The sequence below is a fragment of the Pseudomonas sp. JL23 genome (genome assembly GCF_056933585.1).
This window is the reverse complement of record NZ_CM167795.1, coordinates 2,446,796-2,504,466: the sequence shown is the minus strand read 5'-3', so window position 1 is coordinate 2,504,466 and position 57,671 is coordinate 2,446,796. Positions and strand designations below refer to the sequence as shown.

Annotated in this window: 48 protein-coding genes and 1 pseudogene (2 of these 49 running past the window's edge); 20 read left to right on the top strand and 29 right to left on the bottom strand. The window is 59.9% G+C overall.

Going from position 1 to position 57,671, the window contains the following annotated elements; translation table 11 throughout:
- The 8 genes from AC1Z24_RS11765 to tssB form a co-directional block, all read right to left on the bottom strand.
- Positions 1-246, bottom strand: partial view of a type VI secretion system Vgr family protein gene (locus tag AC1Z24_RS11765; protein WP_483745770.1) — the start only. Its footprint begins 2,163 nt before the window's first position; the window shows 246 of its 2,409 coding nt (coding positions 1-246); its start codon is at positions 244-246; its stop codon lies off the left edge, out of view.
- 432 nt (positions 247-678) lie between these two features.
- Positions 679-3,315 (bottom strand): type VI secretion system ATPase TssH, encoded by a 2,637-nt coding sequence (gene tssH, locus AC1Z24_RS11760; RefSeq protein ID WP_483745769.1) that lies wholly within the window; start codon positions 3,313-3,315, stop codon positions 679-681.
- Between the two features lie 127 nt (positions 3,316-3,442).
- The gene (locus AC1Z24_RS11755) at positions 3,443-3,952 is read right to left on the bottom strand and encodes an Hcp family type VI secretion system effector (protein WP_483745768.1); all 510 of its coding nucleotides are present in this window, start codon (positions 3,950-3,952) and stop codon (positions 3,443-3,445) included.
- A 16-nt stretch (positions 3,953-3,968) separates the two neighbouring features.
- Positions 3,969-5,693: an OmpA family protein gene (locus AC1Z24_RS11750; RefSeq protein ID WP_483745767.1), complete on the bottom strand. Its 1,725-nt coding sequence runs from the start codon at positions 5,691-5,693 to the stop codon at positions 3,969-3,971.
- Positions 5,694-5,703: 10 nt separating this feature from the next.
- On the bottom strand, positions 5,704-6,387 hold the full coding sequence (gene tssL / locus AC1Z24_RS11745; protein WP_483745766.1) for a type VI secretion system protein TssL, short form: 684 nt from the start codon (positions 6,385-6,387) through the stop codon (positions 5,704-5,706).
- Entirely contained in the window at positions 6,384-7,739 is a 1,356-nt protein-coding gene (gene tssK / locus AC1Z24_RS11740) for a type VI secretion system baseplate subunit TssK (RefSeq protein ID WP_483745765.1), read from the bottom strand. Before tssK ends, tssL begins: the two co-directional genes overlap by 4 nt.
- 22 nt (positions 7,740-7,761) lie before the next feature.
- The gene (gene tssC, locus AC1Z24_RS11735) at positions 7,762-9,297 is read right to left on the bottom strand and encodes a type VI secretion system contractile sheath large subunit (RefSeq protein ID WP_483745764.1); all 1,536 of its coding nucleotides are present in this window, start codon (positions 9,295-9,297) and stop codon (positions 7,762-7,764) included.
- Positions 9,298-9,330: 33 nt separating this feature from the next.
- On the bottom strand, positions 9,331-9,834 hold the full coding sequence (gene tssB, locus AC1Z24_RS11730; protein ID WP_483745763.1) for a type VI secretion system contractile sheath small subunit: 504 nt from the start codon (positions 9,832-9,834) through the stop codon (positions 9,331-9,333).
- Between the two features lie 401 nt (positions 9,835-10,235).
- Between tssB and AC1Z24_RS11725 the strand changes: the two genes are divergently transcribed.
- Positions 10,236-10,772: a DUF2780 domain-containing protein gene (locus AC1Z24_RS11725; protein ID WP_483745762.1), complete on the top strand. Its 537-nt coding sequence runs from the start codon at positions 10,236-10,238 to the stop codon at positions 10,770-10,772.
- Positions 10,773-10,779: 7 nt separating this feature from the next.
- Here the strand turns inward: AC1Z24_RS11725 and AC1Z24_RS11720 are convergent, their stop codons facing one another.
- From AC1Z24_RS11720 to moaB, 3 genes are all read right to left on the bottom strand, one after another.
- Positions 10,780-11,706 (bottom strand): glycosyltransferase family 2 protein, encoded by a 927-nt coding sequence (locus AC1Z24_RS11720; protein ID WP_483745761.1) that lies wholly within the window; start codon positions 11,704-11,706, stop codon positions 10,780-10,782.
- A gap of 62 nt (positions 11,707-11,768) precedes the next feature.
- Complete coding sequence (locus AC1Z24_RS11715; protein WP_483745760.1) at positions 11,769-12,965, bottom strand: molybdopterin molybdotransferase MoeA; 1,197 nt, start codon at positions 12,963-12,965, stop codon at positions 11,769-11,771.
- A 6-nt stretch (positions 12,966-12,971) separates the two neighbouring features.
- Complete coding sequence (gene moaB, locus AC1Z24_RS11710; RefSeq protein WP_259099974.1) at positions 12,972-13,511, bottom strand: molybdenum cofactor biosynthesis protein B; 540 nt, start codon at positions 13,509-13,511, stop codon at positions 12,972-12,974.
- Positions 13,512-13,589: 78 nt separating this feature from the next.
- Between moaB and mobA the strand changes: the two genes are divergently transcribed.
- Together mobA and AC1Z24_RS11700 are read left to right on the top strand one after the other, a co-directional pair.
- Positions 13,590-14,183, top strand: a complete 594-nt coding sequence (gene mobA, locus AC1Z24_RS11705; RefSeq protein ID WP_483745759.1) for a molybdenum cofactor guanylyltransferase MobA — start codon at positions 13,590-13,592, stop codon at positions 14,181-14,183.
- Positions 14,184-14,270: 87 nt separating this feature from the next.
- The gene (locus AC1Z24_RS11700) at positions 14,271-14,495 is read left to right on the top strand and encodes a YgdI/YgdR family lipoprotein (RefSeq protein ID WP_259099978.1); all 225 of its coding nucleotides are present in this window, start codon (positions 14,271-14,273) and stop codon (positions 14,493-14,495) included.
- A gap of 185 nt (positions 14,496-14,680) precedes the next feature.
- Here the strand turns inward: AC1Z24_RS11700 and AC1Z24_RS11695 are convergent, their stop codons facing one another.
- The 5 genes from AC1Z24_RS11695 to AC1Z24_RS11675 all read right to left on the bottom strand — a co-directional run bounded on the left by AC1Z24_RS11695 (position 14,681) and on the right by AC1Z24_RS11675 (position 18,709).
- Entirely contained in the window at positions 14,681-15,571 is an 891-nt protein-coding gene (locus AC1Z24_RS11695; protein ID WP_483745758.1) for an RluA family pseudouridine synthase, read from the bottom strand.
- A 55-nt stretch (positions 15,572-15,626) separates the two neighbouring features.
- Positions 15,627-15,929, bottom strand: coding sequence for a transcriptional regulator (locus AC1Z24_RS11690; RefSeq protein WP_483745757.1), 303 nt, complete (start codon positions 15,927-15,929; stop codon positions 15,627-15,629).
- 84 nt (positions 15,930-16,013) lie between these two features.
- Positions 16,014-16,253, bottom strand: coding sequence for a glutaredoxin family protein (locus AC1Z24_RS11685; RefSeq protein WP_483745756.1), 240 nt, complete (start codon positions 16,251-16,253; stop codon positions 16,014-16,016).
- A 70-nt stretch (positions 16,254-16,323) separates the two neighbouring features.
- A complete protein-coding gene (locus tag AC1Z24_RS11680) occupies positions 16,324-17,406 on the bottom strand; it encodes an acyltransferase family protein (protein WP_483745755.1) in 1,083 nt (360 codons plus the stop codon).
- 94 nt (positions 17,407-17,500) lie between these two features.
- Positions 17,501-18,709, bottom strand: coding sequence for an ammonium transporter (locus AC1Z24_RS11675; RefSeq protein WP_483745754.1), 1,209 nt, complete (start codon positions 18,707-18,709; stop codon positions 17,501-17,503).
- Positions 18,710-19,058: 349 nt separating this feature from the next.
- On the opposite strand from AC1Z24_RS11675, the gene AC1Z24_RS11670 reads away from it, so the two are divergent.
- The 10 genes from AC1Z24_RS11670 to dacB all read left to right on the top strand — a co-directional run bounded on the left by AC1Z24_RS11670 (position 19,059) and on the right by dacB (position 30,345).
- Positions 19,059-19,373 carry an ElaB/YgaM/YqjD family protein gene (locus AC1Z24_RS11670; protein WP_483745753.1) on the top strand — a complete coding sequence of 105 codons (315 nt, stop codon included), beginning with the start codon at positions 19,059-19,061 and terminating at the stop codon, positions 19,371-19,373.
- Between the two features lie 5 nt (positions 19,374-19,378).
- Positions 19,379-19,771 carry a phage holin family protein gene (locus tag AC1Z24_RS11665; protein WP_483745752.1) on the top strand — a complete coding sequence of 131 codons (393 nt, stop codon included), beginning with the start codon at positions 19,379-19,381 and terminating at the stop codon, positions 19,769-19,771.
- A complete protein-coding gene (locus AC1Z24_RS11660) occupies positions 19,768-20,109 on the top strand; it encodes a hypothetical protein (RefSeq protein WP_483745751.1) in 342 nt (113 codons plus the stop codon). The genes AC1Z24_RS11665 and AC1Z24_RS11660 overlap by 4 nt, the downstream gene beginning before the upstream one ends.
- A gap of 137 nt (positions 20,110-20,246) precedes the next feature.
- A complete protein-coding gene (locus AC1Z24_RS11655) occupies positions 20,247-21,410 on the top strand; it encodes an EAL domain-containing protein (protein WP_483745750.1) in 1,164 nt (387 codons plus the stop codon).
- Positions 21,411-21,479: 69 nt separating this feature from the next.
- A complete protein-coding gene (locus AC1Z24_RS11650; protein WP_483745749.1) occupies positions 21,480-22,811 on the top strand; it encodes a deoxyguanosinetriphosphate triphosphohydrolase in 1,332 nt (443 codons plus the stop codon).
- A gap of 208 nt (positions 22,812-23,019) precedes the next feature.
- Positions 23,020-23,430 carry a response regulator gene (locus AC1Z24_RS11645; protein ID WP_483745748.1) on the top strand — a complete coding sequence of 137 codons (411 nt, stop codon included), beginning with the start codon at positions 23,020-23,022 and terminating at the stop codon, positions 23,428-23,430.
- Between the two features lie 381 nt (positions 23,431-23,811).
- Entirely contained in the window at positions 23,812-24,438 is a 627-nt protein-coding gene (locus tag AC1Z24_RS11640; RefSeq protein WP_259100813.1) for a response regulator transcription factor, read from the top strand.
- Positions 24,439-24,446: 8 nt separating this feature from the next.
- Positions 24,447-28,076: a transporter substrate-binding domain-containing protein gene (locus tag AC1Z24_RS11635; RefSeq protein WP_483745747.1), complete on the top strand. Its 3,630-nt coding sequence runs from the start codon at positions 24,447-24,449 to the stop codon at positions 28,074-28,076.
- Between the two features lie 72 nt (positions 28,077-28,148).
- Positions 28,149-28,493, top strand: a complete 345-nt coding sequence (locus AC1Z24_RS11630; protein ID WP_259100168.1) for a YggL 50S ribosome-binding family protein — start codon at positions 28,149-28,151, stop codon at positions 28,491-28,493.
- A 382-nt stretch (positions 28,494-28,875) separates the two neighbouring features.
- On the top strand, positions 28,876-30,345 hold the full coding sequence (dacB, locus tag AC1Z24_RS11625; protein ID WP_483745746.1) for a D-alanyl-D-alanine carboxypeptidase/D-alanyl-D-alanine endopeptidase: 1,470 nt from the start codon (positions 28,876-28,878) through the stop codon (positions 30,343-30,345).
- Between the two features lie 9 nt (positions 30,346-30,354).
- Here dacB and AC1Z24_RS11620 read toward each other — a convergent pair whose 3' ends face one another.
- Positions 30,355-32,751, bottom strand: coding sequence for a sensor domain-containing diguanylate cyclase (locus AC1Z24_RS11620; RefSeq protein ID WP_483745745.1), 2,397 nt, complete (start codon positions 32,749-32,751; stop codon positions 30,355-30,357).
- A gap of 254 nt (positions 32,752-33,005) precedes the next feature.
- On the bottom strand, positions 33,006-35,258 hold the full coding sequence (gene rlmKL / locus AC1Z24_RS11615; RefSeq protein ID WP_483745744.1) for a bifunctional 23S rRNA (guanine(2069)-N(7))-methyltransferase RlmK/23S rRNA (guanine(2445)-N(2))-methyltransferase RlmL: 2,253 nt from the start codon (positions 35,256-35,258) through the stop codon (positions 33,006-33,008).
- A 574-nt stretch (positions 35,259-35,832) separates the two neighbouring features.
- Between rlmKL and rmf the strand changes: the two genes are divergently transcribed.
- Positions 35,833-36,048, top strand: a complete 216-nt coding sequence (rmf, locus tag AC1Z24_RS11610) for a ribosome modulation factor (RefSeq protein WP_002553055.1) — start codon at positions 35,833-35,835, stop codon at positions 36,046-36,048.
- Positions 36,049-36,297: 249 nt separating this feature from the next.
- Here the strand turns inward: rmf and AC1Z24_RS11605 are convergent, their stop codons facing one another.
- Entirely contained in the window at positions 36,298-37,323 is a 1,026-nt protein-coding gene (locus tag AC1Z24_RS11605; RefSeq protein WP_483745743.1) for a quinone-dependent dihydroorotate dehydrogenase, read from the bottom strand.
- A 422-nt stretch (positions 37,324-37,745) separates the two neighbouring features.
- Here AC1Z24_RS11605 and AC1Z24_RS11600 point away from each other — a divergent pair, with 422 nt between their 5' ends.
- The 5 genes and pseudogenes from AC1Z24_RS11600 (at position 37,746) to cobA (ending at position 45,706) form a co-directional block, all read left to right on the top strand.
- Positions 37,746-38,957, top strand: coding sequence for a nitrate/nitrite transporter (locus AC1Z24_RS11600; RefSeq protein WP_483745742.1), 1,212 nt, complete (start codon positions 37,746-37,748; stop codon positions 38,955-38,957).
- Positions 38,957-40,615 (top strand): bifunctional protein-serine/threonine kinase/phosphatase, encoded by a 1,659-nt coding sequence (locus AC1Z24_RS11595; protein WP_483745741.1) that lies wholly within the window; start codon positions 38,957-38,959, stop codon positions 40,613-40,615. Before AC1Z24_RS11600 ends, AC1Z24_RS11595 begins: the two co-directional genes overlap by 1 nt.
- 341 nt (positions 40,616-40,956) lie before the next feature.
- Positions 40,957-42,159, top strand: a pseudogene (locus AC1Z24_RS11590) (NAD(P)/FAD-dependent oxidoreductase); the annotation flags it as partial.
- A gap of 29 nt (positions 42,160-42,188) precedes the next feature.
- Complete coding sequence (locus AC1Z24_RS11585; protein ID WP_483745740.1) at positions 42,189-44,951, top strand: nitrate reductase; 2,763 nt, start codon at positions 42,189-42,191, stop codon at positions 44,949-44,951.
- Positions 44,948-45,706 (top strand): uroporphyrinogen-III C-methyltransferase, encoded by a 759-nt coding sequence (gene cobA / locus AC1Z24_RS11580; protein WP_483745739.1) that lies wholly within the window; start codon positions 44,948-44,950, stop codon positions 45,704-45,706. Before AC1Z24_RS11585 ends, cobA begins: the two co-directional genes overlap by 4 nt.
- 186 nt (positions 45,707-45,892) lie before the next feature.
- On the opposite strand, the gene AC1Z24_RS11575 is transcribed toward cobA, so the two are convergent.
- The 8 genes from AC1Z24_RS11575 to ppsA all read right to left on the bottom strand — a co-directional run bounded on the left by AC1Z24_RS11575 (position 45,893) and on the right by ppsA (position 54,012).
- On the bottom strand, positions 45,893-46,930 hold the full coding sequence (locus AC1Z24_RS11575) for an OmpA family protein (protein ID WP_413307920.1): 1,038 nt from the start codon (positions 46,928-46,930) through the stop codon (positions 45,893-45,895).
- Between the two features lie 106 nt (positions 46,931-47,036).
- Positions 47,037-47,627: an RNA polymerase sigma factor SigX gene (gene sigX, locus AC1Z24_RS11570; protein ID WP_259100202.1), complete on the bottom strand. Its 591-nt coding sequence runs from the start codon at positions 47,625-47,627 to the stop codon at positions 47,037-47,039.
- A gap of 87 nt (positions 47,628-47,714) precedes the next feature.
- A complete protein-coding gene (locus tag AC1Z24_RS11565) occupies positions 47,715-48,539 on the bottom strand; it encodes a mechanosensitive ion channel family protein (protein WP_259100205.1) in 825 nt (274 codons plus the stop codon).
- 2 nt (positions 48,540-48,541) lie between these two features.
- The gene (locus tag AC1Z24_RS11560) at positions 48,542-48,787 is read right to left on the bottom strand and encodes a CrfX protein (RefSeq protein ID WP_259100208.1); all 246 of its coding nucleotides are present in this window, start codon (positions 48,785-48,787) and stop codon (positions 48,542-48,544) included.
- 89 nt (positions 48,788-48,876) lie between these two features.
- Entirely contained in the window at positions 48,877-49,872 is a 996-nt protein-coding gene (locus tag AC1Z24_RS11555; RefSeq protein WP_483745738.1) for a zinc transporter ZntB, read from the bottom strand.
- 11 nt (positions 49,873-49,883) lie between these two features.
- On the bottom strand, positions 49,884-50,372 hold the full coding sequence (rraA, locus tag AC1Z24_RS11550) for a ribonuclease E activity regulator RraA (RefSeq protein WP_259100214.1): 489 nt from the start codon (positions 50,370-50,372) through the stop codon (positions 49,884-49,886).
- 170 nt (positions 50,373-50,542) lie between these two features.
- A complete protein-coding gene (locus AC1Z24_RS11545) occupies positions 50,543-51,529 on the bottom strand; it encodes an alpha/beta fold hydrolase (protein WP_483745737.1) in 987 nt (328 codons plus the stop codon).
- Positions 51,530-51,636: 107 nt separating this feature from the next.
- Positions 51,637-54,012, bottom strand: a complete 2,376-nt coding sequence (ppsA, locus tag AC1Z24_RS11540; protein ID WP_483745736.1) for a phosphoenolpyruvate synthase — start codon at positions 54,010-54,012, stop codon at positions 51,637-51,639.
- A gap of 183 nt (positions 54,013-54,195) precedes the next feature.
- Here ppsA and ppsR point away from each other — a divergent pair, with 183 nt between their 5' ends.
- Complete coding sequence (gene ppsR / locus AC1Z24_RS11535; protein WP_259100222.1) at positions 54,196-55,014, top strand: posphoenolpyruvate synthetase regulatory kinase/phosphorylase PpsR; 819 nt, start codon at positions 54,196-54,198, stop codon at positions 55,012-55,014.
- Positions 55,015-55,110: 96 nt separating this feature from the next.
- Here ppsR and prpF read toward each other — a convergent pair whose 3' ends face one another.
- The gene (gene prpF, locus AC1Z24_RS11530) at positions 55,111-56,286 is read right to left on the bottom strand and encodes a 2-methylaconitate cis-trans isomerase PrpF (RefSeq protein ID WP_483745735.1); all 1,176 of its coding nucleotides are present in this window, start codon (positions 56,284-56,286) and stop codon (positions 55,111-55,113) included.
- A 124-nt stretch (positions 56,287-56,410) separates the two neighbouring features.
- Positions 56,411-57,671, bottom strand: partial view of a Fe/S-dependent 2-methylisocitrate dehydratase AcnD gene (acnD, locus tag AC1Z24_RS11525; protein ID WP_483745734.1) — the 3' portion only. Its footprint extends 1,328 nt past the window's final position; the window shows 1,261 of its 2,589 coding nt (coding positions 1,329-2,589); its start codon lies beyond the right edge, outside the window; it ends in the stop codon at positions 56,411-56,413.

Below are 57,671 nucleotides of genomic sequence, written 5' to 3'. Positions count from 1 at the left end.
GTTAGAAACAATGCTGCGCGGGGAATGCGGCGGCGCCTCGGCATGCAGGGCGAAAGCGGCACTCTTGCCCAAGACCTGTTCGACAGCGATATCGTGATCGCTGCTGGTGAACTCGATGGTGTAGGTGAAGGGCTCGCTCAGGCGCTCTACGCCGTTGAAGGCGACCACATAGATCGGCGCCTTGAAGTCGTAGATTTTTAGTTTATGGCGGCTGTGATCGAAGAGTACGGGGAGTTTGGTGGCCATATTCAAACCTCCCGAACAAAGTGAGTGATGCGATGGTCATGGAAAGCCCCAGGCTCACTAATAAACCTTGTTGGGCATAGGTAATGAACACAGTTATTTTCCATTACGACGTTATCCTTTTTGCTGTAAATATCAGCGAATAATTAATGACAGGCGGCCTTGGGCAGCAGAAGCCGAGCTCTGAACAAGTAAAGAAAATGCCTACAAGGCCTGTATCCATATAGGGTGAGTTATCTCCAGCGATGAATCTAGCCCACCCTGATTACTTCAGATATTTCGCACAAACTTTGGGAAAGTTCCTACAATTCAAGCCTCGACACCAATTACACAGACCTCAAAGACGTTTTTTTCACTGCGATTTATCCGCAGCCTGAGACATATAGCCCCCAAATAATTATTCAGTTTTTTGTTGATATTTATCCTTAAACCGCATTAACAAACATCACGTTCCAATGTACTTTCATCGTCAAATTGCATAACAATGCCCTCCTCCCCGCTATAGCCCAACATCACGTTGCGGCTGCTCAAGTGTGCGGCACGTCGTTGCAGCAGTTGCTGACTAAGTACCGGCAGGATCTGCTGGTTGAGCAGGCTGTCGATATTGCGCGCCCCGGTGTCGGGCAGCAGGCAGGCGGCGACCAGCGCCTCATGGAGGCGATCATCAATCTGGCAGGTCAGGCCGTAGTGGTGTTGCAGGCGCTGAGCGACCTTGGCCAGTTTCATGGCGACAACGCGTTTGAGCGCATCAGCTTGCAAGGGGCGATAAATCAGCGTCTGGAAACGTGCCAGTAACGCTGGCTGAAAATGTTCACGCAGGATCGGCCGCAGCAACTCCTGCAGATGACTGTTCGGGGCCTCGGGCTGATCCTGCAAGCACGCTTGCAGCTCATCACTACCCAAATTGGAGGTCATGATGATCACTGTGTTGCGGAAGTCGATTTCGCGACCTTCGCCATCGCGCATGAAGCCGCGATCAAAGACCTGATAGAACAGGTTGAGAACATCGCGATGGGCTTTTTCCACCTCGTCGAGCAACACGACGCTGTAAGGTCGCTGGCGTACTGCTTCAGTCAGCACGCCGCCCTGGCCATAGCCAACGTAACCGGGCGGAGAGCCTTTGAGTTGGCTGACCGAGTGGGCTTCCTGATATTCGGAGAAGTTGAGTGTGATCAGGGACTTTTCGCCAGCGAACAGGCTATCGGCCAGCGCCAGAGCGGTTTCGGTTTTGCCGACGCCACTGGTGCCCACCAACAGGAAGACACCCAACGGCGCCTGCTCGTCAGTCAGCCCGGTTTTAGCCGCGCGCAGCCGTTGCGCCAGGCCATGGAGGGCGCCGTCCTGGCCTATGACGCGCTTGGCCAATTGCTCTTCCAGTGCCAGCAGGTTGGCGTGTTCGTCCTTGAGCAAACTCCCAAGCGGTACGCCTGTCCAGTCAGCGATCACCTCTGCAACGCTACGCACATCTACGTCAAGGGACAGCAGTGGCTGGGTTCCTTGGGCCTCGGCGAGTTGCCGTTGCAGTTGTGCACAGAGGTCCGTACGCAGAGGTTGGGTCTGGCGCGCATCAAGCAGTTGTCGGGTTAGATTGAGTTCAAGCCGATACTGCTGCTCCAACAGTGTTTGCTGAAGCTGCAGATTGGCGTGCTGCGTCGCAATCAATGCCAGCCGCTCGCCACCAGAATCGCCGCTCAGCCGTGCGTCTTCCTCCAGGGCATGGCGTTCCAGCTCCAGTGCCGCCTGGCGCGCCTTGAGGCGAAATAACGCCTGGGGTTCGCAGTCGAGGCTGCTGCGTACCCTGGCGCTGGCGGTGTCAATGAGGTCGACAGCCTTGTCCGGCAGTTGCCGTCCCGTCAGATAGCGCCGTGAAAGGCTGACAGCGGTCTGTATCGCCGCATCCTGAATATGCACACCGTGATGGCTGGCATAGCGAATCTTGAGGCCGCGCAACATGATGCTGGCACTGGCGTCGTCGGGCTCCTCGACCTTGACCATCTGGAAGCGCCGCTCCAGGGCAGCATCGCGCTCGAAGTATTGTTTGTATTCACTCCAGGTGGTGGCCGCAATGGTGCGTAACTCACCACGGGCCAGCGCGGGCTTGAGCAGGTTCGCCGCGTCAGCGCCACCGACCTGGTTGCCAGCACCAATAAGGGTATGAGCTTCATCGATAAACAACAGCACCGGGGCTTCAGCCTGCTGCACGGCATCGATAATATTTTTCAAGCGTTGCTCGAATTCGCCTTTGACCCCCGCCCCTGCTTGCAACAACCCCAGATCCAGGGTCCGCACGCTGACAGGTTTAAGGCTGTCCGGAACACTACCTTCAACGATACGCAATGCCAGGCCTTCGACGAGCGCAGTCTTGCCCACGCCCGGTTCACCGACCAGTATCGGGTTGTTCTTACGCCGACGGCTGAGGATGTCAATGACCTGGCGGATTTCATCGTCACGTGCAAATACGGGGTCAATCTGCCCATTCCTGGCCTTGGCGGTGACGTCCTGAGTGAACCTGTCCAGCACGTTCTCTAAGCTGGCTGGCAAAGCGACGAGTGAGTCTGCCGAAGCTTGTGCGGGATACAGAACAGGGTCCTGCATTTGCGCACGCTCTACCGAATGCTGATCAAGATAGGGAAGCAATTGCTGCAGCTGGGCCTGACTGAGACTCAGCAATGGCAAGGCAGCCTCGCATTCAAGCAGACTTGGGGTGTCCAGCAGCGCGCCGAGCAGATCCGAGGAGCGCAAGTAATCGTTGTTATCGTCCAGGGAAGCACGCAACCACGCGCTCTTGATCAGTTGTTGCAGTTTTTCATCCAACTGCGGTTTGCCGTGCACGCAGCTGGAAAGACTGTCGAGATGATGGAGCAGCCCGAACCAGATGGTGTCGATATCCCATTCATGCCGACGCGCAATGAGGGGTAAATCGCCATCGTTCGCGCCTAATAACTTGAGCAACCAATGTTCGATACTGATCTGCGCATGACCACGGCTTTGACACAGCGAAGCGGCAGCGCTCAATGCCTGAGCGCAGTAAGGATTCAGGCGACGAAGAACGCGTAAAGAGCTTTGCGTCATGTGAGGACCTCCTTATTCTGGATTCCTGAGTAATCAACGCCAAAGTGTTGCGCTGGAAAACTTCTGTCTGGCTGAGCGCCCGCTAACGGACGCTCAACCCGGTACACGGGTGCAAGCAGCAAGGCAATCAGCCCGCTGCAGCAACCCCGGCGGTCTGACGCTCTTCCCAGGAATCTGTGTAGGAAATGTTGCCGTCTATGAAGGTCCAGGTAATCCGCTCGTAACGCAACGCGACCTCTTCCAGATGACTATGTTTGGCTTTGGACGGATCCTTGACGTCGTGCATCTGCGGTTGGACTTTCACCACTTTGACGTTCTCCAGCAAGGTATTGAAGTACTCCTCCTCTTGCCCATTCTCATCAATGCGGTACCACTTGAACTCAGCACTCTTGAGGGTCTGGCCTTTATTCACGGCCCTGAAGAGATAGGCGCTGCTGGAATCGATTTCCTTGCTGAACAGAAACGGTGTGTGAACCCGCGTGCCTGTCAATTTCCCGGTGTTATTGTCTGTCGGGATTTCCACGCTATGGCTTAGAGACACTACTTCAATACTGCCTTCACGGCCTTGTACGCTCACAGCACCTTTGATCTGGGTACCACCGTCATCTTTCAGCCACAGGTAAACGGGAATTGCCATATTTGAGTTCCTTTTCTCAGTCATTGAATGTCGCGGAATGCGACAGGGGTTGTCTGTCCGGCCCCGAAGCGGAAGGCGCGCAGGCGCCCTCCTCCGGAACCAGACGGATATCGACGCGTCGGTTGGCGGCGCGACCGTTTTCGGTGTCGTTGCTGGCGACAGGCTGGGTAGCGCCGAGGCCCTGGATGACAAAGCAGCTGTCGGCGATATCGCCCATGCGCTGCATCCAGTCCCGGACCGAAGCGGCGCGGTCGCGGGATAACTTGAGGTTGTGTTCGGGGTTGCCGGTGGCATCGGTATGCCCGGCAATGACGATCAGCCAGCCGGGCTGGGCCTTGATATCGACCAGCGCGTTGATCAGGACCTTCGCCGAATCAGGCTTGAGTTGAGCGCTGCCACTTTTGAATAACGAAAGGCTGTCCAGACGTACCGGTGCGGGGGCTTTCATCGGTGCCTGCGTTGGCGGACGGTGACGGGCCAGCAGGTCCCGCAGCGGCACACGCATGGGCTCGCCGCGATACAGGCCAAAGCCCAGCGCCAGGGGTTCGCCATTGCGGTTATAACTGTCCAGGCGCAAGGCGTGCTGACGCAGGATCGTCACAGCCTCTTCACGCGCGAAGGCTGCATGCTGATCAGGATGCAGCGACTCGGGAATGGATTGGTAACGATGCAGCTCGTCACTGATCTGACGTATCAAGCTGGTGTTCTGCCAGGCCGAACTGAGCACAGCAATCAAGGCCGCCAATGCGAATAGCCATATGGCAATGACGCTCGCACGATTGATTGGCGAAGGCGCAGTGGACACGGGTAGCAACGGCAGGATCGGATCGGGAAACGTTAATGATCGATCCATTCCTGACAAGGCTGGCTCGGGATTAACCAGTGCCGTTTTTTGGCGCAGCCATTGCTGCCATAAATTTCCCGTTACTGCTCCAGGCAATGCTTGCACCAGCGCAATGGCACAGGCCGTCGGCAGGCCAACCGGCTTTCCCGTTCCGCGCGCAGCAAGATGCGGCAGTACTGATTCTTGCAGCCAAGCCGTAACGCTGTTCAGTTGCACGCAGGACTGCAGGCGTCTGGCGCCTTCTGCCCAGTCGCTGCCCTGGCGTTGCCAGTCGACAAGACCGGTGCAGGCTCCATCTTCGTAGACGGCCAGGCTGCTCTGACCGCCTTCCCAGTTGAACCACGCCCCCTCAGCTCCCGATGCCTGCAGGTAGCTGGTCAGCATGAGCGGCAGGGCTATGCCTCGCCGGCGGACCAGCGCAATCTGATGGCAGATGACGCGCACCTGGCTGGCCAGCACGGCATCGTCCGTGTGCTCGCCGGGGTTGACGACGAACATGACGCTGTACTGTCCGCGCCAGCCGGGACGTTGCGCCTCAATACCTGCGATCGTGACCGACAAGTGCTCCAGCCTGGCAACACGTAGATAGCAGCCTTGTCCGGTGGTGCGCAGGGCCAATTGATCCGCCGGGGTATCACCAAACAGGCCGGTCAGGCCATCGCCGCAGACCAGCACCACCGGATGCCGATAATCGGCGGCAGGCAACGACGAACTGTCCATTCGCTTGCTTTGCCGGGCGGCCTGCTTTCCAGCCCGAAACCAGACCAGTATCAGCATGAGCAGCACCATGACGACCGCAATGGCACGCACATCGGTTGCAAACGGAATAATGGCCAGTAACGCCAGGGCGAGCGCCGCGGCCCATGAGCACAGGGCTCTTGTCAGAGTGAGGTTCATTGACGGGCTCTCATGCCTGACCCGACATGAAGGTGGAGATCACGCCACCCAGGTAACGGTCCAGTGCCCACCAGACACCGCCGAACAACAGCGCTGTCGCAAGCGCGTGAGACAGTGGTGTCTGCAAGCCAGGCAACATGCCGACTCTGCGACCGCCATGCACTTGCGTCCTCAGCCGGTGACCGGGCTGCAATGGCTCGACCTGCTCCTGCAGGGTTGCCAGCAGTTGCTCGCGCTCGGGGTCGTCTGCCTCGCGATAGCGCCCCTGGAAACCGAGCATCAGCATTCGCTGAAATACGGTCAGCACATGCCTGTCAGGTGCCGGCTCGCGCAGCACCTCGCGCATGTCTTCATACAACGACTCGCCGGCCTGGTGACGGCTGAAAAACTGCGCTTGTAGCGGCTCACGCGCCCAGGCCGCATGGATCTCTCCCACACTTTGACGGAGCACGGTTTCATCGAGCAAGGCGCATTGGGCATGACTGATATGGTCAATGCTGCGCTGGCTCAGGCCCGCCGAGACAAGCTGCTCTCGAACGCGCTCAATCTGCTTCACACAGAGTTCACAAAGCTCCTGGCCGATCTGGGCAACGCTGCCCTGTTGCAGCTCCACGACCAGCAGATAGGTGTCTTGCAGAACCGCGTCAATATCGATTGAGGCGGCATTGGGGTTTAGCGATTTGATCTGGCTCATGTGCGTAACACCGCAAACAGTTCAAGTTTGACGTCGGCCAGCGTGCTCGGGATGTAGAACGCACAGACGCCTTCAGCCAGCACCGCCTGCCCCATTGCATGAGTGAGGTCGAGAGCGAAGTACTGGTTCTCCAGCCGCAGCGGAATAGCAGCAGGAACATGGTTGAGCGGCTGCAGCGGGATGCCGTCGAGGGCGGCGTTGACCAGTCGATTGACCTCGTCCGGCGCGCCCGCCTTGCACAGCCGAGGGAACTGGCTTTGCAGTTGCGCAGGCGCCAGCGAGCAACGTACGGACAGGTAGAAGTCAGCGCCGCCAGGCTCGCGCAAACGCGGGTCGTTGAAGTTCACCAGCCAGCGGTTGGCGCCATTCTCCTTCAGCTCCAGGGCGATGACGCGAGACGGCAGGCTGGCCTCGAGCAAGGTGGAAATGGTGCGCATCAAAGGGGGGAAGACACTGTCCGGCTGCTCATGCCGATAGGCCGGAATGGTGTCGATATCGTGCTCCAGCGAGAAGGTCAGCAGCGCACCCGCCAGCTTGATCAGGGCCTGATAGACCTGCTCAGGATGCCGTGCTGGATGGGCCTGGATATCGAGTAGCACCGGTTCGTAAGTATTGAGCGCATTGAGCAGCCAGAACAGCGACACATCCGCTACAGCGAAGTCAGCCATACGCTGATTGCTCTCACGGCGCATACCCATGAGGCGCTGGCGCTTGGCGGACAACTGGGTCAGCAGATTATCCAGTTGCGTCATCAAACCCGGATGAGCAGCGAAGCTGAGCAGCGGTGGCACATAAGTCGCGTCGACACTCCACCCGCCCTGCCCGTCGCGTGCCAAGCGTACTACCGGGCAGGTCACATAGCTGGCGTTGTCGTCGCTGTCCGGGCGCAGGCTCAGGTCATGCTCCAGCACGCCCACCGATTGCTGCTCGTCGCCATACAGGTCCTGCACCTGACGCCAGTCGCGGCGATAGCGGATGGGCCGATCAGGCGCCGCGCCGTCGAACAGGCAGTTGCTACCATTGGCATGTTCCAGGGGTAAGGCCAGGAGCAACGTTGCCGCCTGGACTTCCTCGGGCAGCAACCGAGCCAGGTCCAGAGCAGGCGGAAGCCGGTCCACACTCTCGCTATCGATCAGAGTGCCGTCGGGCAGGCGCACGCGCAGGTGGGTGGCCTTGAGCTTGCCCAGGCGTAAGGCATCCGGATCGAATGCCGACACCTGGACACCCCACGGATGCACGACGGACAAATGGGCGATGCACTCGTTGGTCCAGGCCTCCCAACGCGCCTGTTGCTGGAATTGCTGAGGGGACAGCAGAGCCCCCGCTGCCCATAAGGGACGGTCGATTTTCATGAGGTCGTTTCCTGGGAATGGCTCAGGTTTTTGCCTTGGGCATCTGCGAAACCAACGATAAGTTGACGTCCATACCTTCCACCTGAAAATGCGGCACGGCGTACAGCTTGACGCGGAAGAATCCAGGGTTGTCCTCGATGTCTTCGACGGTCACCTTGGCATCGCGCAGCGGATGAGAAGCCTGCAGATCGTCGCCAGGGTCAGTCATTTCGGTCACCAGCCCGCTGACCCATTTGTTCAGCTCCAGCTCCAGCACGCGGCGGTCCTTGGTGGTGCCGATGTTTTCGCGCTGGATCAGCTTCAGATAATGGGCGATGCGCGAGAGCAGAAAGATGTACGGCAAGCGCGCGTTGATGCGGCTATTGGCGGTGGCATCGGGAGTGTCGTAAAGCGCTGGCTTCTGAGCCGAATTGGCGGAGAAGAAGCAGGCGTAGTCGCGGTTCTTGTAGTACGAAAGCGGAATGAAACCGAGGTTGGCGAATTCGAATTCGCGGGTTTCCGGGATCATCACTTCCGAAGGAATTTTCACCTGATTGCCGGTGCCCAGGTCGTACAAATGAATCGGCAGGTCAGTCACTGCGCCGCCCGATTGCGGCCCACGGATCTGTACGCACCAGCCATTGGCGATAAAGCTTTTCACCATATTCGCGGCAAAGGCGAACGAGGCGTTGGTCCACAGGTACTTGCTGTGATCAGGGCCTTTGACGCTTTCGACATAGTTGAAACTGCGCACCGGAATGGTGTCCGGGCCATACGGCAGGCGCCCCAGCACCCGCGGCATGGTCAGGCCGATGTAGCGCGAGTCGTCGCTGTCGCGAAATGCCTTCCACTTAATGTATTCGGCGCGGTCGAAGTAGTTGCCGATGTCCTTGATGGCGGCCACCTCCTCCATCGACTCCTTGCCAAAGAAAGCTGGGCCCACCGCGCCGATGAATGGCATATGCGCGGCAGCCGAGACCTTAGAGATATTGCGCAACAGCGCGATATCCTGAGGACCACGGCCAAACTCATAGTTGGAGATGGCTGCGGCAATCGGCTCACCGCCCGGCGTATCGTATTCTTGGGTGTAGGTATGCAGGTACAGGCCGCTCTGGGCTATTTCCGGCGCATCGTCGAAGTCCTGTACCAGATGTTCCTTACTGATATCCAGCAACTCGATACGTACATTCTGACGGAAGTCGGTCTGATCAATCAGCGACTTCACGCCACGCCAGGTCGACTCAACCCGCTGAAAGTCCGGGTGATGCATGACCGCATCCAGTTGCCGACTGATCTGTGCATCCAGCGACGCAATATGCCCATCCAGCAGTGCCTTATCCAGACGTTCGACCTTCTGCGACGACTGTTTTAGCAGATCAAGGAATACGCTGACGGCAGCGGTAACTCGCTCGTCAGTGGACACTTCTGACATCGCTTCATCATGCTGAAAAGTGTCGATACCATTCAGTGACGCAACTGGACTCAAGTTGATCTTTTCGAACAGGGCACTGTAGACGCTTTGGTTTTCTTCAGACAAAACTGTAGCGCCACTCGATTGAGCGGATTTACTTACAGACATAGCGGAAACTTCCTACAAATTTAAATGAGAGAGTTAACGATCTTCTTGCGGAGCCAAAGCGGCCAGTTCTTTGCGTAACTCATCACTCAAGGCTTCATCCTTGAGAATGCGTTCAAGCTCCTGGCGAAAAGTTACGTTGTCCAACAAATTGGACTTGAGGTCACGCAGCAGGTTTCGCATGGCCAGGAGCGCGCGCAACTGCGGTATCTGCCGCGCTATCTGTTCAGGCTCGAAATCCTTCATATGCCCGAAGCTCAGCTCCACAGAGGCATCGGAACCATCACCCACCAGTGTGTTTTCCACCGCCAGTTTCAGGCTTGGGGAAAACTCGGACAGCACGCTGTTGAAGTTATTTTTATCAATTGAAATCTTGCTTCTTTCGGACAGCGACCGCTGCTCCTTGCCGTTGCTGTAGTCCCCCATCATCATCAATTTCAGGGGCAGTTCGACCTTTTTCTGTGCACCTCCCGTGTGCAAATCAAGCTTGATATTGATACGTGCCTTGGGCACTTCGTTCTGAAAACTGTTTGAAGCCATAACACCTCCGAATACCCCATCAAAATGGAGCATGATAAAACAGGAAAATATCAGAAACCCGAGAAGTACACTCTAGACTAGCCAATCATTGAGCACTGCCAACCTCGTTACAAAGCACTTCATAGCCAGATATAAAAATCTTACAAAATGTAAGCATCAGCGGCGCTGAGATAGTGAACTATCCGAGTTATATTTTCTATATTCATAGAAACTTTCAGACATGTCTGACGCTAACTTAGAACTTTCCTGCAAGAACACGAGACTTTATCTACAATCAAGTTACTAGCCGATTGATATCAAGCAAACAATCTACGAACATCTCTTTGAGCCAGGCCTTGGGAACATTCTCCGCCGCCCATAAGTCCAATGCCTGCTTTCAATCGGCAAGAGAGATGTCTCCAATGAAGATTTCACAAGGTATTGCCCTGGCAACGCTAATGGCACTGTCGGCAACCCCGGCCTTCGCCTTCAACCTCAACGACGCCGCCAATGCGGTCTCCGGCGCTACCGGCAACAATCAGCAGGCAACTCCGACCGCGGGCTTGATTACTGCCGTGGGCAATAACCTGAATGTCACCCCACAACAGGCCGTTGGCGGCACCGGCGCTTTGCTGGGCCTGGCGAAGAACAAGCTGCCCAGCAGCAACTACAGCGCGCTGAGCAATTCCGTTCCGGGTCTGGATCAACTGACCGGCGCCGGAGCCCTGGGCGGCCTGGGCAATATCAATGGCCTTGGCGGAGTGCTGGGCAATTCGGGTGGTAGCGCGGCAGGTAATATGCAGAGCATGGCCGACGTCAACCAGACCTTCAGCGCCCTAGGGATGGACAGCTCCTTGGTCGGCCAGTTTGTCCCGGTCATCCTGCAATACCTGGGCGGGCAAGGTGTCGGCGGTTCGACGTTGCAAGCCCTGAGTGGCATTTGGGGTGCGGGGAGCTGATTCCTCTCTAAGCGTGGGGACTATCCCAATACCGCTTATACATCCCCAACTTCTTCTTCACCCCCCTGGGCAAGCGCTTTTCCTGCTTGCTCAGCTTGTAGGCCAGCAGCTTCACGGCATTGCGCAGGATCGCCAACGGCCATAGCCACAGGCGTCGCCAGCCGAGAAACCTGAGCTCGGATTTGACGTAGCGCATGCCCTCCCCGCCTACTCCGCCGAAGGTTGCGTAGATCCACGATTCCCGGGACTGGAATACCCCGATGTCGAAGTACCGGGAGAACTCCTCGCGCAGGCTGTAGTTGTGGGAGTGGCGGCAGACGGCCGAGCCTTCGTAGGCGACCTTCCAACCTGCCAGAAGCATGCGAGCGGTGACGTACATGTCTTCGGAAAGGATCACATGGTGGGGAAAGCCGCCAACAGCGACCAGCGCCTCTTGCCGGTAGGCAGCGAAGGAGTTGGACATGAAAGGGGTCTTGATCCCCAGTTGCGGCGCATCGGCCAGGGTCTTGATCTGCGAGACCGGCGGGTAGTTGAACAGCCGCGCATGCTGGGCCAGCAGGTTGGCGTTCTTGTGCGGGAGCTGGCGACCGCAGACGGCACCGACCTTGGGGTCGGCAAAAGGCAGCAGGATATTGGCAATGGCGTCGGGGTCTTCGACGTAGGCGTCCTGGGTCAGATACACATAGACGTCGTAGTCGGGATGGCGGTTGACCATCATCTGCCGGGTACCGCCGTGGTTGAAATCCTTGCTATCGATGCGCGTCACATTGGCGCAACGCGACTGAGCCAGTTCGAAGGTGCCATCAGACGAACTGGAGTCGACGATCAAGGTATCGAAACGGGCGGTTTGCGCCAGCAGGGAATCGAGTAATCGTTCCAGATCCTGACGTCCGTTGTAGGTCGGGATAACACAGGCCACTCTCAAGAACTGCATAACAATACTCCGGGGCGAAAACAGGACACCCAATTTGTCAGCAGTCTTGAGGGTAGTTCAGATCAGCCGAAAACCTCGCTCAAAGGAATGAAGTTGAGCAAGTCGCCCTCGGCAACGGTGCTGCCTTCACGCACTTCGATCAGGCCATCGGCCCAGGCGGCGCTGCGCAACACGCCGGAGCTCTGGTTGCGATAGAACACCGCGCGACCCTCTTCCAGGCGCCCGCGCAGATACTCACGGCGGTTGCCCGGTTTGCTCCAGACAAAACCGGCCGGCACTTTGAATTGCAGCGGCTGCACCTCGCTTACGCCCTGACGGCGCAGCAGATAAGGTCGGGCGAGCAAGGCAAAGGTGACCAGGGTCGAAGCCGGGTTGCCCGGCAAGCCGATCACCGGCACGCCACGGAAATGACCGAAAGTCAGCGGCTTGCCCGGCTTGATCGCCAACTTCCACAGCGCTAGTTCGCCCTCTTCGCGCAAGGCATGACCGAGGAAGTCCGCCTCGCCCACGGACACGCCGCCGGTGGACAGGATCAGATCGACATCGTGCAAGGCGCCCAGGACTGCGCGAGTCTTTTCCAGATCGTCCGGCAGAATCCCGGCATCGATCACTTGGCACTCCAGGCGCTTGAGCCAGCTGCACAGCAATACCCGATTGCTATTGTAGATCTGCCCCGGCCCCAAAGGCTGGCCTGGCTCGACCAGTTCGTCGCCGGTGGACAGCACGGCGACGCGTACGCGCCGCACCACTTTCAGCTCCGCCAATCCCAGGGAAGCGGATAACCCCAGCTCCACCGGACCCAAGCGGGTACCTGCGGCCAAGACCGTGTCGCCGACGCGGGTTTCCTGGCCCTGAGGGCGAATGTTCTGGCCTGGACTCAGGGCTTCGGTGAAACGTACGCGCTGGTCGTCCAGCACCTCGGCGTTTTCCTGCATTTCCACGCAATCTGCACCTTGCGGCACCGGCGCGCCGGTGAAGATACGGGCGCAGGTGCCCGGCTCCAGCGGCTCCGGCGCCTGGCCGGCGAAAATTCGCTGGCTGACCCGCAGAGGCTCGCCGGCCCAGTCAGACAGGCGCAGGGCATAGCCGTCCATGGCGCTGTTCGGCCAGGGCGGCAGGTCGAGGCTGGAGACCATGTCCTCTGCCAGCACCCGGCCCTGAGCCGCAGCCAGAGCCACGCTTTCATGTTCGTGAATCGTTGCAGCTTCGGCCATCTCCATCAGACGGGCGAAGGCTTGCTCAACCGGCAGCAGACTCATCGCGCCTTACCCACGGGTCGCGCAGGGTTCGGCCTGCTTGAGGTGCGGCACGAAGTTGCACGGGCGGAAGCGATTATCCAGTTGCTGCGCAAGAATGCCATCCCAGCCGGTGCGCACCGCATTGGTCGAGCCTGGCAGGCAGCAGACCAGCGTGCCATTGGCCAACCCGGCCAGCGCGCGGGACTGAATGGTCGAGGTGCCGATATCCGGCACGGAAATCTGCCGGAACAGCTCGCCGAAACCATCGACCTGCTTGTCCAACAGGCAGGCCACGGCTTCCGGCGTGCTGTCGCGGCCGGTGAAACCGGTGCCGCCGGTGATCAGTACAACCTGCACTTCGTCATCGGCGATCCAGGTCGCGACCTGGGCGCGGATCTTATACAGGTCGTCCTTGAGCAGCACGCGCTCGATCAGGCTGTGCCCGGCATCACTCAAACGGTCGACAAACATCTGACCGGAGGTATCGGTTTCCCGGGTGCGGGTGTCGCTGACCGTCAATACAGCGATATTCAGGGGTACGAAGGGGGTGTCAGCCTTGGCTTTCATCGGCTCGATCCAGTTGTAGAGGGAACAGGCCGGTGTTATATCACAGCACTCCTTTTCACTGCCTCGATTGAGTCCGCAATGACCACTCCCAGCCCCCTGCCCCCCTGTTCGATCCTGCTGCTGGCTGGCGGCCAGGGCCAGCGCATGGGCGGTCGCGACAAGGGCTTGATCGACTGGCGCGGCGAGCCGTTGATCCAGCATGTGCAGCGACTGGTGCGACCGCTGACTGACGACCTGATCATTTCCTGCAACCGCAATATGGAACACTACGCCGCCTACGCCGATCGTCTGGTGCAGGACAACAACGATGACTTCAACGGTCCGTTTGCCGGGATTCGCGCCGGTCTGCCGTTGGCGCGCCATGGCTATATGCTGGTACTGCCGTGCGATGTGCCGCTGATCGATGCAGCCCTCGTTCAGGGCCTGCGTGAAACCGCTCACGCTCACCCCGGCCAGCCGGTCATGGTGCGCGATGGCGAGCATTGGCAGCCGTTGCTGTGCATCATTCCCACCAGGCACGCCGCTGCCGTGGAAGCCGCCTGGCAGGCGGGTGAACGCAGCCCGCGACGGGTCATGGAGCAACTCGGTGGCATTGCCCTGCAATGCCCGCCGGGCGATCCTCGCCTGGCCAACCTCAACACGCCCGATTTGCTCAATCAGGCGACTCTCTGACACCATCGGCAATACTTCATGGAACTTGCCTTGCACGCAAACGTCTGAAACTTCAGTATTTGCAGAATTTCAACCGGAGACACAGTCATGATCAAACGGAATATTTACGCAGCCACGCTGCTCGCAGTAAGCCTGGCATCCCTGGCGGGCTGCTCTACGCCTACTGTGATCACGCTGAATGATGGCCGTGAAATCCAGGCTGTCGACTCGCCGAAGTACGACGAAAAGTCGGGGTTCTACGAGTTCAAGCAGCTGGACGGCAAAGAAACCCGCGTCAACAAGGATCAAGTCCGTACCGTCAAGGACCTCTGATTGCTTTAAGTTTCAATGTAAAAAAACGCCCCGACTGGTTCGGGGCGTTTTTTTTGTGGGGCACTGGCTACTCAGGGCTTGAGTACTGTGGGAGCGAGGCTTGCCCGCGAAAGCAGCATTTCATGCGAAGAAGATGCGTTGGATGTGCCGACCTCTTCGCGGGCAAGCCTCGCTCCAACTGCCCCTCACCACGCAAGCTTGAGCCCACTCTCGAAAAACCGCTCCTGCCCCGTCACCGGATCGACGAAGCGCAGGCTCTGCGCGAGCAGTTTCAACGGCTGGCTGAAGTCATCCACGGCATCCTTGAGCACGTCCGGATAGAACGGATCGTTCTGAATCCCTGCCCCCAGCGCCGCCATGTGCACGCGCAACTGATGCTTCTTGCCGGTCACCGGATACAGGCCATAACGCCACCAATCGCCATTGCGCTCGCAGACTTCGATGCGCGTCTCGGTATTGCTCGGCCCTGGCCCTTCTTGCATGCGAAAGAACGGCTCACCATCGATCAGACGGCTTTGGTGCAGGCGCGGGAACTCCAGTTCAGGCAAGGCGCGGGCGATGGCTTCGTAGCGCTTGTCGATCTGCCGTGTGGGAAACAGCGCCTGATAAGCCGAGCGAGTGTCCTTGCGTGCGGAAAACAGTACCAACCCGGCGGTGTGCCGATCGATGCGATGCAGCGGCACCAGGTCCGGATTGTCGAAGCGCCGGATCAGACGACGCAGCAAAGTCTGCTCGACGTATTCCCCGGCCGGCGTCACCGGCAGGAAGTGCGGCTTGTCGGCGACCACCAGATGCTCATCGGCATAAATGATCGTTTCCTCGACCGGAATCGGCGTCTCATTGGGCACTTCGCGGAAATAGTGGATGCGCAGGCCCTCGCGATAAGCCAGTTGCACCGTGATCGGCGCACCACCGGCGTCCAGCACCCGACCACGGGCGATGCGGTCCAGCCACTGCTCGCGACTGATGGCGGCAAAGCGCTCGCACAGGCAGTCGAGCACCGTGGCCCAGGGGCCGGGTGGCAGATACAGGGTGCTGGCCTGATGATCGGCAGCGTTGAAAACGGCGGTGGGCATACAGGACTCTCGCAAGCGACAAGCGCGCATTGTCCCCCAAGCGCCCCTCGCCGGGCTATGCCCGCTTGCGCTCGACACAGGCCTTGAGCCAGTGCAACACATCCACCGGCTGCCAGCGCGTGGCGTCATACAAGGCATACAACTGTCCGTGATAGCCCACCACTTCCAGGCGGCGATGAAAGCCGGCGCGCTGAAACAAGGCTTCGACTTCGGCAAAACAGGTATTGAAATGCAGCCGATTGAACGGTGTCAGGGATTCCAGCACCAGACCGTCCAGGCGCAGTTCGAGCACCGCTTCGCAGACCCTGTCGACAGGCATGCGATTGACGCTGGCTTTGAGTTGTTCGACGTTGACCATGGTGTCGCCTCTTTGCAGTTTTCCCATTCGTTCAATAGGGAATCGTCGAGGCTGTCAACATCGGGAAAGCAAATCAGAAAAGGACTACGCCTGAAGAAAGGCCACCACTTGATCGGCATTGAACGGCCAGTCCAGCTCGGCACCGGTATCGACCCGCCGCAGCACCGGAATGCGCAAACTGTAGATTTCGAACAACGCCTCGCTTTCGCTGATATCCATCAGCTCCACGAGCAGGCCATGCTCGACCAGCGGTAACAATTCGGCTTCGGCAATTTCACACAGATGGCAGCCCAGGGTGCCAAACAACTGGCATTCAGGTGGCATGCAATGACCCTCCAGCTGGGGAATGGGCAGTCATTCTAGGACCGCTTGGCAAGCCTCGTCGAGGGGCGGCTCAGGTCGTCAGTCGTTCTCTTGACTTGAAGTGGCGTTTGCACAAACGCGTGGCGCGCTCCAGCACCGGCTTTTCAAAACAGTGGTAGCCGACCCAGCCGTAGCAGAGCACTGCAATGAACATAAGGGCGAGAAAACCCAGGTTGTCCAAAGGGTTTTCGGGCCAGGCCCCCAGCCATTGCCAGATGCGCCCTATCACCCCCAGTACCAGCAAGTGCGACAGATAGAGGGTGTAGGACATGTCGCCGACTACAACCCAAAACTTCGGCATGCTCAGTAGTGCGCGTCGTTCCAGCAGGGCCAGGCTGAATACCAGACTGCCAAACACCGTGCCTACCAACAGCATGCGCACCGTCCCTTCACTGTCAAACAGGCGCAGCCAGCCAATCAAGGCAATGCCCGGCACGACCAGCAACATCAGTATGCCCAGCACCATAGCGGTGGGAATCCGCGCACTGTGACGGCTATAGAACAACAGGGCCAGGGCCGCCCCGACAATGAATTCCAAGGCATAGGGATGCAGCATGATCTGCAACGCCGGGGCATAGTCGTGCCAATCCCAACCGCCATTGAACAGCAGCAGAATCAGTGCCCAGGATGCAAGCAGCAACGGTAGCCAGCGTTCACGCAGACACATCAATAAGGTGAACACCAGGTAGAACCACAGCTCGAACACCAGGGACCAGGCGACCATCACCAGCAGCACTTTGTCACTGGGCAGCAGCAGGAACGACATCAGCAGGTTGGAAGAGCCGTGACTGCTGTTGACCATGCCCGGTTGCAGCAGATAGACCGCCAGGGTCAGGAAGAAATACAGCCAGTAGGTGGGATAAATGCGCGACAGGCGATTGAACAGGAAGCGTTGGGACTGCACGGCATCCTGGAAACGCCCGCGACTGACGATCACCATGACGAAGCCGCTGATGATGAAAAACAGGTCCACGCCCAGCTGGAAAAAATCCAGGAAGGATGGCAACAGAATGTCGCCGCCGGAGTACTTGGCTTCGACCGACATCATGTGAAACAGCACAACGCCCAGAACCGCCACGCCCCTCAGGCCCTGCAGGGAAAACAGTCGCTCCATGCTCCTCTCCGTGCCCTGACCGGCCGCCCGCGACGGTGACCGGTACTACCAGACTGCGAACTGGAGCATAGGCGATGACCTGAAACAGCGCGTATTAATCAGCGCTGACCGCGCCGATCTTGTGAATCGACAGGTCCGCGCCGTAATACTCCTGCTCCTGGCTCAAACGCAGACCCAGAGTGCACTTGATCGCGCCATACACGGCAAACCCGCCGAGCAGCGCCACCAGCACACCCAGGCCGGTGCCGATCAACTGGCTGACCAGACTCACGCCGCCCAGCCCGCCCAATGCGCTCTGGCCGAAAATACCGCAGGCGATGCCGCCCCAAACGCCGCACAGACCATGCAACGGCCAGACACCCAATACATCGTCGATCTTCCAGCGCACCTGGGCCGCCGTGAAGCACCAGACAAACAGCGCACCGGCGATCACCCCGGTCGCCAGGGCGCCAATGGGGTGCATCAGGTCCGAACCCGCACACACCGCCACAAGCCCGGCCAACGGGCCGTTATGCAAGAAGCCGGGGTCATTGCGTCCCACTATCAGCGCCGCCACAGTGCCGCCGACCATGGCCAATAGTGAGTTGACCGCCACCAGGCCACTGAGGCCTTGCAGGCTCTGCGCACTCATGACGTTGAAGCCGAACCAGCCGACAATCAGAATCCACGAGCCTAGAGCCAGGAACGGAATACTCGACGGCGGATAAGCGACCAGCCGCCCTTCCCGATACCGGCCATGACGCGGCCCCAGCAGTAATACCGCCGCCAGCGCCAGCCAGCCGCCCATGGCATGTACCACCACAGACCCGGCGAAATCATGGAAACTGGCGCCGAACGCCTGCAACAGCCAGGCTTGCAGGCCCAGGTTGCCGTTCCACACGACGCCTTCGAAGAATGGATAGACAAACGCCACGATCAGCACGGTGGCGCATAATTGCGGCGCAAAACGTGCACGCTCAGCGATACCGCCGGAAATGATCGCCGGAATCGCCGCAGCGAAGGTCAGCAGGAAGAAGAATTTCACCAGGGCATAACCATGGTCGGCGCTGATCACGGCTGCGGGCTGGATGAAGTTCACGCCATAGGCAATCCAGTAGCCTATAAAGAAGTAGGCCAGCGTCGACACGGCAAAATCACTGAGGATCTTGGACAAGGCATTGACCTGGTTTTTCTGCCGGACCGTACCGACTTCCAGGAATGCAAATCCGGCATGCATGGCCAGTACCATGACCGCGCCGAGCAAAAGGAACAGGGTATTGGAGCTGTGGACCAGGGTGTCCACAGCGCTTTGTACATTTTCCATCGAGGGGGCAGACCTGCAAGTGAAGGAGAAGCACCAAAGCGGAACATTGAACCTGTCTGCGCACCGATTTGGCGCCACCGCCTGATTGAGGCAGAAGTGGCCCGCGACCCTATTTGGCGCAGCAGAGCGTTATTCGCTTGGTTTTTTTCTCGAATGTTATGGTTTTGAAGTAAGGTTTCGGTTTTTAAGCCGCCACCCGCGCCCTTGATTGGCGCGACCGCCTCCCTGGCGCACCAACAGGAAGCAAAAGCTGTACCAGTCGGCAATGCGGGCTTGCGGCACATGCCGACTGAACCTTCGCCAACCTGCTGTACTCGAAACATCCATACGCCAACGAACGGAGACTCACATGGCACGCGTTAACGCTCAAACCGCACAAGAAATCCTCATGGCTGACTTCCAGACCCTGGTAGCCGATGCAGAAAAACTGCTCGCCCATACCGCGACCCTCGCCGGAGACCAGGCTGATGAACTGCGCAACCAGATCAATGAAAGCCTGCAACAGGCCCGCGAGACCCTCAAATTAACCGAGGAGTCACTGCGTGAGCGCGGCAATGCCGCGATGACCGCCACCGAGGACTACGTGCAGAGCAATCCCTGGCAGTCGGTGGGTATCGCCGCCGGGGTCGGGTTTCTACTCGGCCTGTTGGCCACTCGGCGCTGATCCTGATGAGCCAGGAAAACGAGTCCGCCCCATTCGCCGAGCAATCGGGCTCTTCGATACGCCGCCTGGGTGCTGCCTTTCTCGGCCTGCTGCACAACCATGTGGAGCTGTTCGGCATCGAATTGCAGGAACAGAAGGCGCGTACCCTGAGCGTGCTGCTGTTCGCCGGGCTGGCGTTGGTCTTCGCCTTGCTGCTGCTGGTCGGCCTGTCGGCGCTGGTACTGGTTGTACTGTGGGACACCTATCGGCTGGCGGCGGTCATCGGTCTGTGCGTGTTCTACCTGTTGGCCGCATTGTTCTGCGGCTTGCGCCTTAAATCGGCGATTTTCGATGAATCCTCGCCCTTCGAGTCGACTCTTGAAGAACTGGCCAATGACCGGGAGCGACTGCTGCCATGAGCCTGCCCGAATTGCCCAAAGGTAACTCCCGCCGCGAACTGCGCAAAGCGTTGATTCGCTTGCGCATGGAAATGCACCGCCAGGAATTGCGTCACGAATCCAGCCAGTTGCTCAATCCTCTTCGTCGGGCCCGCCACATGGCCCATGATCTGCCAGGTAGCCTGGGCATCAAGCACGCACCGCTGTGGGGAGTGGCCGCCGTGACCCTGCTGGGCTTTCTCAGCGGAAAACGCGCCAAAGGACCGGGTAACGGTAACTTTTCCCGCTTCGTCAAGCTATCGGCCAGCCTGATTCCCCTGCTCAAACTGGCTTTGCAGAGCAATTCTCGCAAACAATAGTGGCACTTTGGCCGCATTCTTGCAGTTGGCTACATTCTTGCTACAAGCCCTCCTTGCCCGCGCAGGCCAGACTTGCGCGGGCAACGTTGCGATACAACCGTAACGCCTTGATTTTTTTAACTATAAAAGGAGGCTCCGTGATCGATGGGCAACCGCTAGCCTGCTTTCAGCCGTTCATCGACACCGCGACGGGACGTATAGCGGGTATTGAAGCGCTAGGACGCCTGCGCCAGGAAGATGGCCAGTTGCGCTCGGTCGGCCCGCTGTTCGCCGATCCCAAGACGCCCGCCGTGGCCCTGCGCAAGCTGGACCGGATAGTGCGCGACGACGCCTTGAGCCGTCTGCATGAAGTGCCGGATGACTGGTTCCTGAGCCTGAACATGTCACCGCGCTGGATCAATCGCCTGCGCCCCGGTCAAGCCTTGCCCAGCCTCAAGCAACTGCAACGTCATGGCGTAGCACCTTCGCGCATCGTCTTTGAGATCACCGAACTGGGCGGCGACAGCCAGCGTCTGGCCGATGTCGTGGCGCGCTACCGAGAAGCCGGTGCGCGCATTGCCATCGATGATTTCGGCGCGGGGTATTCGCAACTGGATCGCGTGCTGTCGTTGCAGCCGGACATCCTCAAGCTCGACATGCGTCTGTTCCAGGCGGCAGCCAGGGGCGGCCCCAGCAGCGATGTGGTCAAGGCCCTGGCGCAAATGGCCGAGAAAACCGGCTGCTGGATCATCGCCGAAGGCGTCGAGACCGAGGCCGAGCTGGACTTTGCCCTGGAATGTGGCTCGCGCTATGTACAGGGCTTCCTGTTCGCCCAGGGTGAACTGGAGTTTCGCGCCGCCGATGCCTTCGTCAGCCAGTTCGCCGAGCTGCGCGACCGCTACGTACTCGGCAAGGTAGCCGAAAGGGCTCGTTTGATGAATCTGCGCCTGCGACTTGGCACTCTGATGGGCGTGTTGCAACAATGGGCCGAAGGCCAGGCCCCCATCAGCGCGCTGCCGGCTTTGCACGACTATCCCTGGCTGCTGCGTTTCTATCAGTGCGACCGTCACGGCACGCAACTGACGCCCAACCTGGAATGGCGTGATGGCACCTGGCAGGCCGATACCCGCTACGTTGGCCATAACTGGTCGTGGCGCCCGTATTTCTATCATCTGCTGGCCGAAGGCTGGGACGAGCGGCGCCTGACCCTGTCCAACACCTACCGCGATGCCACCAGCAACCAGTATTGCCTGACGGCGGGCCAGTTCTTCGACAATGGCCAGCGCCTGTTACTGATTGATATAGACGCTGCGGGAATGTAGGGCGGCGCCCCTTGCAGCGGGCGGGGCAAACCCTGAAGCTAGGGACCTCACCTCGATGGAGTGCACGCCTTGGATTGGCAAACCCTGCTTAACCGCGAACGACTCGGCAAAACCCTGCACAGCCCCGAGGAACTGGGGCGCAGTCCTTTCCATAAAGACCATGACCGGATCATCTTCTCCGGCGCCTTCCGCCGTCTGGGGCGCAAGACCCAGGTTCATCCGGTATCGAGCAACGATCATATCCATACTCGCCTGACCCACTCCCTGGAAGTCAGCTGCGTCGGCCGCTCCCTTGGCATGCGTGTCGGCGAGACCCTGCGCAGCGCTCTGCCCGAATGGTGCGAGCCCAGCGACCTGGGCATGGTCGTGCAATCGGCCTGTCTGGCCCACGACATCGGTAACCCGCCCTTCGGCCACTCCGGTGAAGACGCCATCCGCAACTGGTTCAACCAGGCCGCCGGACGCGGCTGGCTGGATGCCATGAGCGATACCGAACGCAAGGATTTCCTAAATTTCGAAGGCAACGCTCAGGGCTTTCGGGTCCTGACCCAACTGGAATATCACCAGTTCGACGGTGGCACCCGGCTGACCTACGCCACCCTCGGCACTTACCTGAAATACCCTTGGACGGCCAGTCACGCTGATTCCTTGGGCTACAAGAAGCACAAGTTCGGTTGCTATCAGAGCGAGCTGCCGATCCTCGAACAGATCGCCCACAAGCTCGGTATCCCGCAACTGGAAGACCAGCGCTGGGCGCGGCATCCATTGGTCTACCTGATGGAGGCCGCCGACGATATCTGCTACGCCCTGATCGACCTGGAAGATGGCCTGGAAATGGAGCTGCTCGACTACGCCGAAGTCGAAGCCCTGCTGTTGGGGCTGGTAGGCGATGACCTGCCCGACACCTACCGTCAGCTCGGCCCCAACGACTCCCGGCGCCGCAAGCTGGCGATCCTGCGCGGCAAAGCCATCGAGCACCTGACCAACGCCGCTGCCCGGGCCTTTGTCGAGCAACAGGATGCCCTGCTGGCCGGAACCCTCAGCGGCGACCTGGTCGAGCACATGCACGGCCCGGCCAAGCGCTGCGTGCTCAGCGCCAAGGACATGGCACGCAAGAAGATCTTCCAGGACAAACGCAAAACCCTTCATGAGATAGGCGCCTACACCACCCTGGAGATCCTCCTCAACGCCTTTTGCGGCGCGGCGCTGGAGCAGTTCGGCGGGCGCACGCCATCGTTCAAGCACCGGCGCATCCTCGACCTGTTGGGCAACAGTGCACCGAGCCCGGACTGGTCACTGCATGCCTCATTCCTGCGCATGATCGATTTCATCGCCGGAATGACTGACAGTTACGCCAGCGAAATGGCCCGGGAAATGACCGGGCGCTCAGGCCCCATGTAAGAACCTGACCGGGCGGATGGCGTGCTCCATCTGTCCGACTCCTACCCTGGAGCTGCCTGCCCCTTCCCTCAGCTTCAGAAATTTCCTACACACCAAAAAGAAACGTCTGATCGCCGCTCTGTGACATCTGTCGAATAATCCCGCCCCTGCAAATTCGCGCACCATTGGCTTGCTGCCTGCAGCGCAAGCACCTCGCCGGAACGTCCCGATGTTTAAAAACAACCTGCGCATCCTGTTGGTGGAGGACCACCCTTTCCAGCTGATTGCCACACAAATACTGCTGAACAACCAGGGCTACTTTCTCCTGACGCCCGCCCTGACAGCCCGGGAAGCCCTGCAGGAAATGGAGCGAGCGGCACGCCCCTACGATCTTTTGTTATGTGACCAATGCCTGCCGGACCTTATGGGGCTGACCCTGATCGAACAGGCCCACCGACGCAGCCTGATGCGCAACGCCATCCTGCTCAGCGGCCTGGCCGATCCGCAGCTCGACGACCTGCGCAGGCAGGCCATGGAACTGGGCCTGCCGCTCCTGGGCTGCCTGAGCAAGCCCTTGCATGGTCCCGACCTCAGCGAACTTATCGCCCACCTGAATACAGCGCCAGACGTAACAACCTGATCCCCCTCGCCGCCACTTCCCCGCTCGTCAGGTTGACTCCCGCCAGAGGTCGATCAACCTGCCCCCGGCCACCCCGTCTTCCAGACTTCCCGGTTAATTCGTCGACCTATAACCTTTTATTGCAGAAGCTTGCGACATAAATGAGAGCATCTATATCCAAATGTAATAAACAGTGTGCAACCGAATAGCCAAAATCTCGCGAAAAAGCCGACCATATTTATAAACATTTACAACGTGATCCGGCCTTTTGCGTATTCCAATTCGCTATTTCTTGTAGGAACTTTCCTATAAGGGCTTCTTGGGGCAGTCCATTAATGTGCCTGCCCGAATATCTGAGCTAAGGTGCGCGCTTTCTTCTTCGTTGTTTGTATGGACTTAGCTATGAACTCAGTTTTTATCATCGATGACCACCCCGTTATTCGTCTTGCCGTACGCATGCTTCTGGAAAACGAAAACTATGAAGTGGTAGGCGAAACTGACAATGGCGTCGACGCCATGCAAATGGTCAGGGAATGCATGCCCGACCTGATCATTCTCGACATCAGCATTCCCAAGCTCGACGGACTGGAAGTACTGGCCCGCTTCAATGCCATGGGTCTGCCATCAAAAATTCTGGTACTGACGGCACAGACCCCCGCTCTGTTCGCCATTCGCTGCATGCAATCAGGGGCGGCGGGTTATGTGTGCAAACAGGAAGATCTCAGTGAATTGCTCAGTTCGGTAAAAGCTGTATTATCCGGCTACAATTACTTCCCAAGCCAGGCACTGGCTCCGGTCTACCGTGCAGACGGCCAGCCGAGCGAAGTCGAACTTTTCAAACTGGTCAATGATCGCGAATTGATGGTATTGCAGTTATTCGCCCAAGGACGGAGCAACAAGGAAATTGCCAAAGGCATGTTCCTCAGCAATAAAACCGTCAGCACATACAAGACTCGACTCATGCAAAAGCTCAGAACGAAAACCTTGGTAGAACTTATCGAGATGGCAAAACGCAACGCGCTAGTGTGAGAAACCGGATGCCCACGCGCCTTAAACACTGTTTGATTGTTGCTGTAAGCATTTGCCTGGGCGCAGGCTTGTCGGCAGGGCTGAGAGCGGCTGAACACTACACCCTGCTCAGTCGCTCCAGCCCTGCCCACATGAACGTAAAACTGGACGATGCCCAATGGGAGTGGGTCCGCAATAAAGGCGAACTGATCCTGGGCACATCCGCCCCCGACTATCCGCCTTTCGACCTGACCATTTCCGGCCAGGACTACGAGGGATTCACCGCCGATTACGCCGGCATCATCTCCAGCGCCCTGCACCTGTCGATCAAGGTCCGCCGCTTCGAATCCCGTGAAGCCGCCATCGCCGCCCTCGCAGCCGGGCAAATTGACCTGCTGGGCAGCGCCAATGGCTACGAGGCGGTGGAACGCGATCTGCGACTGTCCACGCCCTATGCGGTTGATCAGCCGGTGCTGGTCAGCCGCATCGGCGAAACCCGCCCCCTGAACCAAGGGCTGGCGAACATGCGCCTGAGCATGGTCTATCACTACCTGCCGCTGAACGAAATAGAGGCGCTGTATCCAAAGGCGCGACTGATGAGCTATCCCTCATTCCAGAGTGCTATCAATGCTGTCGCCTTCAATCAGGCCGACGTCTTTCTCGGCGATACCATCTCGACCCAGTACCTGATCAACAAGGGCTATCTGAACAACGTGCAGATGGCCAACTTCGGCAAGCACGAACCCACCGGCTTCAGCTTCGCCGTGCGCAATAACGACACCGCCCTGCTGGAGATCATCAACCAGACCCTCAAAGCCATCCCCCTGGACGAACGGGTTGAGATTTCCAAACGCTGGGGCGCTGGCAGCGACCTGATGCTGACGGACCAAAGGTTGCAGCTGACCCCGCGTGAAGAACGCTGGATCGCCCAGAACCCCGTGGTGCGGGTGGTGTTCAACGAGGCCTATGCACCGCTGACCTTCTTCGACGCCAGCGGCAACTTTCGCGGCATCACCGCAGACCTCCTGGAACTGGTGCGGCTGCGCACGGGACTGCGCTTCGAGTTCAACCGCTCCCCCAGTATGACCGACATGCTCAATCAGGTCGGCCAGGGCCAGGCCGACCTGATCGGAGCAATGATTCCCAGCGAAGAACGACAGCAGCGCTTCAATTTCAGCCGTCCCTACATCGACAACTCGTTTGTACTGGTCACTCGCCACTGGCCCGCCAACCCTCAGCATCTGGAGCAACTGGCAGGTAAGCGGGTCGCCATTTCCCAGGACAGCCCCTTGGAGCCTTACCTGCGGCAAGCCTATCCCGAAGTCACCCTCGTCGAAGCCGACAACCCGTTTCAGGTCCTGGACATGCTTAGCCAGGGCCGGGTCGAAGGCGCCATCACCTCGCTGCTCAGCGCCAACTATTTTGTGTCCTCGGGGATCTTCAACAAGCGCCTGCAAATGACCGCAACGGTAGGCGAAGAACCGGCCCTCATCTCCATGGCCACATCACGCAACGCCACTGAGCTGACAGCCATCATCGACAAGGCCTTGTCCAGCGTCACCCCCCAGGAGCTGGCCGTAATCAACAATCGCTGGCGCTCCTATACCCCGGCCAGCGGCATGTGGCACGACTACCAGCGCCTGATCTACCAGATCCTCATCGGCGCCAGCCTGCTGCTGCTCGGCTCCCTGGCCTGGAACGCCTACATGCGTCGCCAGATCAAGAAACGCGAGGCCGCCGAGCGGGCGCTCAATGACCAGGTCGAATTCATGAGCGCACTGGTCAACGGCACACCGCATCCGATCTACGTGCGCGACCATCAAGGTCTGTTGCGCATGTGCAACGACAGCTATCTGGAGGCGTTCTCGGCGCGACGTGAGGACGTGATCGGCAAAAGCGTCACCGAAGGCATCCTCAGCAACAGCGTCGAGGCCCGGGAGTTCGCCGCCGATTACCAACACGTAATGTCCAGCAACAGCCCGATGATTCTCGACCGCACCCTGCATATCGCCAACCGCAGGCTGACCATCTATCACTGGATCCTGCCGTTCCGCGACTCCCTGGGCGAGGTCAAGGGCATCATCGGAGGCTGGCTGGACATCAGCGAGCGACGTCGCCTGCTGGAAGATCTGCGCGCCGCCAAAGACCAGGCCGACGATGCCAATCGGGCGAAAAGCACCTTCCTGGCAACCATGAGCCATGAAATCCGCACCCCGATGAATGCCGTGATCGGCATGCTCGAACTGGCCCTCAAACGCGCCGACCAAGGTCATCTGGACCGCCCGGCGATCGAGGTGGCCTACAGTTCGGCCAAGGATCTGCTGGAACTGATCGGCGACATTCTCGACATCGCCCGCATCGAATCGGGACGACTGGCCCTGAGCCCCGAGCGAGCCAACCTGCATCAATTGGTGGAGTCGGTGGTACGGGTGTTCGAAGGCTTGGCGCGGCAAAAAAATCTGAGCCTGCAACTGGACCTCGACAACCGAATCAACGTCGACGTACTGATCGATCCACTACGTTTCAAGCAGATCCTGTCCAACCTGATCAGCAACGCCATCAAGTTCACCGAACGCGGTCATGTGCGAGTCAGTCTGCAGACCGACGCAGCACCGAATCCGCAGCAACTGCACCTGCGTGTGTTGATCCAGGACAGCGGCATCGGTATCGGTACCGTCGATCAGCAGCGCCTGTTCGAACCTTTTGCCCAGGCCGACAACAGCGGCCAACTGGCCCGAACCGGCGCCGGGCTGGGCCTGGTGATCTGCCGCAGCCTGTGCGAAATGATGGGCGGCACTCTGAGCCTGAGCAGCGAACAGGGTGTGGGTACCCAGGTGTCCATGACCCTCGACCTGACGACCCTGGAACCTCTCGACCCTGCGCACCTGCAGCGCGATCCTCCGGCACATTCCAGCCCGCGCCTGAGCATCCTTGTAGTGGACGACCATCCGGCCAATCGCCTGCTGCTATGTCAGCAACTGGAGTTTCTCGGCCATCATTGCGAAGCCGCGCAAAACGGCGCCATGGCCCTGCAGAGCTGGCTGGAAAAGGCCTTCGACGTGGTCATTGCCGACTGCAACATGCCGGTCATGAACGGCTATGACCTGACGCGGGCGATCCGTCGTCACGAGCAGGAACAGCATATGCCCCGCAGCGCGGTGCTGGGTTTTACCGCCAACGCCCAATCAGAGGAGAAGCAGCGCTGCCTGGATGCGGGCATGGACGATTGCCTGTTCAAACCCATCAGCCTGACGTCCCTGAGCGAGCGCCTGAGTGGTATTGCCCCGCAACAGACTGCCCCGCCATCCCCCGGTTATAGCCTGGACAGCGTGCGCAACCTGACCGGCGACCGCCCGGAGCTGATCCAGCGCCTGCTGGCGCAATTGATCAGCAGCAATCGGGAGGATAGGGAGGCACTGGCGGAACTGATCGTCAGCGATGATCGCGGTGGGCTGCGGGAAATCGCCCACAAGATTCGCGGCGCCGCACGTATCATCCGCGCCAGCGCGGTCATCGAAGCCTGTGAAGCGCTGGAGCAAGCCTGCAACGACCACGCCTCGATCAGCGAGCTCAAAGCCTGCCAGCAAGCGGTAGAGCGAGCCTTGGTCGAGCTGGAACAGGCATTGCAACTCCAACAGGCAGACGCTCATCAACCTTAATGGCAGCCGAGCAGACGCTGCCCCGACTTAACTGGTAGACTGCGCCCCGAAATTACTTAAGAGGATCGCTTCATGGCCACTAACCGCTCCCGTCGTCTGCGCAAAAAGCTCTGTGTGGACGAGTTCCAGGAATTGGGCTTTGAGCTGAACCTGGAATTCAAAGAGGACCTGGGTGACGAGGCAATCGATGCCTTCCTCGACGCTTTCCTGGCTGATGCCATGGACGCCAACGGTCTGGACTATGTTGGCGGTGACGACTACGGTCTGGTCTGCCTGGCCAACCGCGGTTCCGTCAGCGAAGAGCAGCGCGCTACCGTTGAAGCCTGGCTCAAGGCTCGCAGCGAACTGACCAAGGTTGAAGTCAGCCCGCTGCTGGACGCCTGGTATCCGGAAAAGCCGATCAACCCGGCTGCCTGATAGCCGCTTGATTGCACGAAGAAGCCACCCCTCGGGGTGGCTTTTTTATGCCTGCCATTCCCCTGTCCCACTCTCTGCCCTCCCTGTGGGACCGGCTTTAGCCGGGAAGCGACATTCAACACCATGGATATGTTGCACCTGTAACACTCCCTTCCCGGCTAAAGCCGGTCCCACATCAGATCCATGCTGACACCACCGTGCAAAAAAATCCCGCCGGACGCTCGTAGTTAGGCACAAGTCACGTTGGCTTCGGGCATAATGCCGCTCTATTCAATTGTCATTTTCATTTATTACCAAAATTGCTTGTTTTACCGGCATTTACATCGAGGGCACCTTTTCACGCCTTCTTCTTCACCCTTATTTTTGCTTTAGGGTTTTTTTGATGATCAAGTCTTTACGTCCACTGTTGTTCGCCACCCTGTTCCTGCCCCTGACACTGCCTGCCTACGCTGCAACGATCAACACCGCCCTGCCCCCGAAGATCGAGCAGGCGCTCAAGGCGGCCAAGCTCAACGATAACGCCCTGTCCCTGGTGATGCTGCCGCTAAACGGCCCCGGCACGCCGACCGTGTTCAACGCCGACGTATCGGTCAACCCGGCGTCGACCATGAAGCTGGTAACCACCTTCGCGGCCCTGGAAATGCTCGGCCCGACCCACCAGTGGAAAACCGAATTCCTTACCGACGGCACCTTGAGCAACGGCGTGCTGCGCGGCAATCTGTACCTCAAGGGCGGCGGTGACCCCAAGCTCAACATGGAAAAGCTCTGGCTGCTGATGCGTGACCTGCGCGCCAACGGCGTACAGCAGATCACCGGCGACCTGGTCCTGGATCGCAGCTTCTTCATCCAGCCGCAGCTGCCGGAATTCAACGACGACGGCAACGACGAGAACAAGCCGTTCCTGGTCAAGCCGGACGCGCTGATGGTTAACCTCAAGGCTTTGCGCTTCGTGACCCGCAACGACGGCGGCAAGGTGCTGATCTCGGTGGAGCCGCCCATCGCCAGCATCCATGTGATCAACCAGGTCAAGCCCTTGGCTTCCAAGCAGTGTGGCGATGACGTGCGCTACAGCCCGGCGCCACAGCCCGACGGCAGCGTGGCTGTGACTGTCAGCGGCCCCCTGGCCGACGGCTGCAGTTCCCAGACCTACCTGTCGCTGCTCGACCACCCGACCTACACCGCCGGGGCCGTGCGCGCCATCTGGCAGGAGCTGGGCGGTACTATTCAAGGTGCAGATCGCCAGGCCAATGTGCCGGACAGCGCCAAGGTAGTGGCCCGGGCGTTCTCCCCGGACCTGGCGGAAATCATCCGCGACATCAATAAATTCAGTAACAACACCATGGCTCAGCAGCTGTTCCTGAGCCTGGGCGAAGCCTTCCGCAATGAAGCCGATGGCGATGACGCCAAGGCCGCACAGCGTGTGGTACGCCAGTGGCTGGCGAAAAAAGGCATTACCGCACCGCATCTGGTCATGGAAAACGGCTCAGGCCTGTCCCGTGCCGAACGGGTCAGCGCCCGGGAAATGGCCGTCATGCTGCAGGCCGCCTGGAACAGCCCCTACGCCGCCGAATACATGAGCTCGCTGCCTATCGCAGGCATGGACGGGACCATGCGCAAGCGCCTCAAGCGCAGTCCTCTGCTGGGTGAAGCGCACATCAAGACCGGCACCCTGAACACCGTGCGCGCAATCGCCGGTTTCAGCCGTGACAGCAATGGCAATACATGGGCCGTGGTCGCGATCCTCAACGATCCACGACCGTTCGGCCTGTCGTCGCTGCTCGATGAAGTGTTGCTGGAGTTGTATCGCCAGCCCAAGCTGGGCAACGCCAGCGTGTCGATCCAGCAGCCCTGATATCAGCCGTCAGGCGCGTTCCGGCTCGACCCGGTCGCGCCCGGCCTGCTTGGCCGCATAGACGCCCGAATCGGCGCGCAGCAACATCGCGTCGCCGTCCTCCTTGTCGCGCCAGCCAGCAATGCCGAAGCTGGCCGTGACCGGGCCGACGCCCTCGATCGGCTGATTGCGCAACGACTGCCATAACTGCAGGGCCAGTTCCTGTGCCTGCCAGGCGCTGGTGCCGGGGCACAGCACTACGAACTCCTCTCCGCCCAGGCGACAGAACACGTCATTGCGGCGCAACCGCTGGCTAATGCGTTGGCAGATTGTCTGCAGGACCTTGTCGCCCATGCCATGACCGTATTTGTCGTTGATCCGCTTGAAGTGATCAATATCCAGCATGATCACCGACATTTCCCCGCCATAACGCTCCAGTCGCGCCAATTCCGAGCGCAATCGATCCTGGAAGAAACGCCGGTTGTAGACGCCAGTCAGCACATCAGTCACTGACAGCGCCCGCAACTCTTCCTCGACCCGCTTGGTGTCGGAAATATCCGAGAAGAAACCATGCCAGAGAATCGCGCCGTCGTTCTGCCGCTCAGGCGTCGCCTCGCCGCGTATCCAGCGCTGCCCCTGAACCGGCAACTCGACTCGATACTCTTCGTGCCACGGCGTGAGATGGTCAGCGGACTGACGAATTGAAGCCTTGACCCGACCGACATCAAGGGGATTGATCCGCGCCAGGATCACTCCGATATCGGCGCGCATATCTTCCTCGGACAATTCAAACAGACTGCCCATGCCGACACTGGTGTAGGTGAACCCGGAGCGGCCATTGGTCTCAAGACGGTATTGGTAAATACCACCGGGGACATTGGCACTGAGTTTCTCAAGCAATTGATCCCGCGCCGCCAAGGCTTCATGGACGCGCTTGCGCTCAGTGACATCAATGCACACTGCCAGATAGCCCACCCATTGCTCCTGCTCGTCGCGCACCGCCGTCACCAGCATATTGACCTGCAACGAGCTGCCGTCGCGACGCAGCAGTGTCCACTCCTGAGACTCGTGACCATCCTCCTCTGCGGCTTCGACGAACAGCGCCTCATCTGCAGAAATCAGCCGACCGTAACGCTGGCTCATCTGCTCGCCATGGCGCTCCAGTTCGGCGCTCAGTTGGAAATCCTTCAATGAAAGCCGACCCAGCACCTGCTCATCGCGATAGCCGAGCATTTTCTGTGCGCCGACGTTGAAGGTGGTGATTACGCCATTGAGGTCGGTAGCGATGACCGCCACTTCGGTCGCCGCGTTGAGCACGTTGCGCAATTGACCATGGGTGCCGCGCAGTTGCTGCTCACGCATGCGCAGCTCTGCCGTGCGCTGATCGACCAGATACAAGGCCCGCTGGCGTTGGCTGACCAGGCTGTAGAGCAAGCCGCTGAGCAACAGACTCAGCATTGCGCCGAGCACGATCACATCACCGGTGGACGACTCATTGGCACTGAGAAAAGTGAGGGTAGGACGGATTTCCAGCAGGTAATCCCGATCCGCCATACCCAGCAGCGAGCTGACCCGCAGCATCTCGCTCGCCGCATCGGAAGGCGACTGGTAGAGCAACTGCAAGTCTGCGGGAGCCGTCAGATCACGCAGACTCACCGACAGATTGTCCTGCGCAGGCAGGCCTTCGGTCATCAATTGCTTGAGATTGATTGCGGCGATCAGATAGCCCAGTACATCGCGGGGCTGACCATCGGTCCTGACGACGCTGGACTGCACGGGAGAAACCAGCAGAACGCCATCGGCGCGACCATCGTCGTGCCCGAGCAACTCGGTGCGGGGGCTGGCGACCATGGTGCCCAATTGATAAGCGTGCTCAAGGGTCGCCTGACGCAAGGGTACGGAGAGCATGTCAAAGCCCGCCGGGGCCGCCGTACGCCCCATGGACTGCACGAACAGCAGGGGAAAATAGGTCTCGCGCTGACCTGCCTGGCGAAACCCGCCCTGGCCGTCCTGCTCAAGGATGCTGTAGTCGGCCCGCACATCCTCCCGCGCCTTGCTTTCGAAGGTCTCACGTTCAGCAGCCGTGACCCGCGGCGCCCAGGCATAGGCCTCGGTGCTGATCAGCAGCGGCGTGGCAAAACCGGCGAACTCCCGGCGAGTGACCTCATCGGAATAGAGAAAGAAACGTCGCAGGCTGTCCAGACGCCGGGCCTGATTATCGAGACGCTCCTGTATCCGACTGACCCGCTCCCCCGCGAGCAGATCGAAACGCTGACGCAGCTGGCGTTGATAAAGTTCGGTGCTGGCCATGGCCAGCATCGCTGTAAGCATGGCCCCTATCAGAAAAGCGACGATAGCAACCATCCAGGCAGATGTTTGCTCACTGATAAAGCCGAGAATCTTGGGTCTGAACTGCTTGGAAGACATACGCAGAACTCACGACATCGGCAGGATATGGCACACCCTCACTGTAGTTGGCTTGTAGCTATTCGCCACTAATCAGGGATGCGAAATATCACGTCGATACCATGGGACTGCACAGCACTGTGGGAGCCGCCTTGGTGGCGATCGAGCGCAAAGCGCTCGTAATAGCGTCCAAGACTCGTCTACCGCCATCGCCAGCAAGCCGGCTCCCACATACCCTCATTCCAACAGGGCCATTTGCAACACCCGCTATCCGATCACGCCCGCGCGGTAATCTTCCACGCCCGGTGAATCTTGCTGTTGCGGACAAAGTCCGGGTCGACGGTCTGGGCGGTGATTTCCTCGACGGCATAACGCTCGGCCAGGTTCTCTTCCAGCACGAACTTGCGGAAGTTGTTGGAGAAATACAGCACGCCGCCCGGCGCCAGGCGCGCCATGGCCAGGTCGATGAGTTGCACCTGATCGCGCTGCACGTCGAACACCCCCTCCATACGCTTGGAGTTGGAGAATGTCGGCGGGTCGATGAAGATCAGATCGTACTCATCGCGACTGGCTTCCAGCCAGACCATGACGTCACTCTGCTCAAGCCGATTCTTGTCGGAGAAGCCGTTGAGCGACAGGTTGCGTCGCGCCCAGTCCAGGTACGTGCGCGACAGGTCGACGCTGGTGGTACTGCGCGCGCCGCCCTTGGCTGCGTGTACGCTGGCCGTGGCGGTATAGCAGTACAGGTTGAGAAAGCGTTTGCCCTCGGCCTCGCGCTGGATACGCATGCGCATCGGCCGGTGATCGAGAAACAGGCCGGTATCGAGGTAGTCGGTCAGGTTGACCAGCAGCTTGATGCCGCCTTCGCCGACTTCCAGGAACTGGCCCTGGGCGCTCTGGCGCTCATACTGGCGAGTGCCGCTCTGACGCTCGCGACGCTTGATCACCACGCGGCTCTTGTCGATGCCCAGTGCCTGGGGAATCGCTGCCAGGGCATCGAACAGACGGGCCGAGGCCTTTTCCGGATCGATGGACTTGGGCGCCGCGTATTCCTGCACATGGACCCAGTCGTGATAGAGATCGATGGCCAAGGAATATTCCGGCATATCGGCGTCGTAGACCCGGTAGCAATCGATGCCTTCGCGGCGCACCCACTTGCCCATCTGCTTGAGGTTCTTCTGCAGACGGTTGGCAAACATCTGCCCGCCTTCGCTCAGACGTGGCTGTTCGATCACCGCCGGCACCGGCTTGATCGGGTTGCCGTTCTTGTTCAGCTTGCGCTCTTCAACCACTTCCTCGACCGGATTTTCCCGCTCGATCTGGCGCTGCTCGGGGGTACGACGCTCGCCGGTAACGAACTGATCCGGCTGGACCTTGATCAGCAACAGCTTGCACGGCAAGGCGCCGTTCCAGAAGGCGTATTGCTTGTGGCTGCGGATGCCCATGCGCTTGCCCAGGTCCGGGGCCCCGGTAAACACGGCGGCTTCCCAGTTCAGGCAGGCCTGACGCAGACGCTCGCCAAGGTTCTGGTAGAGGTACAGCAGGCTGGCCTCGTCGCCCAGGCGCTCGCCGTAGGGCGGGTTACAGATCACCAGGCCTTTCTGGTTCTGGTCCGGACGAGGTTCGAAGGTCGCGACTTCACCTTGATACACCTTGATCCAGTCGCTCAGGCCCGCACGTTCGATGTTGTTGCGGCCCGGCTGAATCAGTCGAGGGTCAGCTTCATAACCGCGAATCCACAGCGGCGGCTTGGCCAGACCGGCGGCGGCACGCTCCAGAGCCTCGTCGTGCAGCTTGCGCCACAGGGCCGGGACGTGGCCCAGCCACTGAGTGAAACCCCAGCGCTCGCGCTTCAGGTTGGGCGCGATGTCGGCGGCGATCATCGCGGCTTCGACCAGGAATGTACCAACACCGCACATCGGGTCGGCCAGGGCGCCGCCTTCAGCGGCAATGCGCGGCCAGCCAGAACGGATCAGGATCGCGGCAGCGAGGTTTTCCTTGAGCGGCGCGGCGCCCTGCTGCAGGCGATAGCCACGCTGGTGCAGGCTGTGACCGGACAGGTCGAGGGACAGAATGGCTTCGCCACGGTCCAGGCGCAGGTGCACGCGCAGGTCCGGGTTGAGCTTGTCTACCGAGGGGCGCAGGCCGTCAGCGGTACGCAGTTTGTCGACGATGGCATCCTTGACCTTCAGGGCGCCGAAGTGGGTGTTGTCGATCCCCGAGCCATGGCCGCTGAACTCCACCGCCAGGCTGCCGTCGGCTTCCAGGTGATCCTGCCAGTCAATGTCGAGCACGCCGTCATACAGGTCATCGGCGTTTTTCATCGGAAAACGCTTGAGCACCAGCAACACGCGGTTGGCCAGGCGCGACCACAGGCACAGGCGGTAGGCCGTCTCCATGCTGGCGCTGCCACGGATGGCCGAAGTGTGTTCACGGGTCTCTTCAAGACCCAGCGCAGTGGCTTCCTCGGCAAGCAGCCCTTCCAGGCCTTTGGGGCAAGTGAGGAAAAGTTCGTAACGGTCCGACATGAGACTTCCAGGGCCTGAGCCATAAGCGGCGGGCAACGCATTGCCGGCCAGATTTAAACAGACGCCTTTCTTGGAGAACGCCTGCGTGGCACAGAGTTTGTGCCGGTCCGCCGCACCAACGATAGTGTCAGTGCGACGGTAAACATAAGCGACCGTAACGGTCATGCAACAGTGTGATGAAAAAATAGCTATTGGGCCTGACAACCGCAGCGACAAAAAGTCACATCATGACCCTTCGTCGAATAACCCCTGACTGCATACGGCCATCATCTGCGGTTGAGAAACACTCTCATATTTCTCTCAAAGCCTTGATTCAGGGCGCCTGCAGAAATTCTCAGTTTTGAAACATATCTGTGCTTATCGCCCAAGCATTCCAAATATGACTTGCTTATGACAAAACGGTCATTCACAGCGCCCGACGCATTGGTTAGAACTCACCACAGGTTGTCACTGCAACGGTGACGACATCCAGGCCCGCGACGCCGGCAGCGGGCACCAACGGCAGAAATATTCTGCCCGACCTCGAGCAAGAGGTCTCAGGGACATAACAGTCAACAAACGAGGGCAACACCCTATGAGAAGACTTAAGCGTGATCCGTTGGAAAGAGCATTTTTACGCGGATATCAGTATGGCGTTCATGGTAAATCCCGTGAGCTTTGCCCTTTTACTCTACCGTCGGTACGCCAAGCCTGGATCAATGGCTGGCGAGAAGGACGTGGCGACAACTGGGACGGTATGACCGGCACTGCGGGCATTCACAGACTCAACGAACTTCACGCGGTCGGCTAAGGTAGCTGGACTCATCGACTGACAATCAATCTTTGCATCTTTACTGAAAACCATGCACGTCCCATCCGGACGGCGGGCTGCGGCCCAAGGGCTCCTTTATGGAGCCCTTTTTTATGGGCTCAACGCTAAATCGCCTTGCGCCACTTTCGTGGGAGCGAGGCTTGCCCGCGAAGAGGCCGGTACATCCGATACATATCTATAAACCAACACATAGCCTTCGCAGGCAAGCCTGGCTCCCACAGTCTGCGATCAGACGCGCGGCATCGCCGCAATCGCATCCACCGATTCTCGAATCAGCGCCGGGCCCTTGTAGATGAAGCCGGAGTAGATCTGCACCAGGCTCGCCCCGGCCGCAATCTTCTCGGCAGCGTGGCGGCCCTCGGTGATGCCGCCAGCAGCGATGATCGGCAGACGACCGGCCAGTTCTGCGGCCAGTACGCGGACCGTATTGGTGCTCTTCTCCCGTACCGGCGCACCGGAGAGGCCACCGGCCTCGTCGGCATGGGGCAGACCTTCGACGCCCTGACGGCTCAGGGTGGTGTTGGTGGCGATGACTGCGTCCATCCCGGTTTCAATCAGGGCCACCGCGACCAGCGCAGTTTCTTCATCGGTCATGTCCGGGGCGATCTTGATGGCCAGGGGCACGCGGCGGCCATATTGCAGGGTCAGGGCCTGCTGACGCACGCTCAAGGCTTCGAGCAATTGCTTGAGCGAGTCACCGAATTGCAGGCTGCGCAGGCCCGGGGTGTTGGGCGAACTGACGTTAACCGTGACATAGCTGGCGTGGGCGTAAACCTTGTCCAGGCACATCAGATAGTCATCGACGGCGCGCTCGACCGGGGTATCGAAGTTCTTGCCGATATTGATCCCCAGGATGCCCTTGTAGCTGGCGGCCTTGACCCGATTGACCAGATTGTCCACGCCCAGGTTGTTGAAGCCCATGCGGTTGATGATGGCTTCGGCATGGGGCAGGCGGAAAATCCGTGGTTTCGGATTGCCCGGCTGCGGACGCGGCGTCACGGTGCCGATCTCGACAAAGCCGAAACCCAACTGGGCAAAACCGTCGATGGCGGCGCCGTTCTTGTCCAGGCCCGCCGCCAGTCCCACCGGATTGGGGAACGCCAGGCCCATGACCGTCACCGGCAGACGCGCAGGCGCCTTGCTCAGCAGGCCATTGAGGCCCAGGCGGCCACCGGCGCCGATCAAGTCCAGGGACAGATCGTGGGAGGTCTCGGGGGAGAGTTTGAACAGTAACTGGCGGGCCAGGTTATACATGGGCGGGCGCGGCTCGAGGAGGCTGGAGACAGGGCGGGGATTATAGACAGTTCAAAGGGTGCGCGCGACCGCGTTTGCGCAGTGATCACTCTTGAAGCACCCGCCCCTTGCGCGCACCAAAGCAGAACCGCTGCAGGCACCCCGCAATACTCGCGCTCCCCGCCAACCCGCTCAGGCTGGCGTTTGCCAGGTTTGGCCCGGCTTTTGCTAAAGCCATTACGCAGGCAGCCAACGGCGGTTGCCCCACTGAATACGACAAAGACGTCGCCTACCCCTTCGCTGAACAGCGAATCGGGTTGCGACGTTTTTTTTCGTCTTGGCTCCGCGGTCTGGAGCCGGTGGAGCCGCCGTGTGTGCGCTCCACCTCGTATCCGTCGCGGTCCTCGGCCCGACAGGTTCCCCTTTTGCAGATGAGGTGTTCGATGAGTACAAGTTTCTGGAAGGCCGGTCACAAACCCACCCTGTTTGCCGCTTTTTTGTATTTCGACCTGAGCTTCATGGTCTGGTATCTGCTCGGCCCCCTGGCGGTGCAGATTGCCGCTGACCTGCACTTGAGCACCCAGGAGCGCGGGCTGATGGTCGCCACGCCGATCCTGGCCGGGGCCGTATTGCGCTTTCTGATGGGGATGCTGGCCGATCAACTGTCACCGAAGACCGCCGGTATCATTGGCCAGGTCATCGTCATCGTCGCCCTGCTCGGCGCCTGGCAACTGGGTATTCACAGCTACGGCCAGGCCTTGCTGCTCGGCGTTTGCCTGGGTATGGCCGGTGCGTCCTTCGCCGTCGCCCTGCCCCTGGCCTCGCAATGGTATCCGCCAGAGCATCAAGGCAAAGCCATGGGCATCGCCGGGGCCGGTAACTCCGGGACAGTATTTGCTGCTCTGATCGCGCCGGTACTGGCCGCAGCTTTCGGCTGGACCAACGTCTTCGGCTTTGCCCTGATCCCGTTGATCCTGACCCTGATCGCCTTCTCGCTGATGGCACGCAACGCTCCGGAACGCAGCAAGCCGAAATCCCGCGCCGACTACCTCAAGGCCTTGGGCGACCGTGACAGCTGGTGGTTCATGTTCTTCTACAGCGTGACCTTTGGCGGCTTCATCGGCCTGGCCAGCGCCCTGCCCGGTTACTTCAACGACCAGTACGGCCTGAGCCCGGTGACTGCCGGTTACTACACCGCCGCCTGCGTTTTCGGTGGCAGCCTGATGCGTCCGTTGGGCGGCGCGCTGGCGGATCGTTTCGGCGGCATTCGCACCCTGTCGTTCATGTACACCGTAGCGGCCATCTGCATTGCTGCCGTGGGCTTCCATATTCCCAGCTCCTGGGTGGCTCTGGCGCTGTTCGTTTCGGCGATGCTGGGCCTCGGTGCCGGTAATGGCGCGGTATTCCAACTGGTACCACAACGCTTTCGCAAGGAAATCGGCGTAATGACCGGCCTCATCGGCATGGCTGGCGGCATCGGCGGCTTCCTGCTCGCTGCGGGTCTGGGCGCGATCAAGCAGAACACCGGTGACTACCAACTGGGCCTGTGGCTGTTCGCTCTGCTCGGCGTACTGGCCTGGTTCGGCCTGCTCAACGTCAAGCGTCGCTGGAGAACCACCTGGGGTTCGGCTGCCGTCACCGCAGCACGGGTCTGATGGGCCTGCAACTGCGGGTTGCCCAGTTCAGCGCCAGCGGTCCACGGGCGGAGAATCAGGACGCTGTGCGCCTGGTCACTCCGGCCCCGGCCCTGGCCGCCAGCAAAGGTTATCTGTTCGCCCTGGCCGACGGCGTCAGCCAGTGCCAGGACGGCAGGCTGGCGGCCCAGGCAACTTTGCAGGCCCTGGCGCTGGACTACTACTCGACCCCGGAAACCTGGGGTATCACCCAGGCGCTGGACCGTCTGTTACTGGCGCAGAACCGTTGGCTGCTGGCCAACGGCCTGCTCACCACCCTCAGCGCCCTGGTCCTGCGCGGTAGACGCTTTACCCTCGCCCATATCGGCGACTGTCGGGCCTATCGCTGGCAGACCGGGCACTTGCAGCGCTTGAGCGAAGACCATGTATGGGAACAACCGGACATGCAGCATGTGCTAAAGCGCGCCCTGGGCCTGGATCAGCATGTGGTCATGGACTACCTGGACGGCGAGCTGCAGGCTGGCGAGCGGCTGTTGCTGCTCAGCGACGGCGTTTGGGCGACCCTCGCCGACAGCCATATTCGCGCCATTCTCGACGAACAGACTGACTTGGACAGTGCCGTGCAGACTCTGGTCAGCGCCGCGCACCGGGCCGGTAGTCAGGACAATGCCAGCGCGCTGCTGGTGCAAATCGATGCATTGGGTCAGGACGATCTCGGCGACACCCTGCGCCAGTTGCAGCAATGGCCCCTGCCGCCGCGGCTGAAACCCGGTCAGCGCTTCGAGGGCTGGCAGGTGACCCGCCTGCTCAACGAGTCGCGGCAATCCCTGCTCTACCGGGTGCAGGACGACCAGGGCCAACCCTGGCTGCTCAAGACCTTGCCCGACAGCCGCCATCAGGACAGCGAAGCCGGCCCCGCCCTGCTGCTTGAGGAGTGGTTTCTGCGCCGGGTCGCGGGCCGGTGGTTCCCTGAGATTCACCCCGCCCCGGATCGCCAGCATCTGTATTACCTGATGCGCGAATACCCCGGCCATACCCTGGCGCAATTGTTCGAAGGCAGCGGACCGCTGCCGGTGGCGCAATGGCGGGATCTGGCCAATCGCCTGCTGCGCGCCGTTGGCCTGCTGCATCGACGCAATATCATTCATCGCGATATCAAGCCGGACAACCTGTTGCTCAGCGATGACGGCGAACTGCGCCTGCTGGATTTCGGCCTGGCCTTCTGCCCCGGCCTGTCGCTCATGGCACCTGGTGAATTGCCCGGCACCCCGAGTTTCATTGCCCCGGAGGCCTTCAAGGGCGCGCCACCCGATCCGCAACAGGATCTGTATGCCGTCGGCGTCACCCTGTATTACCTGCTGACCGGACACTATCCCTACGGCGAGATCGAGGCCTTTCAGCAGCGTCGTTTCGCCAGCCCGGTCCCGGCCAGTCGCTATCGCCCGGATCTGCCCGATGGCCTGGAACAGAACCTGATGCAGGGCCTGGCGGTGGATCCGCAACAGCGCTTTGAAACCGCCGAACAATGGCTGCTGCAACTGGAACAGGCCGAGCACCAGCCTCTGGTTCCGCGTCGTCAACCGTTGCTTGAGCGGGAACCGTTGAAGGTCTGGCGCACCCTGGCACTGGTCTCGCTGTTGATCAACCTGATCCTGATGGTGTGGTTGTTCAAGGGCTGAGGATTGCGCCAATCCGGTGCAAAAAGCCTCGCAATGGTGCAAATCAGATCAGTCAAAAGGTCTGTGGACCTGCTGTGGAGCCCCGGAACCGCACAATACCGTAGGACCGGCTTTAGCCGGGAGGACGCTCTCGCGGCTAAAGCCACTCCTACAGGCAAACCCTCTAGACACTTGGCACAACCGCTGCATAGCCAACTGCAGAGAACTACATCGCGCTCGCTTTCAACGATGAAAGCGGCGCCTCCCGAGATAACGGGACAGGACAAAGGCGTCCTGCCAGGCAACTGGCAGGACGCCTTTTTTGTTTGCGCAGAATTTGTCGAGCAGGCCCGGAGAGACCCATGAAAAAACCCAGACTGGTCATGATCGGCAACGGCATGGCAGGCGTACGCACCCTGGAAGAGCTGCTCAAGCTCAGCGGCGACCTCTACGACATCACGGTGTTCGGTGCCGAGCCGCACCCCAACTACAACCGCATCCTGCTCTCACCGGTTCTAGCCGGAGAGCAATCCTTCGACGATATCGTGCTCAACGACCTGGGCTGGTACCTGGATAACAATATCCAGCTGCTGCTTAACCGTCGGGTGGTGAAGATCGACCGGGCCCGGCGCCTGGTCATCGCCGATGATGGCACCCAGGCCCACTACGACCGCCTGCTGATCGCCACCGGCTCCACGCCCTTTATTCCGCCGATTCCGGGCCATAGCCTCGACGGTGTGATCGGCTATCGCGACATCGCCGATACCCGCACCATGATCCACACCGCCGGGACCCACCGTCACGCCGTGGTGATCGGCGGCGGCTTGCTGGGCCTTGAGGCCGCCAACGGCCTCAAGTTGCGCGGCATGGACGTCACCGTGGTACATATCGGCAAATGGCTGCTGGAACGGCAGCTGGACATGACTGCCGGCCTGCTGTTGCAGAACGCCCTGGAAAGTCGCGGCCTGAATTTTCGCCTGAACGAACAGACCCAGGCCCTGCTGGACGACGATCAGGGTCGGGTCAAGGCCGTGCAGTTCGCCAATGGCGAGCAAGTCGCCGCCGACCTGGTGGTGATGGCTGCCGGGGTCCGGCCAACCACCGAACTGGCCGAGCAGGCCGGGCTGCCGTGCCAGCGTGGCATTCTGGTCAACGACACCCTGCAAACCTACGACCCGCGCATCTATGCCATTGGCGAATGCGCCAGCCATCGCGGGATCGCCTATGGCCTGGTGGCGCCGCTGTTCGAGCAGGCCAAGGTCTGCGCCAATCACCTGGCGCAACTGGGCTTCGCCCGCTACAAGGGCTCGGTGACCTCGACCAAGCTCAAGGTCACCGGCATCGACCTGTTCTCCGCCGGAGACTTCATGGGCGGCGAAGGCACCGAGAGCCTGACCCTGCGTGATCCCTTCAGCGGGATCTATAAGAAACTGGTCATCAGGAACGACGTCTTGGTCGGCGCTTGCCTGTATGGCGACACCGTTGACGGCGGCTGGTACATGCAGCTGATTCGCGAAGGCCGCTCCATTGCTGACATCCGCGATCAGTTGATGTTTGGTCAGGACTGGCCGGTCGCAATCGGGGAAGCCGCGTGATGGGACTGCCAAGCACACCCCCCCTGACTCTGGTTCCCGCAGCGGACACCCGCACTACTGCCTCGACCTGCTGCTATTGCGGCGTCGGTTGCGGGGTTCTGATCGAACACGACGACGAGAAAATCCTCGGTGTCAGCGGCGATCCGCAGCACCCGGCCAACTTCGGCAAGCTGTGCAGCAAGGGCGCGAGCCTGCACCTGACCGGTGATCTCAGCGCCAGAGCCCTGCAACCGGAACTGCGCCTGAGCAAGTCACTGCCCCGCAGTGCCACTGACTGGGACACCGCTCTGGATCATGCCGCCAGCCTCTTCGCCCGAACCATCCACGAACACGGCCCGGACAGCGTGGCCTTCTATATCTCCGGCCAGTTGCTGACCGAGGACTACTACGCCTTCAACAAACTGGCGCGGACCGTGGTCGGCACCAACAATATCGACAGCAATTCACGCCTGTGCATGTCGTCGGCGGTGGTCGGCTACAAGCGCAGCCTCGGCGCCGACGCCCCGCCGTGCAGCTACGAAGATATCGAGCTGAGCGATTGTGTACTGATCGTCGGCAGCAATATGGCCTACGCCCATCCGGTACTGTTTCGTCGCTTGGAAGAAGCCAAAAGCCGGCGCCCCGAGATGAAAATCATCGTGATCGACCCGCGCCGCACCGATACCTGCGAGCTGGCCGACCTGCATCTGGCGATTCTGCCAGGCACCGATGTCGCCCTGTTCCATGGGATTCTTCATCTGCTGATGTGGGAAGGCTGGATCGACCAGGACTTTATCGAGGCTCACACCGAGGGCTATGCCGAGCTGAAAAGCCTGGTCCACGACTACCCGCCGCAAAAAATCGCCGAACTCTGCGGCATTTCCCTGGACCATCTGCTGACCTGCGCGCGCTGGATCGGTCAGGCGCCAAGCTTTCTGTCGCTGTGGTGCATGGGTCTGAACCAGTCGACGTCCGGCAGCGCGAAGAACAGCGCGCTGATCAACCTGCACCTGGCCACCGGGCAGATCGGCCGCCCCGGCGCAGGACCGTTCTCCCTGACCGGTCAGCCCAATGCTATGGGCGGCCGCGAAACCGGCAGTCTCTCCAATCTACTGCCGGGGCATCGTGAAGTCGCCAACCCCGAACATCGCGCTGAAGTTGCCGCCTATTGGGGGGTGCCTGAACTGCCGGATACACCTGGCTTGTCCGCCATCGAACTGTTCGACGGCATGGCCAATGGCACCATCAAGGCCGTGTGGATCGCCTGCACCAACCCGGCTCAGTCGCTGCCGGACCAGCTCAAGGTGCAGCAGGCGCTGAATACCTGCCCGTTCGTGGTCTTGCAGGAAGCCTTTCACACCACCGAAACCGCCCGTTTCGCCGATCTGCTGCTGCCCGCCGCCAGTTGGGGCGAGAAAGAAGGCAGCGTGACCAACTCCGAGCGTCGGGTGTCGCGGGTGCGTAGAGCGATTCCGGCACCGGGCCAGGCTCGCCCTGACTGGGCCATCACTGTGGATTTCGCCCGGCGTCTGCAGGAGCGTCTACGCCCCGGCAGCCCCGCCCTGTTGAATTTCGCCACGCCCCAGGCGTTGTTCGATGAGTACAAGCAGCTGACCCGTGGCCGCGATCTGGACCTGAGCGGTCTCGGCTACGAGCTGATCGAGCAACGCGGGCCGCAGCAATGGCCCTTCCCCGAAGGCGCGCAAAACGGCACGGCACGCCTGTATCAGGACGGTATCTTTCCAACGCCGTCGGGGCGCGCACGCTTTATCAGCGAAGCGTATCAGGCGCCCAAAGAACTGCGCGACGCGCGCTATCCCCTGACCCTCAACACCGGCCGCCTGCGCGATCAGTGGCACGGCATGAGCCGCACCGGTACGGCCGCGCAATCATTCGGCCATGTCAGCGAAGCGGTGCTGAGCCTGCATCCTGATGAACTGCAGCGCCATCGCTTGCAGGCCGGTGATCTGGTGCGCCTGCACAGCCGCCGGGCCAGCCTGATCGTGCCCGTCGTCGCTGATCCGGGCGTACGTCCCGGCCAGGCCTTTCTGCCGATGCATTGGGGCGAGCGCTTCCTCAAGGGCGGGGTCAATGTACTGACCCAACCGGCCTATGACGCCATCTCCAAGCAGCCGGAACTGAAGCATTCCGGCGTGCGCCTGGAGCGGGTCAAGTTGCCATGGCAGCTGTACATCCTGATCGAAGGTGATGTGCAGCGTCATTTACAGAAGGTTCGCCCCCTGTGTGACGCCTTTGCCTACGCCAGCCTCGGCCTGGTCGGACGAGAGCGCCCGGCCCTGCTGATCCGCGCTGCCAGTGTCGAAGCGCCCGCAGCAGAGTGGCTGCAACAGATCGACGAGGCGCTGGGCCTGGAAAGCAGCTCGGTCATGGCTTACGACGATGGCAAACACGGGGTGGGCAAACGCATCCGCCTCGATAACGGGCGCATCACTGCGATCCGCCTGGCCGGGGAAACCGCCGCCCGGCACTGGCTGCAAGGGCTCTGGCAGGAAGGCCGGGTCGACGAATCCCTGCGTCGCTGGCTGTTGGCCCCGCTGAGCACGCCACCGGGCAAGAGCAGCAAGCCAGCAGCAAGCGGCAAGACTCTGTGCAATTGCAAAAACGTCAGCGAAGCGGCCGTGCTGGGCGGTATCGAGCGCGGTATGGATCTGAATCAATTGAAAGGCCAACTGGGCTGCGGGACCCTGTGCGGTTCCTGCGTGCCGGAAATCAAGCGTCTGCTGGCGGCCGCAGCGCCGATCACTGTGAGGAGTGCGTCATGAGTGCGAAAGTCTGGTTGGTCGGTGCAGGTCCCGGTGATCCCGAACTCTTGACCCTCAAGGCCGTGCGCGCCTTGAACGAAGCTGATGTGGTGCTGATCGACGATCTGGTCAATCCCGCCGTACTGCAACATTGCCCCGGTGCGCGAATAGTGTCGGTGGGCAAGCGTGGCGGCTGCCGCTCGACACCCCAGGCCTTCATCAATCGCCTGATGCTGCGCTATGTACGGCAAAAGCGTTGCGTGGTCCGGCTCAAGGGCGGCGACCCGTGCATTTTCGGCCGGGGCGGCGAAGAAGCCGAGTGGCTGCGTGACCATGGCGTCGAGGTTGAAGTCGTCAATGGCATTACCGCCGGGCTGGCCGGGGCGACGCAATGCGGCATTCCCCTGACCCTGCGCGGGATCAGTCGCGGCGTGACCCTGGTCACGGCTCACACTCAGGATGACAGCCAACTGGACTGGCAGGCTCTGGCCAAGGGCGGCACGACGCTGGTGGTGTATATGGGTGTCGCCAAGCTGGGCGAGATCCGCGACAGCCTGCTGGCCGGCGGCATGACCGCGGACACTCCCGTGGCCATGATCGAGAACGCTTCCCTGCCCCATCAGCGCGAATGCCGCAGCTCACTGGCCGCTATGCAGCAGGACGCCGCAGACTTCGAATTGAAGAGCCCGGCCATTCTTGTAATTGGTGCGGTAGCGGCCAGCGGACAGGCGCTGTCGCCCAAGGCAGCTACAAAATCCGTCTCAGGAGTAAGGTGACGATTACACAATCCCGTGGGAGCGAGGCTTGCCCACGAACCGGACGGCGTGGCGCAATAGACACTCCGCGTAAAGGCTGTCGCGGGTAACCCCGGCTCCAACGAATTATCTGCATATATCCAAATACCAAATCGCAGGCAAAGAAAAGCCCGGCCTAAGCCGGGCTTTTCTATTGAAGCGGGCTAATTACTTAGCTTGAGCTTCTACTTCAGCTTCTACGCGACGGTTAACCGCGCGGCCAGCTTCAGTTGCGTTGTCAGCCACTGGACGGGTTTCGCCGTAGCCTTTGGACTGAACGCGGTTGCCGCCAACACCGTACTGGTTAACCAGAACTTGTTTAACTGCGTCAGCACGACGCTGCGACAGTTTCTGGTTGTAAGCGTCAGGACCGACGGAGTCAGTGTGACCTTCAACAGTGGTGGTGGTCTGTGGGTACTGTTTCATGAAGTCAGCGAGGTTTTTGATGTCGCTGTAGCTGTTCGGCTTGACCACAGATTTGTCGAAGTCGAATTTCACGTCCAGCTGAACACGAACAACTTCAGCTACAGCTGGGCAGCCGTTAGCGTCAACAGTTACGTTGGCTGGAGTGTTAGGGCACTTGTCAACGTTGTCGCAAACGCCATCGTTGTCGCTGTCGGAGCAAACGGCTGGAGCCGCTTCAACAGGTGCAGCTTCAACTTTCTTGGAGCCGCCACCGAAGTTCACACCGATACCAACGCTTGGTGCCCACTCGGTGTCACCTTGGTCGATGTTGTACTGAGCTTCAACGCCAGCACGGGCGTAGAAGTTTTCGGTGAAGTACAGTTTTGCACCAGCGCCAACGTTGGCGAAGGTGGAACGGTTACGACCGCCGCTGCCATTCTGGCCAATGCTTTGGTCGGAGAAACCGGCCGAGACGTATGGACGCAGCATGTCGCCTGGCTTGTTGAAGTGGTACAGAGCATCAAGGGCAGTGTCTGCGCCTTTGATGTTACGACCGTCATCGCTACGGACGTTGTGCACTTCGTCGTAGCCCAGACGCAGCTCAACGTCGTCAGTCAGGAAGTAGCCAACCGAACCGCCGAACAGGTTGCCGTTATTTTTGAAATTACGGGCGCTGTCGTACTGTTCTTTCTTGGCGAAGCCTTCGATCTCGACTGCGCCTTGGCCTTGAGCCAGAGCGCCGAACGATGTCGCGGCAACAATAGTACCAATGGCCAAGCCCAAGGTGTTTTTCAGTTTCATCCGTTAAATCCCCATCTGGTGATTGTGAAGCAGTCCCGCATATCCGGGGACAACTCATCGGCAAGTCTAACAGATTTGCCTGCTCGTTAGAGATCTTTGCTCCGAGTTAAGTTTCGGTAATGCCTGCAAATTTCTCACGTAATTTATCAAGTGCTCGTTTGTAGCGCATTTTCGTGGCACTCAGGCCCATGTGCATTATGTCTGCGATCTCCTGAAATTCCAGTTCTGCGACAAAACGCAGCACCAAAATTTCCCGATCGATCGGGTTCACATGCACAAGCCAGCGATCGAGTCCGCCCTTCTCTTCAGGTTTTGGCGTCTTGTCTTCCGACGCTTCCTCAAGAGGGTCCAGACTCAAAGCATCCATCAACCGACGCTTTCGCCGTTCCTTTCTGTACTGGGTGATGCATTCATTATACGTAATGCTGTAGAGCCAGGTTTTGAACTTCGATTTACCCTCGAAATTCTTCAAGCCATACAACACCTTAAGCATCACTTCCTGACAGACATCATCAGCATCGCGATCGTTCCCCAAATATCGTGCACAGACGTTAAAAAGGGTTCGCTGATAGCGACGCATCAATTCTTCGTAAGCCCGCGTCACGTGAAATAGTTCAACGTGCGAGCGCGCCACCAACTCCTCATCAGAGAGTTCGCGGGGGTCATAGCGCATCGATAGCGGTTGGGGGTTATTCAAAACAAGTCGTGCCGACAGTCAGGTCATTGGCCGCCACGGCGCGGATTTGCGACTATTCGTGGCGGCATAGCTTAACAGGTTAGCGGCCTATCGGCTGCTCACTTGTTGATCAAGAAGAATACGGTTGGACAATGACACCAGCTCGCCGTCATCTGTCAGCAGCGTAGTTTTCACCGTACCGATTTCTTCGATCTGCCCTTCGACCCCTCCCACACGCACATGTTGCCCAACCTGATACAACTCCCGCACATAAATCCCGGCCAGTATCTGGCTCGCCAATTCACGGCTGCCCAGGCCCATCGCCAGGGCGACGGCCAGACCAACGGTCAACAGCGCGATGACGATCACATGGTTGAGCAGGTCAGTCTTGACCTCCAACTGACTGATAGCCACCGAAATACTGATGATAATGACCAGGCCCTGGGCGATTCGCCCAAGGCCCGCTGAATAATCCAGGCCTACGCCCTCGGCAGCACCGCGCACCAGGCCATTGGCCAGTTGTGCCAGCAGCACACCCACCAGCAGCACCAGGGCCGCGCCGAACACTTTCGGCAGGTACAGCGCCAACATGTCGAGGGTGGCGGAAACCCGCTCCAGACCCAGGGACTCGGCGGCGGACACAAGGAAAATAAGCAGGACGAACCAATAGATGATCTTGCCGATCAGGGTCGAGATCGGCACCTGTACACCGGCGCGGCTGATCAGCTTGGTCAGGCCCGTACCGCCCATCAGACGATCCAGGCCCAGCTTGGCAAGCAGCTTGGACAACAGGGTATCGAGCAGCTTGGCGACGACGAACCCCAGCAGCACCACAACAAGGGCACCGAAAAGGTTGGGGATGAAGTTTGCGACTTTGGTCCACAATGCAGTCATTGCGGCAACCAGGCTCTGTGTCCAGAGATTCAATTCCATATTCACTCAGCCTTATCGACAGGGCGGTTGTTCTGTTTGCGGCGGGAAACCGGGGCGATATGCGCCGAACCATTGTTCAGGGCAATCATCATGGCCTGGGACCAGCGGCCCAGCAGGCTGAACAGCACACCGGCACCGACCTGGCGGTTGGCGGTCTTGAGAACTCGCCCCAGACACGCATCGTCATCCCGGCTGGAGGACGACGAGTTGAGCATGTCACGCAGTGATTCTTCGAACGGATCGTGCATAGGCACCTCACGCAATGTCACTGGGAGACGTGGCCGATTTCAGGCGAGTCACAAATGAGTCATCCGGTAACGCATAAAAAATGTAACCGTCATACCCAGCGCAGCTTTCTGAACAGCCACCATTGTCCCACCGCCACCGCCACCATCATCATGCAGGCGACCAGAAAGCCATAAGGGCTGCCCGATCCGGGAATGCCGCCGACGTTGATACCCAACAGGCCGGTGAGGAAGCTCATGGGCAGGAAGATCCCGGTGACCACGCCGAAACGGTACATGGTCCGGCTCATGCGCTCACTGAGGCGACGGTCTTCGGATTCCAGCACCAGCCCTACACGCTCCCGCGTCAACTCAAGCTCCTCAAGGTAACGGGTCAGGCTGTTGTTCAGCTCGTTCCAGTAATCGCCGTCATCGGCGACGAACCAGGGCAACTTGCAGCGCGTCAGCTGACCATAAATGTCCCGTTGCGGGGCCAGAAAACGTCGCAGACCGGCCGCACGACGGCGGATATGCAGCATTTTGCCGTGATCCGGCTCGTACCGCTCGTCGGCGTCGATCTTCTCTTCTTCGTCATCAATGGATTCAGTCAGGTCGCTGACCAGTGCCTGAACCTTATCGGTGAGGTATTGCGCCAGATAAAGAATCAGCTCGGAGGCGGTTTTTGGCCCCTTGCCTTCGTTGAATTTTTCGATCAGTTCGTCCGTGGCGCGCAATGGCCGCAGACGCAGGGAAATGACCCGCTGGGCCGCCGCGAAAATCCTTACCGAGACCATATCTTCAGGCTCGGCGCCAGGATTGAGGTTGACCCCGCGCAGGAACAGCAGCAGTTCTTCATCAGGCAGTGACAACATTCGCGGGCGGGTATTTTCTTCCAGCAGCAGGTCGCAGACAAACTCGCTCAGGCCACTGGCACTGCGCAACCAGGTGTGGGTTTGCGGATGACTGCGATCCCAGTGCAGCCAGACACTTTCGTGCGGCTGCAATTGCAGGGTTTGCAGATCGGTACGAGCGATGAAACGCGCCCCGCCTTTGCCGTCCAGTACCAAGGCATGAACCAGCCCCCACTGCGCGTTTGTTTCGTCAAGCATTCAGGTTTCGCTTATTCCGGCATTGTCAGAGGCGATGGTGAAACGATGACGCCATTATTGTCGGCGTAGACATACTCACCCGGACGGAAGGTAACACCGGCGAAGGTCACGGCTACGTTGAGGTCGCCAATGCCGCGCTTGTCGGTCTTCATCGGGTGCGTGGCCAGGGCCTGGACACCCAGGTCGGTCTGGGCGATGACATCGACGTCACGGATGCAGCCGTAGATCACCATGCCTTCCCAGCCATTGTGTGCGGCCTTCTCGGCCAGCAGGTCACCCAACAGGGCACGACGCAGGGAACCGCCGCCGTCGACCACAAGCACCTTGCCCTTGCCGTCGAGTGCCACCTGATCGCGGATCAGGGAGTTGTCTTCGAAGCATTTGATCGTGACGATTTCACCACCAAAGGAATCTCGGCCGCCAAAGTTGCTGAACATGGGTTCGAGCACCTGGACCAGTTCCGGGTAGGCATCGCACAGATCGGGCGTAATGTAATGCATGGTTAACTCCTGTCAGGTGAAGATCGCAGGCACAGAAGCGTAGTCTAGCGCGATCAAGTTGAACGGTGCCTGTCAGACAATAATATGAAAGTGGTTACTTTCGTGACCAAAGTTGGCTGATTCGTCACATCTTAGCCCCTGCTCCGCCCTAGCGGAATCGTTCAAACGTCTTAACCCGCCGCAGCCTCAGGCAACGCGTCTTCGGTCACCGGCGAACGCTCCCGCAGCCAGTCAGCGACCAGCGGCCAGACCTCCGTTTGCGCAGATTTGCTGACCAGCATCTGCACATGGCCGAAGTCTTCGCTGAAACCGTGCTCGCGGCCCAGGCAGACAAATTTCCGCTCGGAAGAGCCTATCTGCTCGAACAACTTGCGGCAGGCCCATTCCGGGTCCTGCTCGTCCCCAACCGCCGCCACTGCCAGCACCGGCACCTCGACATCCTTCAGACCGGTCCACCAGTTGCCGTGGGCATCGCCGAAACGACCGAACAGGCCATGCCAGCGCATGCTTTCCAGCACCAGGCCGATCGGCTCATCTTCCGGGCCGCGCTTGAAACGCGGGCCAGAGATATGCTCGAAGGGCTTGAGCAACAGGCGCCCGGACCATTGCACCGGCGGCACTTTCAGTGGCCAGTAGGTGCGGCTGACCTGGCTGCCGAACAGCGCCACGGAAGCTGCGCCCGGCGCGCCCAGGTATTGCCCGCCCAACGCCGCAGCCAGGGTGGTGCCGCCCAGTGAGTGACCGATCCAGTGCGGAATCTGTCCGCTCTGCTCGCGGACAAAGGCGGAAATGGCCGGCAAGTCGTAACGCGCGTAGTCCGCCACACGGTTGGAACGATACGCCTGGTTGCGCGCCGACAGGCCATGGCCGCGCATCTCCGGGATCCATACATCGAACCCGGCCCGGGCCAGATAGGCGCCCAGGCCGATGCCCTTTGGCGAATACCAGAAGCGGCGGTTGGAAAAGCTGCCGTGCAGCAGGATGACTGGCACGCCGCGCTGATCGGGGTGTTCGAACAGGCCCAGGCGCGTGACCGCAAGCTCCACGCTGTAGTCCGGACTGTTGGCGGGTTTGAGGCGATACACGTCCTCGATCAGATCGCCGCAACGTTCGGCGCTGATCAAGGCTACGGGAAAAAGAGTGCTGCTGCTTTGCATAGAGCTCTTGCGTAAAAACGGGCGGCCGGAAAACCACCCTGCGAAAAAAGGCCGACCCACGCAGGCTAATCAGCCTGGGCGGGTCGGCGACTTACGGTGTTGCGTTATCAGGCCGGAGCTTGACCTTCAGCCAGGAAGAACCAGGTTTCCAGTACGGAATCGGGGTTCAGTGAAACGCTTTCGATGCCTTGGTCCATCAGCCAGCGTGCCAGATCCGGGTGATCGGAAGGCCCCTGGCCGCAGATACCGATGTACTTTCCGGCCTTGTTGCACGCCTGAATGGCATTGGCCAGCAGCTTCTTGACTGCAGGGTTACGCTCGTCGAACAGGTGAGCGATGATCCCCGAGTCCCGGTCCAGGCCCAGGGTCAGCTGGGTCAGGTCGTTGGAGCCGATGGAGAAACCGTCGAAGAACTCGAGGAACTCTTCAGCCAGAATCGCGTTGGACGGCAATTCGCACATCATGATGATGCGCAGGCCGTTTTCGCCGCGCTTGAGGCCATTTTCAGCCAACAGGTCAATGACCTGGCTGGCTTCGCCCAGGGTACGGACGAACGGCACCATGATTTCGACGTTGGTCAGCCCCATGTCGTTGCGCACACGCTTGAGGGCACGGCATTCGAGTTCGAAACAGTCACGGAAGCTTTCGCTGATATAACGCGAAGCACCGCGGAAGCCCAGCATCGGGTTCTCTTCTTCCGGCTCGTAGAGCTTGCCGCCGATCAGGTTGGCGTATTCGTTGGACTTGAAGTCCGACAGACGCACGATGACCTTCTTCGGCGTGAACGCAGCGGCCAGGGTGCTGATGCCCTCGACCAGCTTCTCGACATAGAAACCGACCGGATCGTCGTAGCCAGCAATGCGCTTGTCGACGCTTTCCTTGATTTCCAGCGGCAGGTTCGGGTAGTTCAGCAGCGCCTTGGGGTGCACGCCGATCATGCGGTTGATGATGAACTCCAGACGCGCCAGGCCGACACCGGCGTTGGGCAGTTGGGCGAAGTCGAAAGCCCGGTCCGGGTTGCCGACGTTCATCATGATCTTGAACGGCAGGTCAGGCATGGCATCGACCGAGTTGGTCTTGATGTCGAAGCCCAGTTCGCCTTCGAAGATGTAGCCGGTATCGCCCTCGGCGCAGGAAACGGTCACGCCCTGGCCATCTTTCAACAGCTGGGTGGCGTTACCGCAACCGACCACGGCCGGAATACCCAGCTCACGGGCGATGATCGCCGCGTGGCAGGTACGACCACCACGGTTGGTGACGATGGCGCTGGCGCGCTTCATGACCGGTTCCCAGTCCGGGTCGGTCATGTCGGAAACCAGTACGTCGCCTGGCTGGACCTTGTCCATCTCGGACACGTCCTTGATGATCCGCACCTTGCCGGCGCCGATGCGCTGGCCGATGGCACGACCTTCGACCAATACAGTGCCCTTTTCCTTGAGCAGGTAGCGTTCCATGACGTTGGCCGAAGAACGGCTCTTCACGGTTTCGGGACGCGCCTGGACGATGTACAGCTTGCCGTCGTCACCGTCCTTGGCCCACTCGATGTCCATCGGTGCCTTGTAGTGCTTCTCGATGATCATCGCCTGCTTGGCCAGCTCGCTGACTTCGGCATCGCTGAGGCAGAAACGCGCGCGCTCGGCGGCATCGACGTCGACGGTCTTGACCGAACGACCGGCCTTGGCCTCGTCGCCGTAAATCATCTTGATCGCCTTGCTACCCAGATTGCGGCGCAGGATGGCCGGGCGGCCGGCTTCCAGGGTGCCTTTGTGGACGTAGAACTCGTCCGGGTTGACCGCACCCTGGACCACGGTTTCACCCAGGCCGTAGGCACCGGTAATGAACACCACGTCACGGAAGCCCGACTCGGTGTCGAGGGTGAACATCACACCCGCAGTACCGGTTTCAGAGCGAACCATGCGTTGCACGCCAGCGGACAGAGCCACCAGTTTATGGTCGAAACCCTGGTGTACGCGGTAGGAAATGGCGCGATCGTTGAACAGGGACGCGAAGACTTCCTTGGCCGCACGGATGACGTTTTCGACGCCGCGGATGTTCAGGAAGGTTTCCTGCTGACCGGCGAAGGACGCGTCGGGCAGGTCTTCAGCAGTGGCGGAAGAACGCACGGCAACGGCGATATCCGGGTTGCCTGCCGACAGTTCGGCGAAGGCGGTACGGATTTCGGCGTTGAGCCGCTCGGGGAACTCGGCTTCCATGATCCACTGACGAATCTGCGCGCCGGTCTTGGCCAGGGCGTTGACGTCGTCGACATCAAGAGCGTCCAGCGCAGCGTGGATCTGATCGTTCAGACCACTCTGCTCCAGAAAATCACGGTAGGCCTGAGCTGTAGTGGCGAAGCCACCAGGGACCGAAACGCCAGCGCCCGCGAGGTTACTGATCATTTCGCCGAGGGATGCGTTCTTGCCTCCCACGTGCTCCACATCATGGACGCCGAGCTTATCGAGGGAAACTACGTACTCTACCAAGGTGATCTCTCCACTTAACTGTGTGTGTTGTTGGGAAAAGCTCAATTTGCCGAACCGTCATGCAACCCGGTTCTGCACGTGTGTGGCCCGGACCCTGGAAATAAGCAAGAATGCCCACTGTCCAGGCCCGCAAGCGCGCCTATGATAGCCAACATTCGCCACCAGCTTAAGGCCCGAGCACAAATGAAACGATCTGCGTTCTTTATCTCCGACGGCACCGGCATCACTGCCGAAACCCTGGGCCAGAGCCTGTTGGCACAATTTGAAAACATCACGTTCAACAAGTTCACGAGGCCGTACATCGACAGCGTCGAAAAAGCGCGGGCGATGGTACAACAAATCAACAACGCCGCCGACAGGGACGATGTGCGTCCGATCATTTTCGACACCATCGTCAACCAGGAAATACGCGAGATCCTGGCCACTTCGAACGGTTTCATGATCGATATTTTTTCGACCTTCCTGGCGCCGCTGGAGCAGGAGCTTAGTTCACACTCCTCCTATTCGGTGGGCAAATCCCACTCCATCGGTCACAACTCCAACTACATGGAGCGCATCGAGGCGGTGAACTTCGCCCTCGACAACGACGACGGCGCCCGGACCCATTATTACGACAAGGCCGACATCATCCTCGTCGGTGTGTCGCGCTGCGGCAAGACCCCTACCTGTCTATACATGGCCATGCAATTCGGCATCCGCGCGGCCAACTACCCGCTGACCGAAGACGATATGGAAAGCCTGCAACTGCCCGCCGCGCTCAAGACCCACCGTAGCAAACTGTTCGGCCTGACCATTGACCCAGATCGCCTGACCGCCATTCGCCACGAGCGCAAGCCCAACAGCCGCTACTCCAGCTATGCCCAGTGCGAGTTCGAAGTGCGGGAAGTGGAGAACCTGTTCCGCCGCGAGAACATCCCCAATATCAACTCCACGCATTTCTCAGTGGAAGAGATCTCGGCGAAGGTATTGGTCGAGAAAGGGGTCGAGCGCCGGTTCAAATAGGCCCCTGCGGGGAGCTGCGAGCTGTTAGCTGCGAGCAGAAGCGGAGGCAAAGCGCTTTAGCTCGTAGCTCGTAACTCGTAACTCGCAGCTCATAGCTTAGAGCGGCACCCTCACCCACCCTTCCATCAACACCCGCGCACTGCGGCTCATCGCCGCCTTGAGCACTTTCCATTCGCCATTGACCTGATCGGCCTGGGCGCCGACGCGCAGGGTGCCCGAGGGGTGGCCGAAGCGGACGGCGCTGCGTTCGCCGCCGCCTGCCGCGAGGTTGACCAGGGTGCCGGGGATCGCCGCAGCCGTGCCGATCGCCACCGCTGCGGTGCCCATCATGGCGTGGTGCAGCTTGCCCATGGACACCGCCCGTACCAACAGGTCGGCATCGTCTACCGATTTACCACTGGACGATACGTACTGCCGGGGCGGCGCGACAAAGGCAACCTTGGGCGTGTGCTGGCGGGTAGCCGCTTCGTCCAGGTGCTTGATCAGGCCCATGCGCAGGGCGCCATGAGCACGGATGGTTTCCAGCATGGCCAGGGCCTTGCCGTCGCCATTGATATCACCCTGCAGCTCGGCACCGGTGTAACCGATATCGGCCGCGTTGATGAAGATGGTCGGGATCCCGGCATTGATCATTGTCGCCTTGAGCGTACCGACACCAGGCACTTCCAGGTCGTCGACCAGTTGCCCGGTGGGGAACATCGAACCGCCTGCGCCCTCTTCGTCCGCAGCCGGGTCCATAAACTCCAGTTGAACCTCTGCCGCCGGGAAGGTCACGCCATCCAGCTCGAAGTCACCGGTTTCCTGCACCGCGCCGTTGGTGATGGGCACATGGGCGATGATGGTCTTGCCGATATTGGCCTGCCAGATGCGCACCACGGCCACGCCGTTCTGGGGAATGCGGCTGGCGTCCACCAGACCCTGACTGATAGCGAATGGCCCGACCGCAGCAGACAAATTGCCGCAGTTACCGCTCCAGTCAACGAAGGGCTTGTCGATGGAGACCTGACCGAACAGGTAATCGACGTCGTGATTGGCCTTGATGCTTTTCGAGATGATCACCGTCTTGCTGGTACTGGAGGTGGCCGCGCCCATGCCGTCGATCTGTTTTTCGTAAGGATCGGGGCTGCCAATCACCCGCAACAACAGGGCATCGCGCTCAGGGCCGGGGACCTGGGCGGATTCGGGCAGGTCTTGCAGGCTGAAGAACACGCCCTTGCTGGTGCCGCCACGCATGTAGGTGGCGGGGATCTTGATTTGTGCCGGATAAGCCATGGAAATCTTGTCCTCTTATCAACAACTCGTAACCATCTGGATGAATGACATTCTGCCTGTGGGACCGGCTTTAGCCGGGAAGGCGCCTTCCCGGCTAAAGCCGGTCCCACCTGTTGACTTCGCGCTAAACGGCGACTGACGACTCCAGGAAGTCCTGAGCAAAGCGCTGCAACACGCCGCCCGCCTCGTAGATCGACACTTCTTCAGCCGTATCCAGACGGCAGGTCACAGGCACTTCCAGGCGCTCGCCGTCCTTGCGATTGATCACCAGCGTCAAGGTCGCGCGGGGTGTCGGCTTGCCGACTACGTCGAAGGTTTCACTGCCGTCGATACCCAAAGTCAGGCGATTGACCCCCGGCTTAAACTCCAGGGGCAGCACGCCCATGCCGACCAGATTGGTGCGATGGATGCGTTCGAAGCCTTCGGCGGCAATCGCCTCGACACCGGCCAGACGCACGCCCTTGGCCGCCCAGTCCCGGGACGAGCCCTGGCCGTAGTCGGCACCGGCAATGATGATCAGCGGCTGCTTGCGCGACATATAGGTTTCGATGGCTTCCCACATCCGCGTAACCGTGCCTTCCGGCTCGATGCGGGTCAGGGAGCCCTTCTTCACCTGGCCATCGACCACGGCCATTTCGTTGATCAGTTGCGGGTTGGCAAAGGTCGCACGCTGGGCGGTGAGGTGATCGCCACGGTGGGTTGCGTAGGAGTTGAAGTCTTCTTCCGGCAGACCCATTTTCGCCAGGTACTCACCGGCAGCGCTGTTCAACATGATGGCGTTGGACGGCGACAGGTGGTCAGTGGTGATGTTGTCCGGCAGCACTGCCAGCGGGCGCATGCCCTTGAGCGTGCGTTCCCCGGCCAGGGCGCCTTCCCAATAAGGCGGACGGCGGATATAGGTGCTCATCGGCCGCCAGTCGTACAGCGGCGGCACCGCAGGCCCGGCCTCCTGGATCGCGAACATGGGGATATACACCTGGCGGAACTGCTCCGGCTTGACCGATGCCTTGACCACGGAGTCGATTTCTTCGTCGCTGGGCCAGATATCCTTGAGGCGGATTTCCTTGCCGTCGACCACCGCCAGCACATCCTTCTCGATATCGAAACGGATGGTCCCGGCAATGGCGTAGGCCACTACCAACGGCGGCGAAGCGAGGAAGGCCTGCTTGGCGTACGGGTGGATACGTCCATCGAAGTTGCGGTTACCCGACAGCACGGCCGTGGCGTACAAATCGCGGTCGATGATTTCCTTCTGGATCAGCGGATCGAGCGCGCCGGACATGCCGTTGCAGGTGGTGCAGGCAAAGGCCACCACGCCAAAGCCCAGTTGCTCCAGCTCGGAAGTCAGGCCGGCTTCATCCAGATACAGCGCCACGGTCTTGGAA

Excerpts from the sequence above, each read along its gene's own strand:
- AC1Z24_RS11700 (WP_259099978.1), top strand. The coding sequence starts at position 14,271 with ATGATCAAACGGAATATTTACGCAGCCACGCTGCTCGCAGTAAGCCTG.
- rlmKL (WP_483745744.1), bottom strand. The coding sequence starts at position 35,258 with ATGTCGGACCGTTACGAACTTTTCCTCACTTGCCCCAAAGGCCTGGAA.
- rraA (WP_259100214.1), bottom strand. The coding sequence starts at position 50,372 with ATGCATTACATTACGCCCGATCTGTGCGATGCCTACCCGGAACTGGTC.
- AC1Z24_RS11720 (WP_483745761.1), bottom strand. The coding sequence starts at position 11,706 with ATGCAGTTCTTGAGAGTGGCCTGTGTTATCCCGACCTACAACGGACGT.
- AC1Z24_RS11605 (WP_483745743.1), bottom strand. The coding sequence starts at position 37,323 with ATGTATAACCTGGCCCGCCAGTTACTGTTCAAACTCTCCCCCGAGACC.
- ppsR (WP_259100222.1), top strand. The coding sequence starts at position 54,196 with ATGAAACGATCTGCGTTCTTTATCTCCGACGGCACCGGCATCACTGCC.
- cobA (WP_483745739.1), top strand. The coding sequence starts at position 44,948 with ATGAGTGCGAAAGTCTGGTTGGTCGGTGCAGGTCCCGGTGATCCCGAA.
- AC1Z24_RS11750 (WP_483745767.1), bottom strand. The coding sequence starts at position 5,693 with ATGAACCTCACTCTGACAAGAGCCCTGTGCTCATGGGCCGCGGCGCTC.
- AC1Z24_RS11585 (WP_483745740.1), top strand. The coding sequence starts at position 42,189 with ATGGGACTGCCAAGCACACCCCCCCTGACTCTGGTTCCCGCAGCGGAC.
- AC1Z24_RS11630 (WP_259100168.1), top strand. The coding sequence starts at position 28,149 with ATGGCCACTAACCGCTCCCGTCGTCTGCGCAAAAAGCTCTGTGTGGAC.
- AC1Z24_RS11545 (WP_483745737.1), bottom strand. The coding sequence starts at position 51,529 with ATGCAAAGCAGCAGCACTCTTTTTCCCGTAGCCTTGATCAGCGCCGAA.
- AC1Z24_RS11685 (WP_483745756.1), bottom strand. The coding sequence starts at position 16,253 with ATGCCACCTGAATGCCAGTTGTTTGGCACCCTGGGCTGCCATCTGTGT.
- AC1Z24_RS11675 (WP_483745754.1), bottom strand. The coding sequence starts at position 18,709 with ATGGAAAATGTACAAAGCGCTGTGGACACCCTGGTCCACAGCTCCAAT.
- AC1Z24_RS11690 (WP_483745757.1), bottom strand. The coding sequence starts at position 15,929 with ATGGTCAACGTCGAACAACTCAAAGCCAGCGTCAATCGCATGCCTGTC.
- AC1Z24_RS11555 (WP_483745738.1), bottom strand. The coding sequence starts at position 49,872 with ATGCTTGACGAAACAAACGCGCAGTGGGGGCTGGTTCATGCCTTGGTA.
- AC1Z24_RS11600 (WP_483745742.1), top strand. The coding sequence starts at position 37,746 with ATGAGTACAAGTTTCTGGAAGGCCGGTCACAAACCCACCCTGTTTGCC.
- dacB (WP_483745746.1), top strand. The coding sequence starts at position 28,876 with ATGATCAAGTCTTTACGTCCACTGTTGTTCGCCACCCTGTTCCTGCCC.
- AC1Z24_RS11665 (WP_483745752.1), top strand. The coding sequence starts at position 19,379 with ATGAGCCAGGAAAACGAGTCCGCCCCATTCGCCGAGCAATCGGGCTCT.
- AC1Z24_RS11635 (WP_483745747.1), top strand. The coding sequence starts at position 24,447 with ATGCCCACGCGCCTTAAACACTGTTTGATTGTTGCTGTAAGCATTTGC.
- AC1Z24_RS11680 (WP_483745755.1), bottom strand. The coding sequence starts at position 17,406 with ATGGAGCGACTGTTTTCCCTGCAGGGCCTGAGGGGCGTGGCGGTTCTG.
- AC1Z24_RS11575 (WP_413307920.1), bottom strand. The coding sequence starts at position 46,930 with ATGAAACTGAAAAACACCTTGGGCTTGGCCATTGGTACTATTGTTGCC.
- AC1Z24_RS11660 (WP_483745751.1), top strand. The coding sequence starts at position 19,768 with ATGAGCCTGCCCGAATTGCCCAAAGGTAACTCCCGCCGCGAACTGCGC.
- AC1Z24_RS11755 (WP_483745768.1), bottom strand. The coding sequence starts at position 3,952 with ATGGCAATTCCCGTTTACCTGTGGCTGAAAGATGACGGTGGTACCCAG.
- AC1Z24_RS11715 (WP_483745760.1), bottom strand. The coding sequence starts at position 12,965 with ATGAGTCTGCTGCCGGTTGAGCAAGCCTTCGCCCGTCTGATGGAGATG.
- prpF (WP_483745735.1), bottom strand. The coding sequence starts at position 56,286 with ATGGCTTATCCGGCACAAATCAAGATCCCCGCCACCTACATGCGTGGC.
- AC1Z24_RS11725 (WP_483745762.1), top strand. The coding sequence starts at position 10,236 with ATGAAGATTTCACAAGGTATTGCCCTGGCAACGCTAATGGCACTGTCG.
- AC1Z24_RS11640 (WP_259100813.1), top strand. The coding sequence starts at position 23,812 with ATGAACTCAGTTTTTATCATCGATGACCACCCCGTTATTCGTCTTGCC.
- AC1Z24_RS11620 (WP_483745745.1), bottom strand. The coding sequence starts at position 32,751 with ATGTCTTCCAAGCAGTTCAGACCCAAGATTCTCGGCTTTATCAGTGAG.
- AC1Z24_RS11695 (WP_483745758.1), bottom strand. The coding sequence starts at position 15,571 with ATGCCCACCGCCGTTTTCAACGCTGCCGATCATCAGGCCAGCACCCTG.
- tssH (WP_483745769.1), bottom strand. The coding sequence starts at position 3,315 with ATGACGCAAAGCTCTTTACGCGTTCTTCGTCGCCTGAATCCTTACTGC.
- tssB (WP_483745763.1), bottom strand. The coding sequence starts at position 9,834 with ATGGCTTCAAACAGTTTTCAGAACGAAGTGCCCAAGGCACGTATCAAT.
- tssL (WP_483745766.1), bottom strand. The coding sequence starts at position 6,387 with ATGAGCCAGATCAAATCGCTAAACCCCAATGCCGCCTCAATCGATATT.
- rmf (WP_002553055.1), top strand. The coding sequence starts at position 35,833 with ATGAGAAGACTTAAGCGTGATCCGTTGGAAAGAGCATTTTTACGCGGA.
- AC1Z24_RS11670 (WP_483745753.1), top strand. The coding sequence starts at position 19,059 with ATGGCACGCGTTAACGCTCAAACCGCACAAGAAATCCTCATGGCTGAC.
- AC1Z24_RS11595 (WP_483745741.1), top strand. The coding sequence starts at position 38,957 with ATGGGCCTGCAACTGCGGGTTGCCCAGTTCAGCGCCAGCGGTCCACGG.
- tssC (WP_483745764.1), bottom strand. The coding sequence starts at position 9,297 with ATGTCTGTAAGTAAATCCGCTCAATCGAGTGGCGCTACAGTTTTGTCT.
- AC1Z24_RS11560 (WP_259100208.1), bottom strand. The coding sequence starts at position 48,787 with ATGCACGATCCGTTCGAAGAATCACTGCGTGACATGCTCAACTCGTCG.
- tssK (WP_483745765.1), bottom strand. The coding sequence starts at position 7,739 with ATGAAAATCGACCGTCCCTTATGGGCAGCGGGGGCTCTGCTGTCCCCT.
- AC1Z24_RS11565 (WP_259100205.1), bottom strand. The coding sequence starts at position 48,539 with ATGGAATTGAATCTCTGGACACAGAGCCTGGTTGCCGCAATGACTGCA.
- moaB (WP_259099974.1), bottom strand. The coding sequence starts at position 13,511 with ATGAAAGCCAAGGCTGACACCCCCTTCGTACCCCTGAATATCGCTGTA.
- AC1Z24_RS11645 (WP_483745748.1), top strand. The coding sequence starts at position 23,020 with ATGTTTAAAAACAACCTGCGCATCCTGTTGGTGGAGGACCACCCTTTC.
- mobA (WP_483745759.1), top strand. The coding sequence starts at position 13,590 with ATGACCACTCCCAGCCCCCTGCCCCCCTGTTCGATCCTGCTGCTGGCT.